We start from the raw sequence: 57,671 nt of genomic DNA, 5'->3' as shown, positions 1-57,671 counted from the left end.
GAGCGAACGGTGCGTCAGCGGTGCGTGGTGATCCGGCTGAGCAGGGCGGTGGCGGCGGCGAGCAGGCAGGCTGCCGCCGCCGTACAGACGAGGAGCTGGGCCGTGACGGGTGCGGAGATCCGCAGGGCGGCGGCGGCCGATTCGGCGCCGGCCGCGGCCAGGCACACCAGGGCCGGGAGCCAGGCGACGCCGAAGGCCTGCAGGAGCAGCCCGGTCCACAGGACGGCGCCCAGGGCGAGCAGGGAGGCGGTCCGTCCGGCGGTGACCGGCGGGCCGTCCGGCCACAGCGCGCCCGTGGCCAGGCCGAGCAGGGCGAGGGCCGCGAGGTAGGCGGCGACGCACAGGCCCAGCACGCGGGCCGCGCCGAGCTTGAGGCCGGCCGTGGTGGTGGAGCGGGCGAGTGCCGCGAGTGCCGTGCCGCGGCAGCGGTAGAGCAGCCATTCCGCGGCTCCCATGCTGAGGGTGAGCGCGATGACGGCGGCCCCGGCGGTGGTCGCGCCCGGGGTGCGGCGCAGGACGTCGCCGAGTGCGGCGAGGGTCGTCAGCACGCCGCAGCCCAGGCCGAACAGGCCGTACGGGACGGAGGCGAGCGGCGACAGGGCGGGCTGTGCGGGTGGTTTCCCTTCGCGGCGGGCCCGTACGACCTCGTGGGCCGCCGTGCCGAGCACTCCCCCGGCGGTGGCCAGGAGCAGGGCGATGCGGAGGGCGTCGGGCGGCTGGACGGCCAGGAGTGCCGCTCCCCCGGCCGCGGTGGGCGCGAGCGTGAGGAGCAGCAGGCGCTCCCGGCCGAGCACCAGCAGGACCGTCGCCGCGGCGAGGTAGAGCGCCTGGCCGGCCGCGAAGGCGGCCACTCCCGGCAGGCCGGGCGGGATCACCGCCGCGGCCGCGGCCAGGAGGGCGCCGAGCGGGGCGCCCCACTGCAGGCAGCGGGCCGCGGCGCTGCGCCCGCCCGTCGCCAGGCGCAGGTAGGCGCGGTGGGCGAGGGCCTGGTTCCACGCCCACGCCACGAGTGCGGAGGCGACGAGGCCCGCCGTGCCCAGGGGGAGGCCGTAGCCGTCCCTGGCGCCGGCCATCAGGGGCGCGGCGAGGGAGTAGCCGAAGCCGGGGAGGGTGAACACCAGGGCCCGCAGCACGAAGCGGCCCGGGGTCACCTTCCAGGGGTCCGGACGGGGTCCGGGTTCGGGGTGGCTGCGGGGCACGCGCGCGTACAGCTCCGCTGCGAGTTCGAAGGCGTCGGCGCATCCGTAGCGTTCGGTGATCTGTTCGCCGGTGAGGCCGTCGGCCTCCAGGACGGCCGCGATCTCGTCGGGGTGGACGGCCGCGGCGCACACCTCGGCCAGTTGCTGGGCGAGTTCGTCGACGGGGTCGGCGGCCCAGCTCGGCCGCGGCCGGGGCCGCACCGTTGCGGGTGCGGCCGCCAGCTCGTGGGCGGGCTCGGGCTCGTCGGGTACGAGGCGGAGTAAGCCGCTCATCCCGCACCGCCCGCGGCCATGGCCATGACGGGTCTCTCGGCGTCCGCGAGGGCCCGGGCCGGGGCCTCCTGCCTGCGCCGGGGCCGTTCGAGGGCGGACTCGGGCCGGCGGGTGCCGGCGAGGTCGTGGTAGATGTCGCGGAAGGCGTCGATGGTCTGCCGGAGGGTGAACTGTTCGATGACCCGGAGCCGGGCCCGCTCCCCCATGTCCGCGCGCTGCGCGGGGTCGCGCAGGAGCTTGAGGGCGGCGCGGGCCATGGCCTCGGGGTCGCGGGGCGGTACGACGAACCCGGTGTCGCCGACGGCCTCGCGGACGCCGCCGACGTCCGTGGAGACGGTGGCCCGCCCGCACGACATGGCTTCGATGAGGGTGAAGGGGAATCCTTCGCTGATGCTGGAGAGCATCACGACGTTGCCGGCGGCGTAGGCGTCGCGGATGTCGTCGACGCGCCCTTCGAAGACGACGGCTTCGCCGGCGCCGAGTTCCGCGGCGAGCTTCTCGCAGGCGGTGCGGTAGCCCTCGCCGCCGCGCGGGGTGCCGCCGAAGAGCCGCAGGCGGGCCTCGGGGATCTCCTCTCGGACGAGCGCGAAGGCGCGGATGAGCGTCTCCAGGCCCTTGATGGGGTCGACGCGCCCGGCCCAGCTGAGCGTCGGGGCGTCCGGCTCGGGCCCGGCGGGCGGGAAGGCCGTGGGGTCGACGCCGTTGTAGACGGTGCGTATGCGGTCGGGCGGGGTGCCGCCGTGTTCCTCCCAGCGCCGGTTGTAGCGGTTGCCGGGGGTGACCAGGGAGGCGCACCGGTAGCTCTCCACGGCGAGCAGCCGGAACAGGCCCAGCATCAGGGCCTTGACCGGCCAGCGGTAGGACTCGGCGCGGAAGCTCAGGTAGCGCTCGCGCAGGTAGATGCCGTGCTCGGTGAGGAGGAAGGGCGTGCCGTGCCGGTGGTGGGCGACCAGGCCGGGCAGCGTCGCGAGCCCTCCGCTGACGGCGTGGGTGACGCCTCGGGCGGGCGGGGTGGCCGCGAGCGGGCGCAGCGCGTGCTCCAGCAGGTCGGTGGCCAGCAGGGCGTCGTGCAGGGTGGGGCGGGCGGCCGCGGTGTGCAGGTGCGGCCGGTTCCAGACGCGGACGAGGGTGCGGGCGGCGGCCTCGCCGCGCAGGGCGGCCGACAGGGTGCCGGAGGCGGCGTGGTCGGCGAGGCGGTAGAAGGTCCGGGCGAAGTGCGGCTCCTGGTCCGGGTCCAGGAGGGACAGCAGGAACTGTTCGTAGGCGGTGAGGAAGGCCCGCAGGTCCCGGCCGCGCGGGGCGCGGCCGGGGGGCGGAGGTCCCCACAGGGCGTGGCTCTCCACCTTCCGGACGTGGCCGGGCAGTTCCCAGGCGAGCGGTTCGCGGCCGGTGCCGGTGACCGCGATGACCCGGAAGTCGACGTCGGGCATGCCCTGGACGAGCTGGTCGCACCACACGCTCACTCCGCCATGGCTGTGCGGGTACGTTCCCTCGGTGAGCAGGGTCACCGTGGGAGTGTCGGATGCCGTTTCGGCAGGCGGTCCGTGCATAGAACTCGGTTCTCTCCAGTGTCGGCTGTACATGGGTGGTGCGGCACGGAGTGATGGCGGTCCGGGTCAGCGCCGGGCGGCGGCATCCCCGGGGCCGTAGGGCACGCGGGCGGTGACGCCCTCGGGGACCGGGAGTGCCTTCGCGGCCGGGTGCTGTGCGCCGGCGGTGGCGGAGGTCAGTGCGCGGGCTGCCGGGGTGGCGCCGGCGGGCAGGGTGAGGTCCAGCCGGTCCTGGCCTGCGGCGGGGGCGGCCCAGCCGGAGCGCAGGCCTGCATAGGCGTCGCCGAAGGCGGCCTGGGTGTCGTTGCGGACGGTGCCGCCGGGCAGGGTGGCGGAGAGCTGTGTGCCGGCGGGTGCGGAGACGGTGACGGTGCTGCCGATGCGGTAGGCGGTGACCTTGCCGGCGGAGAGGGCGGCGGCCCATGCGGCCCGCTTGCTCATCTCCGTGCCGATGTCCCGCATGCGGAGGTTGACCAGCGGGGTGTTGTCGGCGTAGAGGCCGGAGTAGTCGGAGAGGACCTTCTCCAGGACGGTGTAGCCGATCCGCTCCTCGGCGAGGTTGGACTGGTGCATGAAGTGCGGGCGCGGGTCGTTGGCGAGGACGTGGCCCATGGCGATGCGGGCCTCGAGGGGCACGATGTAGGACGAGAAGCCGGTCTTCACGTCCAGTGGGGCCTTCAGACAGGTGGTCGTGGTGGAGTTCTCGCAGATGCCGCTGCCGCCGTCGGCCTTCTTCGTGTACAGCCAGTTGTACTCGTCGGTCTGCTCGGTGGCCTTGCCGACGTTGTAGTAGACGTTCATCGGGTAGCGCGGCACGGTGAGCGCGGGGCCGACCTGGCGCTGCTGGCGCTCGCGGGAGTTGTCGCTGGCGACCCAGCCGACGCCGTTCTGCGTGAGGGCCGGCGCGAGCTCGGGGTTGTCCTTGTTCTGCTGGGGCAGGGTCTTCAGGCCGGAGTGCTCACCGGTGACCAGTTCGTCCTTGTCGAGGGTGAGGCCTTGGCGGGCGGCCCAGTTGAGGTTGTTGCCGATCTCGCCGTTGATGGCGGTGCGGCTGACCCAGCGCACGTTGCCCAGCAGGTCGGTGGCGCACTTCCACGGCACGACGGTGGTGTTCTGCACGCAGCCGAGGAAGGCGTGGGTGTAGGTGTGATTGATCCAGCGGAAGGACTTCTGGTCGGTGCGGAGCTGGTCGAGCAGCGGGTCGTACGTGCCGCCGTGCTCCGCCTTGAACTCCTCGCTGCCGACGCCGTTGTAGGCCAGGTCCAGCGGGAGGTTGTGGCTCTGCGCCCACTGCTTGGCGTACTGCGCGTCGGCGGCCGTCATGCGTATCGGCGGGCTGTCGGGGGCGGGGTTGCCGGGGCAGTCGACGTCGCCGGGGGTGCACTTGCGCTTGACGTCCCAGCGGTCGTCGGAGGCGAAGACGTCGTCGACGTGCACGCCGAGGTAATTGCGCGAGGCGCCCAGGTGGATGCCCTGGGTCAGCCACTCCACGATGCCGCGCGAGACCAGGCGGAACTGGCTCTGGTACTGGTTGGCGATGAAGGTGACGACCAGCTCGCTGCGGCCGTCGTGGGTGTACTGGCCGATCAGCGAGCCGCGCGCGGTGCCGCCGGGGATCGGTGCGTCGAGGTAGCTGGTGTAGGTCGCGCCCTGTTCCTGCTGGGCGAGGGGCGCGGCGAGATAGCCGTAGCTCTCGTTGACCGAGGGGTCGTTGTCCTCGAAAGGAACGTTTTTCTTGAGGTAGCCGAAGGGTCCTGTGGCGCCGTCGGCCGTCACCTGGGCGGTCCTGCCGTCCAGGGGGCCGCTGTAGCCGGTGTCCTGGGGGCTGTTGAGCCCGACCCGGGGGCCGGCGTACGTGTAGGCGTCGACCTGGCGGATGCCGAAGCGCTTCTCGAAGGAGGCCAGGGCGGCCATCTCCGGCGAGCCCGCCCCGAAGGGGTTCTCGTTCGGCAGCACCACGCCCTGGAATCTGGCCCGCGGTCTGCCGTCCACGGTGTCGCTGAGGAACGCCTCGTCGATGCGCGGCCGCCCGCCGTCCGTCAGGTTCACCGCGGTGTACGGCGTGCCGGCGCCGTCGAGCTCCGCCCGGATCGCCTCCGTGGCGGGCCCGCCGTCGTCCACGACGAGGACCCGCAGGTCGATCCTCGGCGCCGGGTCGGCGGCGTGGGCGCCCCCGGCCGGAACGGCGACGGCGAGCAGGGCGGCCGCAGTCCATGCTGCGGCAAGGCGGGTCGAACGACCCATAGGATTCTCCCCCCAGGACGGCGGCGCGCACGGCGCGGCCCTCCGGTTCCAAAGACACGTGCGAGCGGCGCCGACGGCCCGGCCCGCACATCGAATCGATCCCCTGTTGGTCCCCGGTGGCACGGCCCCACGGCGGTCGCGCCTCCCCACCCGACCGCCTGCCCGATCCCCCCAACGGCACGGACACCGATGCCCGTGACCGGACCGCACGGCCGGAGCCGGACCGCACGGCACAGCGCGGGCGGCGGGCACAAGCGTGCCCGTGCCACGGCATCGAGAGGCACTTGAGTCCCTCAACAGTCTCTCGACCGCCCAGGCATATAGTGCGCCATGCCCGGAGGTCTCGCTGGCCCACTGGCCATGAGCGGGACGGAACTCGCGCTTCCCTGGCCGGAATTGAGCGCCGCGCGATCACGCTCCACGGCGCGGGCGACACCGCCGCGCCGGGCGACGGGCCCACCGGTGACCTGTGGCGACACCGCCGTCCGGCACGGGCGCCCGGACGCGTGCCCCCGGGCGCCCCAGGGGTACCGTGAGCGCCGGGCCGTCCCGAGATCGGCCTGATGACAGCCGTCCGACTTTTCTTCTGTATCCCCTGATCGCCGCATACATCCCCCCGGCCGCCGCCGTAGGCGATCTCACCGGTCGGGACCGCCGTCCGTGCCGGGACGCAACCGGAAGCAACTCCTCGCCCTCTAAGTAAGGTTGCCCCCCTTCGGGGCGGTGCCCGCCTCCGCCCCCTCCCGCCCCCCGCCCTCCCGTTTCCCGGCCCCTTACCGCCCGTCCCTCCTTCCCCGAGGTGGGGTCCAGGAGGCAGGGTGGGGGCATGAGGCTACTGATACTGGGCGGCACGGAGTTCGTGGGCCGCGCCGTCACCGAGGCGGCCCTGGCCCGCGGCTGGCAGGTGACGGTCTTCCACCGGGGCCGCCACGCGCCGCCGGAGGGCGTCGCGGCCCTGCACGGCGACCGCCGGGACGCGGACGGGCTGCGGGCGCTCGGGCACGGCGAGTGGGACGCCGTCGTCGACACCTGGTCGTGGGCGCCGTCGGCCGTGCGGGACGCGGCGCGGCTGCTGGCCGGGCGCGCCGGGCGGTACGCCTACGTCTCCAGCGGCTCGGTGTACACCTACCCCTCGCCGGCCGGGCACGACGAGGACTGGCCCGTGGTGGACGGCTCGCCGGACGCCGGCGACGTGGGCTACGCGGAGGCCAAACGCGGCGGGGAGCTGGCGGCCCTCGGCTCCTTCGGCGACCGGGCGCTGCTGGTACGGGCCGGGCTCGTCCTCGGCCCCGGCGAGAACGTGGGCCGGCTGCCGTGGTGGCTGGGGCGCATCGCCCGCGGCGGGACGGTGCTGGCCCCCGGCCCGCGCGACCTGGGAGTGCAGTACATCGACGTGCACGACCTCGCCGCCTGGATCCTCGACGCCCTCGCGGCCGGGCTCGGCGGCCCGTACAACCTCGTGAGCCCGCCCGGGCACGCCACCATGGGCGAGCTGCTGGAGGCCTGCGTCCGCGCGACGGGCTCCGGTGCGGTCCTGCGCTGGACCGGGCCCGAGGAGATCCTGTCCGCCGGCATCGAGCCCTGGACCGATCTGCCGGTGTGGGTGCCGCCGGGCGAGCTGTACGACGTGCTCCACCGGGGGGACGCCTCCAAGGCCCTCGCGGCGGGACTGCACTGCAGGCCCGCGGCCGAGACCGTGGCGGCCACGTGGGCATGGCTGCAGGAGCTCGGCGGCCGGGCCCCGCAGCGCCCGGACCGGCCGCCGCTGGGGCTCGCCCCGGAGCGGGAGGCGGCCCTGCTGGAGCGGCTGGAGGCCGCCGGCTGAGGGACGGCCGGACGGGGGACGGACGAGGGGGGCCGGACCAGGAGTGCGGCCACCCCTTTCCATATAAGATGAAATTCTGTCTCAAAAGACGAAACCCCTTCCACTGATTCCCCGTCTCTCCCGGCGTAACGCGCCCTCCAAGAGGAGTGACTGCCGTGGGTCTGACGTCCCAGACGTTCCTGCTCGTCCTCGTGCTCATCGCCGTCGCGGTGAGCGCGCTCGCGCTGTGGCTGTGGCCCCGGGCCGCGCGGAAGGGACCCCTGGCGTGGGCGGGCCGCCTCGGCCTGCTCGTCGTGACGCAGGTCGGCATCCTGGCCGTGCTGCTCGTCGCCGCGAACAACGAGTACGGCTTCTACTCGAACTGGAACGAGCTGCTGGGCCGCGCGTCGAGCAAACAGGTCCTGCAGCCGGGCACGAAGGACGGCAGGCGGCCGCCCGCCCTCACCGTGCAGGGGCAGGAGTCCATCGGGCTCAAGGGCACCCGCGAGAAGGCCGGGCAGGTGGACCGCGTGCAGATCCGCGGACCGGTCACCGGGCTGAGCATGGACGGCTACGCCTACCTGCCGCCCGAGTACTTCCAGAAGGGGCACGAGAAGGAGAAGTTCCCCGTGGTGGTGGTGATCACCGGCCAGCCGGGGGTCTCCAAGAACCTCATCACCCAGCTGAAGGTCCCGCAGGCCGCCTCCGCCGCCATCATGAAGAAGGAGATCAGGCCGACGATCTACCTGCTGGTCCGGCCCTCGGTGGTCGCCGACCGCGACACCAACTGCACGGACGTGCCGGGCGGTCCGCAGGCGCTCGCCTTCTTCAACGAGGACGTGCCGCTGGCCGTGACCGACGTCTACCGCGCCTCCGACGCCCCCGGCAGCTGGGGCGCCGTCGGCAACTCCACCGGCGGCTACTGCGCGCTGAAGCTCGCGATGACCAACCCGGCGCGCTACGGCGCCGCAGCGGGCCTGTCCGCCGACTACTTCGCACGCCAGGACGGCAAGACGGGCGACCTCTACGCCGGCAGCAAGGCGTACAGGAACGAGAACGACCTGACGTGGCGTCTGGAGCACATGCCCCCGCCGCCGGTGTCCCTGCTCGTGGGCACCAGCAAGAACGAGGGCAACTACGGGCCGAGCCTGAAGTTCGCGCAGAAGGCCAAGCCGCCGCTCAAGGTCGACAAGCTCGTACGGGACGAGGGCGGCCACAACTTCCAGACGTGGCGCGAGGAGTACCCGGTGGTGCTCAAGTGGCTCGACAAGGAGCTCAAGGAGCTGACGGCGCCCCGTGACGGCGGTCGGTAGCGCCGCCGCGCGGCGTCTCCTCACGGCAGGTCCGGCCCCTCTCCCCTACTTCTCCGCCTCCCCGAACGCGGAACGCGCCGCCCGCCGCCAGCGGTTGGCGGGGAGGGCCGGGCTGAGGGCGGCCAGCGCCCCGCAGTACTTCGTGAAGACCGCCGGCCGCACCCCGCACGCGTGCAGGAGCCGGTCGGCGTCCGTCAGGTGCCCGGCGGTCTTGGTCTCGACGAGGACGAGGTCCGCGGCGCAACGCACCCGGTGCCCGGCCCCGGCGCGCAGGTCGTCGCAGACGAGACCCGCGTCGCACGTGATGCGTTCCCCGTCGGCCACGAACGTCGCGCGCAGGTAGTCCGTGCTGAGCGAGGGCTGCAGGGTCGCGGGCGAGTCGATGCCGTAGGAGCGCCGCAGGGTGTCGGCGAGGAAGGCGCGGTAGCCCGCGTCGAGCGGGGTGTCCGTGCCGGCCAGCGGCCGCCGGTGCTTGACGGTGTCGCCCCGGCGCCCCTTCAGCTTGACCTCGAACTGCCGCTCCCCCGTGTCCTGGTAGACCCGCTCCCGCACCTTGAACCGGAGCCTGCGGCCCTGCCGGTGGTCGTGGAAGGAGCGCAGGCCCGGGGTGTCGTAGTAGACGGAGTGGTAGCGGAATGCGCGGCGGCCGTCGATGGTGAGGGCGCGGAAGGGGCCGCCGGGTCTGCGGGGGTCGGTCAGCCGGGCCGCTATATAGAGGAAGGTCTCCGCCGGTACGAGGTAGCTCCGGTCGAAGCGCGCCATCAGCTCGGCGCGCGCGTTGACCTCGGCGAGGGGGATGGGCGCGGTGGCGTGCGCCGCGTCCTGGATGGCCCGGACCGCCGCGGCGGAGGCGGGCGGCACCGCGGGGACTTCCGCGGGCGCTCCCGCGGGAGCGGCCTGCCGGACGGTGGCGGTCACGCGGCCCCCCACGCGGGTGCGGCCTCGGCTCCGGCCTCGGCGCGGGCTTCGGTCCGGGGTTCGGTCCGGGCTTCGGTTCCGGCGAGGGCGGCGCTCCCCCGGCGGCTTCCCGGCTCGGGCTCCCGGTAGCGCACGTCCACGACCGTCAGGTCGCGCACGTAGTCGACCTCCATGACCGTCCAGTGCATCGGGTCGCCGAGGCGCCGGGCGAGATCGGCGCGGAGGGCGGCGGGGTCGGCGTGCACGGTGTCGAGGGTGACGACGGTGCGGCGGGAACGGGCGAGCAGACGGGGGTGGTCCGCGGCGTAGACGACGAGGAGCAGGACCGCGCTGAGCGCGGCCGCGAGCCCGAACGCGACGTGCGGCAGCCCCGTGATGAGCCCCAGGACCAGGGTGGTGAAGTAGTACGCCACCTCCTCGTGCTGCACGGAGTCCGACCGCAGCCGGATGATCGACAGCACGCCGAACATTCCGAACCCGAGGGCCATGCCACCGCTGCCGCCCAGCTCCGCGAGGGCCGCGACGACGGTGAACAGGGCGACGTTCAGGGCCAGATAGGCCGGCACGAGGTCGCGCCGCCGGTGCCGGGGATAGTAGATCGCGAACGTCAGCAGGCACACGGCCACGAGGTCGAGCCCCAGGTGGGCGGCGAGGTGTCGTAGGGAGTCCATCGCTCACTCTCTGTGCGTAGGAAGTACCCGAAACATAGAGAAACGCTGGGTGAACTTTCGCTACTTCTGAGTGAACAATGCGCGTCTTTGATGGAACCAGACGGCAAGTGTCCGGATTCCTGTCACGCCTGTCGCGTTCGGCGCTCTTGCCCCGGAGGCCACGGATGTGACGGTCGTCCCGAGACCGGCGGCGAACGGGCCTGCGCCGCCGACGTCATACCCGGCACATGGGCCGCGCACCCCACACGGGCATCCGAGGCGCCCCGGGCGGTGGGCACGGGAAACTCCAATCCGCTCATAGTGCGGGATAGTGACCACGCCTCAGGAGCCGATCGTTCCGGTTTGGTTCCAGAGCTTCCGTGCGCCCTGCTGATCGGCTTGTCGGTGTGCAGATAATAGGGGCCGCATTCCGGCGGGCGGGCCCCGCGGCCCGTCGCGGCCGGAGTGCACCCGTACGCGCAAGAACACCCGGAAACACCGATGGGGGCGTCAATGAACGCTGAGCTGATGGACGACGAGCAGCAGGCGGGCGCGGCGGCGCACGCCGTACGGCGGCGGTGGCAGCGGGCCCGCCGGGCGGCCGTCGTCGCGGCGCTCGCGCTGGGCGCCTCCCTGCTGGTCTCCCCCGCCTCCGCCCAGGCGACGGAGCAGGCCCGTCCGGCCGCCGCCGTCGCCACGGTGGAGCGTCAGGCCGGGACCGGGGCCGCTGCGGGAGCCGAGCGCACGGGCGCCGCGTCCGCGCTGCAGGCCGCGCACGGGCACCGGTCCTCCAAGGGGCACATGACCACGGCGGCGAAGAAGCCGAAGAAGGATAAAAAGAAGAAGAAGGGCTTCTTCAAGAAGCTCGGCATCTTCATGATCATCGTGATGATCCTGGTCTTCGTCTTCGTGATCGCCATGATCATTCTGGCGATCGTCCTGATCCGCAAGGCCCTCAAGCGCCGTCGCACCTGAGCGGAGAACGAGGGTGCGGGGCGGCCGTGCCGCCCCGCACCCGGTCGTCAGCGGACGGTCTGGTCGCCGTCCGGCACGTCCTCGACGGTCACCAGGGCGCGGGGCTGCCCGAGGCCCTTGGCCACCGCCTCGGCGATGCCGCCGGGGTCGGGTGACTCCGGGAAGGGCACGGCCTCCCCGTCCCCGTAGCTCTCGATCGCCTTGACGAAGTAGCTCGGGTCCCAGGCGCCGACGGCGCCCCTGACCTCGACCGCGCGCACCGGCCGGTTGCCAACCGTGCGCTTCAGCTCGGACAGGATGCGGTCGGAGCGGTACTCGCCGGGCACCTGGAAGAGGCTGGCGTGGGCGCCCACGAGGCCCCCGTCGCGCAGCCGGACGGTCACCGTCAGGCAGCTGGTGACGCTCGGGTAGAGGATCGCGCCGCCCGGAGCGGCCTCGGCGACCTGCCCCTCCGTGATCCTGACGGGGGCCGTCGTGCCGTCCGCGGCCTTGCCCGCCACGGCCACGGCCTGCGCGGACGGCGGGGCGGCCGCCTCCGCGACCGTCCCGGCCGCCATCTGCGCGGCCACGAGGACCGCCACTGCGGCCGCCGCCCGCCTTGCCTTCGCACCGGTCGCCGGAACGCGGGTTGCCGTTACGCCGGTCTTCGAATCGCCTGCTATCTCATTCACGCGATCATTCTGCTCGCAGGCCGGTCAGACCGCCGACTCCGGGCCGAAACGGCTGCGGACCGCGATCTGGACCTCGTCCTCCTCGGCCGGATCCGCGGCGAGCCGGCGCAGCTGCTCGACGACGCGGGCGTCGGCCGTGGCGGCGTGGTGCGCGGCGAGCTCGCGGGTGGTCTCCTCGCAGTCCCACAGGCACTCGACCGCGAAGCCCTTGGCGAACGACGGGTCCGTCGCGGCCAGCGCCCGCGCCGTGCGCCCGCGCAGGTGCGAGGACGACGTCTCGCGGTAGATGTGCCGCAGGACGGGCGCGGCGCAGGTGATCCCCAGCCGTCCGGCGCCCGGCACGAGATCCCACAGGACCGGCGCGTCGGGCCCCTCGGCCCGGACGGTGCGGCGCAGCGCGCCGAGGACGAGCGCCGCGTCGTAGGGGGCGCCCCGGGAGGCGAGCATGCCGGCCGCCGCGCCGCCGAGGGCGTCGGCGCGGTGGATCCAGGCGCGGGCCCGCTCCAGGGCGGCCGTGCCGCGCATCCGCTCGAAGGCGGTGACGGCGGCCTCGGCCACGAGCTCGCCGGGCTCGGCCGCGGCGGTCTCGATGAGGTCGAGCGCCTGGGGGTCGTCGTGCTCGGCGAGGTAGCGCAGGGCGGTGGCCCGGGCGCCCTCGGGGCCGAAGGCGGCGGCCTCGATGATCTCGAGCCGGTCCTCGGGGCCCGCCACGGCGTTCAGGCAGCGGGTCGCCGGGACGTGGCGCAGCTGGACGGGGTGCAGGCCGAGGCCCTCCTGGGCCCAGTCGAGGACCTCGCGCACGCTCCAGCCGGGCCGCGGGCCGGTGGGGCGCAGCTGGCGCTGCCAGCGGTCGAAGGAGCCCTGTTCCTGCGCGGCGCGCACCCGGTCCGCGGTGGCGGGCGACTGGGCCGCGTCGGCCCACAGCCGCCAGGGGCGGGGCTCGAAGGCGTCGCGCACGGCCGCGGCGAGGTCCTTCTCGCCCTCCTGGGTCCGCGGGAAGCGGGCGAGGATGCTCTCGCCGAGGGCGAGCAGGCCCGCGTCGTCGTCGCGCAGGGCGAGCTCGTCGAGGGCCCAGGCCCAGTTGGCTCCGGAGATCGCGTACCGCCGCAGCAGCAGGAGGGCGTCCTCCCGGCCGTACGAGGCGAGGTGGCCGAGGACGGCGAGGGCGAGGCCGGTGCGCTCCTCGGCGCTGTCGAGGAGGTCGTCGGCGTCGAAGAGGTGGGCGTCGATCCCGTCGAGCCCGGCGTCGAGGTCCAGACACAGGCGCGCGTAATAGAGGGAGCGGTTCTCCACCTGCCAGTCGCGCCTGGGGTCGCTGAGGAGGCAGTGGTGGAGCGCCGCGAGCGCCTCCGCCCGCGGCGCCGCGAGGGCATGCAGGGTCCCGTCGCCGCGGCCTCGCTGAAGGAGGCCGAGCAGGGTGCCGCTGGGCGCTATGTCTGGATCGAACATGGGGTCAGCATCCGGTGCGGGGAGTCGGCTGGCAACGGGATTTCCGTCGTCCGGCATTCTTGCCGGTGTCCACCGGTGCTATGCGTGGTGAACAGGGGGAACTCGAGGTCGGTCGAGCGCCCCGCAGCCTACCTGGAGTGAGGGATTCCGCCGAGTCCTGTCCGGTTTGCCCACTCCTCGGCCACTCCGCCCCCACGTTGACCCGGCCCCACTCCCCGTAATCACTTGGTCACCCCCAAGCTGAACCTTCACCGCCACTTCGCCCTGCCATAGGCATATGCCTCAGACACCACCGGATCGGGTGTTGCCAAAGCACTTACAGGCCCTCGCTCGCTGTGCAACAGTCGTTACGGCCCATTCCGCGGACCCTATGGAGCGGCCGCGCCGCGCCCCCCAATCGGAGTACGAGATGCCGTCCCCCCTCCACGCGGACTCCTCCGCAGCTCAGCCGCCCGAGCACGGCACGGTCGACGCCCTCATCTCGCAGACGCGTCAGCTGCGCGGCGGGCTCGACGCCGTGCGGCGCGAGGCGGCGGCCCCGGAGGAGCCGGACGACGCCCGGCGGCGCTGGCACCGCGCCCTGTGCGATCTGGCCGCCCACCACCTCGACGATCTGGGTGAGCACCTCGGCCAGCTGCGCGAGGGCCCGCCGGCGCCCGGCCCGGCCGACGCCCCGGGCGCGGTGCGAACCGCCCCGGCGCCCCCGGCCCCGCCCGCCACGGCCGCGGCCCGGGTCGGCAGCGCCGAGTGGAATCTCCTCACCGACGAGGCCACCTGGTCCGACGAGCTGTTCCGGCTGTTCGGCCGCCACCCCGAGGACGGCCCGCTGACGCTGGACGAGCTGCCCTCCTGGCTGCCCGAGGAGGACCGCGGGCAGCTGACCGCGATGGTCACCGGCTGCCTGGTCGACGGCAAGCCCATCGACGGCGAGTTCCGCATCGTGCGCAGCGACGGCTCGGTCCGTACGGTGCACATGATGGGCGAGCCCGTCCTCGGCGCCGACGGCTCCACGGCCTCCATGTGGGCCGTCTTACGGGATGTCAGCGAGCTCCGCCGCAGCCGCGAGGCGGTGGACGAGACGTGCCACTCGCTGCAGCGCCGGCAGCACCTCGCCGAGGCCGAGCGCCGGCTGGCGGTCGAGCTGCAGGAAGCCGTGCTGCCACCGTGGCGCGGCTCCCTGCACTTCCCCGAAGGCGGCACCGCGCAGTCCGACGGCTCCCCCGGCACCCTCGATCTCGCCGCTCACTACCTCCCCTCCGCCAGCAGCGCCCTCATCGGCGGCGACTGGTTCGATGCCCTGCGGCTGCCCGCGGGGCAGACCCTGCTCAGCGTCGGCGGTCTCACCGGACACGGCGCCACCGCCACCTCCGGCATGGCCATGCTGCTGGGCGCCCTGCGCGGCATGGCCGTGACCGGTGCCGACCCCGGCCCGCTGATGGGCTGGCTCAACCACCTCCTCGACGCCTCCGCGCAGCCCGCCCTGGGCAGCGCCGTCTGCTGCCGTTACGACCCCGCGACCCGCACCCTGACCTGGTCCCAGGCGGGCCACCCCGCGCCTCTGCTCTTCCGCCGGGGGAAGGGCCGTGCGCTGCAGCCGCCGGAGGGCATGCTGCTCGGGGCCGTCTCCGGCGCCGCGTACGGACAGGCGGAGGAGCTCCTGGAGCCGGGTGACGTCCTTCTCCTGCACACCGATGGGCTCTCTCCCCACAGCGCCGGGCCGATCACCGAGACCGTCATCGACAGACTGCTGGGTTTCGCCCCCCGGTTCGCCACGGCGAAGTGCGCACAGGAGTGCGTACGGGCCGTGCTGGAGGAGTTCGGCGGCAAGGAGCGCGAGGACGACGCCTGCCTGCTGATCGGGCGCGTCAACGACTGAGACCGTTGTGAGCGGCTGAAGCCGTCAACAGCACCGGACCGCCGGCCGCATCCACTGCCGGGATCGCCCGGCGCATGACCCGGCGGCTTACACCGCCATCCCCTTTCCGCCGGTGCCGCCCTTCTTGGGCTGTGCCTTGGGGGCCTTGGGCAGCGCCTGCTTGATCTCCTGCCGGAGATCCTCGATCCGGGCGTATCCCGCGTACTTCCCCGTCAGGCGGTACATCTCGCGGAGCCGGTCCCAGGTGCGGTGCGAGGAGGTCTCCCCGATCGACACCAGGGCCAGCCGGGCGTAGGTGTCCGCCTGCTCGGGGTCGTTGCTGATGAAGCAGGCGGAGGCCATGGAGATGTAGTCGAAGATCATCGACCGCTGGTGACCGCTTCTGCGCAGGGCCAGCGCCTCCCTGGCGTGCTGCTGGGCGATGGCCGCGGCCCCTGGGTCGTGCTCGGCGAGCGTGCGGTACGCCAGGGCCTGCATGCCGTGGAGGTCGGCCTCGTCGAAGTGCTGCATCCAGCTCGGGGGCGGCACGTCCCGCTTGTCGGAGACGAACAGCTCCTCCGCCTCGCCGAGGGTGCGCCGCATGGCCTGGCCCCGGCCCATCGACGCCTGCGCCCAGGCCTCGATGGTGTAGAGCATGGCGCGGGTGCGCGGCAGGGTCTCGTCGCCGGAGCCGGACTTGGCGAGCGTCATCAGGTCGAGGGCGTCGTCGGGCCGGCCGAGGTGCACCATCTGGCGGGCCGCACGGGAGAGGGCCTCGCCGGCGCGGGGCCGGTCGCCCCCCTCGCGGGCCGCGTGGGCGGCGATGACGAAGTACTTCTGGGCGGTGGGCTCGAGGCCCACGTCGTGGGACATCCAGCCGGCGAGCACCGCGAGGTTCGCGGCGACGCCCCAGAGCCTGCGCTGCAGGTGATCGGGGTGGTGGTAGGAGAGCATGCCCCCCACCTCGTTGAGCTGGCCGACCACCGCCTTGCGCTGCAGCCCGCCGCCGCGGGCCGCGTCCCACGCGCGGAACACCTCGACGGAGCGCTCCAGGGCGTCGATCTCCGTGGAACCCACCGGCGCGGCTTCGTAGCGGTCGAGCCCGGCGGTTTCGGCGTGGACGGCGTTGCTGCGCAGCGGATCGTCGAAACGGGGGGAGTCGGAGGCGAGGACCGGATCGGAGTGCAGCCAGTCGTGCATGGCGCTGCTGAGTGCTGAGCCTGCGGCGAGCGCGGCGCCCGCACCCACCAAGCCGCGTCGGTTGAGCATGAGGTCCATTCCCGTGAATTCGGTGAGGACCGCGGCGGTCCGCTCGGGCGGCCAGGGGAGGCCGTCCGAGGACTGCCCCCTGCCCGCGCGCCCTCGCCGACCGAACCCGAGGTCCTCGATGGTCACGACACGGCCGAGTCGCTCGGTGAAGAGGGCTGCCAGCACCTTGGGCACGGGATCGCGCGGGGATTCCCCCATGTCGATCCAACGCCGCACCCGCGAGGTGTCGGTCGCCAGCTGCGGGTGGCCCATGACGGCCGCCTGCCGGTTCACGAGCCTCGCCAGTTCGCCCTTGGACCATCCGGCCAGGCCGAACAGATCCGCGAGGCGGGTGTTGGGTTCCCTCGTCACGTCAAGCCCCCAGGTTCTCGGCTGACTTGAAGGTAGCGGGCCGTCATGGGCCAGGCGAGTATTCGCCAGGGTTCGCCAGGGTCCGCCACATGGTGTGCCACCCGCGGGCGGGTGTGATGTAGGAACGCGCCACCCCGGCCGCCGCCGGCCGGCCCAGCAGTGGGCAGGGAAGCGGCCGGTACCGCCCACGGACGCCCGAAAGGGACCGTCCGGGGGCACCGGCCGCGGACCACGTGCATTCCCCAGGGTGCACGCCGGCCCGGGGACCGGGGGAGCGCGGCAACTCGTCGGCACACGAAGGGATCCGTTCCGCTCATGTATGCAGCCTCGTCCTCCGTGTCCGCCCCGCCCCGGCTCCGCCCTCCCCACGCCGGCGGCGGGCCGTACCTCGACCCCTCCCACGCCGCGGGGGCTGCCTTCGGGGGCGGACGGGCCCGGCGGTCCCCGGGGCTGGGGGGGCAACCGCTCAGCGGGAGAATCGACTTGTCCGGCCCTCAGGGCACGCAATTGCGCACGGTGATCGCCGCAGTGCACCGCATCTGCCCGGAGTTCAACCCCGTCCAGGTCCTGCGCCGCAGCGGGCGCTCGGTCCTGCTGGTCGGCTCGACAGGCCGCACCACGGCAGTGGCCAAGTGTTTACTGGAACACTCACCGTCCTGGACCGAGCGGTTCCGGCACGAAATAGCTACATACCGTGCGTTCGTCCGCCACCGTCCGCCGGTGCGGGTGCCGCGGCTCATCGCCGCGGACCCCGACAACTGCACGCTGGTGATCGAGCGCATGCCCGGGCGTCCCGCCGCCCTGCAGCGGCACCCCTCGGAGGCGCCGCCCCGTGCAGATGTGCGGGCCGCACTCGGCGCGATCTGCAGGGTCAACCTCTGGCGGCCGCCGGCCGGCATGTTCGACATGCCGCTGGATTACGGCAAGCGCATCGCCCGCTACCACGAGCTGGGCCTGCTGACCGACCGCGACATGGGCGATCTCCAGAAGCTGCTGCACGGGCTGGCCCACGTCCAGGGGCAGTTCTGCCACGGTGACGCCCAGCTCTCCAACATCCTCCTGGCCCCCACCGGCCCCGTGCTGGTGGACTGGGACCAGGCGGGCTGGTATCTCCCGGGCTACGACCTCGCCACGCTGTGGACGGTCCTCGGCGACGCCCCCGCGGCGCGCCGTCACATCAGCCAGGTCGCCCAGCAGGCCGGCACGGTGCAGCGTGACGCCTTCCTGGTGAATCTCATGCTCGTGCTGACCCGCGAGATCCGTACCTGCGAGACGGCCGTGCAGCGGGCCGTGGACGAGCCGGCCCCGGCGGCACCCGGAGCGGCCGAGTCGGGTGAGGAGCAGCGGCTGCTGCTGCGCCGCCTGCACGACGACTGCGCACTCGCCAGGCGCGCCGTCCGGGCAGCGGTCGGCACCCGCTGACCCACCGCCTCCGCCCCCTCCGCGACACGCCGCGCACGCTGCGCGGCGTGTCGCCGTCTCCTCCGGAGGGAAGGTGCCGGGAAGCAAGAGGCGCAGCAGCAGCCGTGGGCAACATGCATCGCAGCAGCATGATTGACGGAACGTCCGCCAGGGGCTACCTCTGGTTACGTCCGGTCCCGCACGCCCGATCGCGCCCCAGACCGTTCCCGCGCGTGGCACGGGCCGCCCCGAGGAGGCTGCATTGCGAGGATCCGCTCCCCGACCGTGGACCGCCCTTCTCAGACCACGGCGAAGAAGACAGGCCGCGTTCAGGGCGGCCGGAGTCATGGCTTCGGCCGCCCTGCTGCTGCCCCTGGCGTCCCAAGCGACGGCCACTCCCACTGCCACGGAGCGGCAGCCGCGCGCCGGCGCCCTGCAGCGGGCCTTCACCGAGGCCTCCCGTGAGTACCGGGTCCCGCAGAGCGTGCTGCTGGGGGTCTCCTATCTGCAGTCGCGCTGGGACGCCCACGGCGGTGCGCCGAGCGTCACCGGCGGCTACGGCCCCATGCACCTCACCGATGCCGTCCACGCCCTGGCCGAGGCCCCGCACCACAGCGACGGCCGCGAGGACCCGCGGGGCGACGGCGCCCGCCCGCTCCCCCGGGCCGTCCACCCGCCCGCCCTGCCGGCGGGTGAGGTCCCCGCGCGGCTGCGTACGCTGGAGCGGGCCGCGCAGGCGTCCGGCCTGTCGCGCGAGGCGCTGCGCCGGGATCCCGCCGCGAACGTCAAGGGGGGCGCCGCGCTGCTCGCGGCGGCGCAGAAGCGGCTGGGGCTGCCCCTGAGCAAGGATCCCGCCGACTGGTACGGCGCGGTGGCGGGCTATCCGGGCGCGTCGGACACGGCGACGGCCGCCACCTTCGCCCGTGACGTCTTCGACGTGATGCGTTCGGGCGAGCGGCGCACCACCGATGCGGGCCAGCGGGTCGCCCTGCCGGGCAGCCCGCGCCTCGGCGGGCGTACGGACCAGGTGCGGCGGCTGGGCCTTTCGGACGCCCCGGACGAGGGGACCGAGTGCCCGAGGACGGTGGCCTGTGAGGCGATCCCCGCGCCGTACGAGAAGCTGCAGGGCGACGGCAATTACGGCAATCACGATCTGGCGGACCGCCCGGCCTCCCAGAAGACCGAGTTCATCGTCATCCACGACACCGAGGGGTCCTGGGAGACGACGATCAAGCTGGTCAAGGACCCGGCCTACGTCTCGTGGAACTACACCGTGCGCTCCGCGGACGGCCATATCGCCCAGCACGTGCGCACCAAGGACGTCGCCTGGCACGCGGGCAACTGGTACGTGAACGCCAAGTCCGTCGGCATCGAGCACGAGGGCTTCCTCGCCCAGCCCGACGCCTGGTACACGGAGGAGATGTACCGCACCTCGGCCCGTCTGGTGCGGCATCTGGCGGCCCGGCTGAAGATCCCCCTGGATCGCCGGCACATCCTCGGTCACGACAACGTCCCCGGCACGACGCCGTCGACCATCAGGGGCATGCACACCGACCCGGGCCCGTACTGGGACTGGGCGCATTACTTCGACCTGATGGGCAGGCCGTTCCACCCCACGGGGGGCACGTCCGGCGGCATGGTCACCATCCTTCCCGACTACGAGGCCCACCAGCCCGCGTACACCGGCTGCACGGGTCCGGCCAAGCCCTGCGCACCGCACGGCTCGGGTGCGGTGCGGCTGCACACGGCGCCGAACGAGAAGGCGCCGCTGGTGAAGGACGCCGGGCTGCGTCCGGACGGCAGTGCGAGCACGATCGACGTCAACGACACGGGCGCCCGCGCCTCGACGGGCCAGCAGTTCGCGGTGGCGGGGCGCAAGGGCTCCTGGACGGCGATCTGGTACCTGGGCCAGCAGGCGTGGTTCCGCAACCCGTGGTCGCAGCCGACCGCCGTCAGCGCGTTCGGCCGGGTGGCCACCCCGAAGGAGGGGCTGGACGAGGTCGCGGTCTACGGGCGCGCCTATCCCGAGGCGGAGGCGTATCCCCCGGGCGTGCCGGTGCAGGCCCTGGCGCCGCTGCCGTACAAGCTGCTCGCCGGCCAGTCGTACGTCGTGGGGCCGCGGGTGCCGGGCGAGTATCTGTGGGCGAAGACCTTCGATCCCGCGGGCCACAAGGTGATCAAGGGCAAGGACGCGTACTACGAGATCCAGTTCGGGCACCGGGTGGCCTTCGTGAAGGCCGCTGACGTGACGGTGCAGCCCTCGAACCAGTAGCCCGGCGCACACGACGACGGAGCCCGGTACGGCGTCTGCCGTGCCGGGCTCCGGTGTGCGTGCGTGCGCGTGTGCGGTGGATGCTGCAGGGGCTCCGGGAGGAGCGCGGCGTCAGGCCGTCTGGAACATCTCGGCGGGCAGCGGCTTGAGGAGCTGGTAGAGCTCGTCGGTGATGGGCCGGTCCCAGCTGGCGATGGTGACGAGGACGCCGTCGCTGCGGTCGAACTGGGTGCAGGAGATGCGGCCTTCGGAGCACTTGATGCGCCGGACGATCAGCAGATTGTCCTCGTGCATGACCGGGATGTCCTCGGTCTCCAGCACCTCCACCGGCTCGTCGTTGCCGAGGGCCTGGAGGAGCTGCGTGACCTCGAAGGGCACCTGGCCCTCCTCGAGCTCGCGCACCGGGGAGCCCTCGGGCATATTGCCGATGATCATCGCCGGGCCGCGCCCGCCGAAGAGGTCGTAGCGGAGGAAGACACCCTGGCAGCTGCCGTCGGGCGCGGGCAGCAGCCCGGCCCCGAGATCGCCCGGCCAGTCCCCCGGGTCCATGGCCAGGACGTCGAAGTCCGGCCCGGTGGGCGTGGCGCTGCGGCGGCGGAGGAAGGACATGCCCACATCGTACGTGCCCGGGGCCCTGGCGTGGCGCCGGGGAGAGCAACGGCACGGCCGTCCGCGCGCCGTTGCGGGACGGGGCGGCGGAGCGGGCGTACGAAGGGGCGGGTGGGGCGGCAGGGCGGGCCGGGCGGGGCCGTCAGGCGGAGGCGCGCAGGCTGTCCAGGTGACGGCGCAGCACCTGCCGGAGGACGTCCGGGGTGAGGCTGCCGGGCTGGAGGACGGCCTGCAGGGTGAGGCCGTCGAGCAGGGCCGACAGCCGCAGGCTCTCCGTGCCGACGTCCAGGCCGGCGGGCAGGCCGCCCGCCTCCTGGGCGCCGCGCAGGACGCGGGTCACGACGCCGAGCATCCCGTCCTGCAACTGCCGGGCGTGGGGCAGCAGTCCCGGCCGGGTGCGGGCCGCCGTGGCGAAGGCGATCCACAGGACGGCCTCTTCGTGGCGCTCCTGGTCGAGGGGGAGGAATTCGGCGAGGAGATCCTCGGAGCGGGTGCGGCGCTCCGCCGCGTGGGCGGGGTCGAGGAGCCGGTCGGCGTGGGCGCGGACGCGGGCCTCGATGCGGCCGGTCAGCTCCCCCATCGCGAAGATCACCAGTTCGTCGTGGTCGCTGAAGTAGTGGCGCACGGATCCGATGGCGAGGCCCGCTTCCTCGGCGACGTTGCGCAGGGAGGCGGCCTCCAGGCCGCGCCGGCCCACGACGCGGAGGACGGCTTCGGCGACGGCCCTGCGGCGCGCCCCGGGGTCGACGATCTTCGGCATGTTGGCTTTATAGCACGGTCGAGCTACCATCGCTTTTTGGCACAGGCGTGCCAAAACCTGGGAGGGAGTGCCTCGTGAACGGCTGGCTGCTGGGGGCGATCATCGCCGTGGTGGTGATCGTCGTGGTGATCAAGCGGCTGAAGGGGGAGCCGCTCAACGCGCGTGACCTGCTGATACCGCCGGTGGTCCTGACCACCATCGGCGTCGTGTCCCTGGCGAAGGCGGAGGACCTGACGGGGACGGATCTGGCCTGGGTGATCCCGGGCGCCCTCCTGGGCTGCGGGCTCGGCGCGGTGCGCGGAGCCACCGTCCAGCTCTTCGAGAAGGCCGGAGCGCTCTGGCAGCGCTACACGGGCCGGACGTTCCTGGTCCTCGCGGGATCCCTGGTGATCATGGGCGGCTTCGGCCTGCTCGCCACCCACGCGGGCGTGTCCGAGGGCGCCCGGCCGGTCCAGCTGAACATCGGCGTCAGCTTCCTCGGCGAGGCGCTGGTCATCGGCGTGCGGGGCCTGGTGAGCGGGGTCCCCTTCGCCCCCGGGCATCCGCGCCGCTGACACCGCCGCGAGCACTCCCGGCGGACGGGCCCCCTGCTGCGGAACGCGGTCAGAAGCCCGCCCGGACGCAGCTTGTGGGGGCGCTGTCCGGGCGGGCCGACGGCCGAAGACGCCGCTGCGGGCGCACGCTACCAGGCAGCGGCGAGCTCCCTCTTCCCCGGAATCGCCGGCCTGGAGCAAATGAGTGAATTCCCGAAACTTCCGTTATAAGCCCGAGTTACTCAGGTCGCTTCCCTGTCTGTGAGAGGCAGCTAATCGATCGAAAGGCACAGACGTGCTCAAGAAGGTACTCACGACGGCCGCCGTGACGGTTACCACAGTCGGCACCATCGCCGGCCCGGCCATGGCGATCGGCAACGACCAGGACGTGGCCAACGGCAACGCTTCGCACACCGGTTACGGCAACACGAAGACCGGCGGCAAGCAGAGCCCGCAGATGAGCCTGATCCAGGGCACTCTCAACAAGCCGTGCCTGGGCATCGGGAAGATCGGCGTCCAGTCCGTGCTGGCGATTCTCCTCAACGTCGGCATCCAGGACATCCCGATCCTCACGTCCCAGCAGCAGCAGCAGTGCACCGACAACTCGACGATCAGCGACGGCGACGACCCGCTGTCGCACATCCTCGACGAGATCCCGATCATCTCGGGCAACGGCTCCGGCAACAAGGGCGGCGGCCACCCCGGCCTGCACGGCCTGCACGGCGGTCACCCCGGCTTCGGCGGCCACTGAGCCACGCCGTCGTCGGACGGATCTCCCCCTGTCTCGGGTGCACGGGCCCCGGGGCAGGGGGATTCCCCTGTCCGGACCCCTGCAGGAACCTGCAGGTCAGGGCGGTGGACGCCGGTCCCCGGCCGGGTCGTATACGATGACCGCGTGACTATGCTCGTCAAACGCCGCCACGTGGACCTCCTCCGCGTCACGAGCATGTCCTGTCGCCGCTACGGCTGATCTTCTTCCTGCCCAGCCCTCTTCACGGGCCGTGGCCTGCTTTTCCTTCTTACTTTCCTGCCGTTTCCCGGTCCCGCTCCGCCCTGCCCGCGTACCCGCGGCGGCGGGGCGGCCGTCCGGCGCACCGCCGTACGGAAATCCGGGCCCTCACGCTGTGGACAACCCTCATGAGCAACAAGCTTCCCGTCCTCGACCTCTCCGCCGCCTCCGCCGGTCCCGAGGCCCGTGCCCGCTTCCACGAGGAGCTGCACTCGGCCGCCCGTGACGTGGGCTTCTTCCACCTCACCGGCCACGGCGTCACCGAGGCCGAGACCGCCGACCTGTGGCGCACCATGCGCGAGTTCTTCGCGCTCCCCGAGGCCGACCGGCTGTCCGTCAGCAACCTCAACTCCCCGCACTTCCGCGGCTACACCCGCATCGGCGACGAGCGGACGGGTGGCAGCCGGGACTGGCGCGACCAGCTCGACATAGGCGCCGAGCGGGAGGCGCGCGTGCCGGGCGAGGACGAGCCGGGCTACTGGTGGCTGGAGGGCCCGAACCAGTGGCCCGCGGCCCTCCCCGAGCTGCGCACCGCCGCCCTGCGCTGGATCGACCGGCTGAGCGAGGTGGCCGAGCGGCTGCTGCACGAGCTGCTGGCCGCGATCGGCGCCCCCGAGGACTTCTACGACAAGGCCTTCGCCGACCGCCCCCATCTGCACCTGAAGCTGGTCCGCTACCCCGGCAGCGCCCCGGACGGCGCCGGCCAGGGCGTGGGCGCCCACAAGGACTACGGCTTCCTCACCCTGCTGCTGCAGGACGAGGTCGGCGGTCTCCAAGTGGAGGGGGCCGACGGGTCGTTCATCGACGTGCCGCCGGTTCCGGGCGCGTTCGTCATCAATCTCGGCGAGCTGCTGGAGGTGGCCACGAACGGCTACCTGAAGGCGACCAACCACCGCGTGGTCAGCCCGTCCGGCACCCGCGAGCGCTTCTCGGTCCCGTTCTTCTACAACCCGCGCCTGGACGCCCGCATCGAGCCCGTTCCCTTCGCGCACGCCGACCGCGCCCCGGGCGTCACCCAGGACGACCGCAACCCGCTGTTCGCGGAGTACGGCCGCAACGAGATCAAGGGCTGGCTGCGCGCCCACCCGCAGGTGGCCGCCCGCCACCACGCCGCCCTGCTGACGGAGGGCACCCCGGTGGGCTGACCACCCGTCAGGTGAGGTCGAACTCGCCCTCGCGCGCGCCGAGTACGAACGCCCGCCAGTCCCCGGGGCTGAAGACCAGCGCGGGCCCGTCCGGATGGCGTCCGTTGCGCATGGCGATGAAGCCTTCGACGAAGGCGATCTGGACATCGCCGGTCCCCTGGCTGCTCGACAGCCAGGCGGCGTTGCCGAGGTCGAGCTCGGGCGCGATGTCGCCCGCCGGTCGTTCAGTCGTGCTCTCCGCCACTGCTGAAGCTCCTCCCGGTCGTCGTCCCGCGCCCACCCTAGCGAGCGCGGCGTGCGCCGGACAGGCCGCACGGCGGCGAACGCTCCGCCGTGCGCTCCTTCAGGTGGTGGGGGGTTCGTCGCCCACCACCCACATGGAGAAGAACTGCGCGCCCCCTCCGTAGGCGTGGCCGAGCGCCTTGCGGGCGCCGTCGACCTGGTGCTCCCCCGCCCTCCCCCGCACCTGGAGGGCGGCCTCGGCGAAGCGGATGAGGCCGGAGGCGCCGATGGGGTTGGTGGACAGGACGCCGCCCGAGGGGTTCACGGGCAGTTCGCCGTCCAGCTCCGTGGCCCCGGAGGCGGTGAGCTTCCAGCCCTCGCCCTCGGCGGCGAAGCCGAGGTTCTCCAGCCACATCGGCTCGTACCAGCTGAAGGGCACGTACAGTTCGGCGGCGTCGATCTCGCGCCGCGGGTCGGTGACGCCCGCCTGCCGGTAGACCTCGGCGGCGCAGTCGCGGCCCGCGCGCGGCGAGACGAAGTCCTTGCCGGCGAAGAGCGTGGGTTCGCTGCGCATGGCGCCGCCGTGCACCCAGGCGGGCGGGTGCGGGGCGCGGGCGGCGCCCCGGCGGTCGGTGAGGACCATCGCGCAGGCGCCGTCGGAGGAGGGGCAGGTCTCGGAGTAGCGGACCGGGTCCCACAGCATGGGCGAGGACTGCACCCGCTCCAGCGTGAGGTCGTGCTCGTGCAGGTGGGCCCACGGGTTCTTCAGGGCGTTGCGGCGATCCTTGTAGGCGACGAGCGAACCCACGGATGCGGGGGCTCCGCTGCGGCGCATGTAGGCCCGTACGTGCGGGGCGAAGAATCCTCCTGCGCCGGCCAGCAGGGGCTGCTGGAAGGGGACGGGCAGGGACAGGCCCCACATGGCGTTGGACTCGGACTGCTTCTCGAAGGCCACGGCGAGGACGGTCCGGTGGACGCGCGCCGCAATGAGGTCGGCGGCGACGAGGGCCGTGGAGCCGCCGACCGACCCGGCGGTGTGCACGCGCAGGACGGGCTTGCCGACGGCGCCGAGGGCGTCGGCGAGCCAGAGCTCGGGCATCATCACGCCCTCGAAGAAGTCGGGGGCCTTGCCGAGGACGACGGCGTCGGTGTCCGCCCACGTCAGCCCCGCGTCCTCCAGGGCCCGCACGGCGGCCTCGCGGACGAGTCCGGCCAGGGAGACGTCCCGGCGGGCCGCGGCGTGCTTGGTCTGGCCGATGCCGACGACGGCCACGGGTTCCTTGCTCACCTGGTCTCCCCCTCCAGCACGGCGACGAGGTTGTGCTGCAGGCAGGGCCCGGACGTGGCGTGGGCCAGGGCCCGGTCCGAGGCGCCCCGGTGGATGCGGGCGGCGGCCTCGCCGAGGCGGATCAGGCCGGTGGCCATGACGGGGTCGGCGGCGAGCGCGCCTCCGGAAGGGTTGACCGCGACGGTGTCGTCCAGGCGCAGCGCCCGCCTCAGGACGACTTCCTGCGAGGTGAAGGGGGCGTGGAGCTCGGCCGTGTCGACGGGGGCGCGGAAGGCTCCGGCGCGTTCGGCGGCGAGGCGGGTGGACGGGGAGTCGGTGAGGTCCCGCAGGCCCAGGGCCTGGGCCTCGATGCGGTGGTCGATGCCGCGGATCCAGGCGGGTCGGGGGCACATGCGGCGCGCGGTGTCGCCGGCGGCGAGGACGACGGCGGCCGCTCCGTCGGTGACGGCCGGGCAGTCGCCCGCGCGCAGCGGCCGCACGACGTACTCGCCCGCGGGGGCCTCGTCGCCGCCCCGGCGGGCGAGGCCTGCCAGGGCCTCCTCGTCGGTGTGGCCGGCGTCGATGAGGGCCTGGGCCTGGAGGGCGGCCAGGGAGACGGAATCGGGCCACAGGGGTGCGACGTAGTAGGGGTCGAGCTGGCGGGTGAGGACGTCCCGCAGGGGGCCGGCGGAGGGCTTTCCGTGGGCGTAGACGAGGGCGGTGTCGGCCCGGCCGGTGAGGATCTTCACCCATGCCTCGTGGAGCGCCCAGGCGCCGTCCGTCTCCACGTGGGACTCGGCGACGGGCGGCCAGGCGCCGACGCCGTCGAGGGTCAGGGTGAAGGAGAAGGGGCGGCCGGCGAGGTAGTCGCTCGACCCCGAGCAGGTGAAGTCCGCCTCGCCGGGGGCGAGTCCGGCCTGCCCCAGCGCCTCGTGCAGGACGGGCAGCAGCATCTCCGTCTCGGACAGCCCCTCGGCGGAGCCGCGGGGGTCGCTGCGGGCGAAGGCGACGATCGCGACGTCGCGGGGGGCCGTGCCGCGCTCGCCGCCCGCGTCGGCGGGCTTCACAGCAGCTCCTTGTAGGTGTCGTAGGCGGCGTCGGGTTCCCCGGTGGGCCGGTAGTGGTCGGGGTGGCGGCCGTCCGCGCTCCACACGGGCTCGACGCGCAGGCCCATGCGCACCTGGTCGTACGGGATGCCACCGATGCGCCCGTGGAGGGCGAGGTCGGCTCCGTCCAGGGCGATGTGGGCGTAGACGTAGGGGACCTCGATGCCGGCGTCCTTGGCCTTGATGCTGACGATGCAGAAGGTGGTGACGGTCCCGCGCGGCCCGACCCCGACCTGCTCGGTCGCGGCGACGCCGCAGGTGGGGCAGGCGCCGCGGGGTGGGACGTGGACCTTGCGGCAGGAGGGGCAGCGTTCGCCGGTGATCCTCCGCTCGGCGAGGGCGGCGAGGTGGCGGCTCTGGGCCCGGCCGGGCGTGTAGGTGTAGTCGAGCCGGGCGGGGGCGACGATGCCCGTGACGGGGTCGGCGAAGTCGCCGTCGTGCGGTGCGGGCATCCGGGGCCCGGACGCTCCGTCGTCCTCGTGCGGGTCGCAGGGCTCGAAGCAGCCGATGTCGGTGATGGCGCCCGTGCGCTCCGGTGCCCAGCGGATGCGGACGCGCATGCCGGTCCGTACGGCGTGGGGTCCGGGGGCGTCGAGGACGTGCAGGAGGGCGGTGTCGGCGCCGTCGAGGCGCACCAGGACCCAGGCGAAGGGGGTGCGCAGGGGCTGGCGGGGCCGGGGGGCGGGGTTCCAGGCCCAGGTGGTGACGGTGCCGGTGGGTGCGACCTCGGCCAGGTCGCGGATCTCCTCGGCGGTGACGGGGTCGTACTCGACGGGCGGGACGAGGACGCGCCCGTCGCGGGTGCGCACGCCGAGGACCGTGCGCTCGCGGAGGCCGGTGAGGAAGGCGCTCTGCACGGGGCCGAGGGAGCGGGTGAAGGGGAAGGCGACGGTCAGGGGTGCGGTGAGGATCTCCGCCATGGCGGTGCTCCCTTCAGGCGCGCCGGTAGACGGCCGGGCGCTTCTCGGCGAAGGCCCGGGTGCCTTCCTTCGCGTCGGCGCTGGCGAGGACGGGCCGGCCGCGTTCGAGTTCGAGGGCGAGGCCGTCGGCTTCGGCGAGGCCTGCGGTGTCGTGGACGCAGGCCTTGACGGCCTCGACGGCCAGCGGGCCGTTGACGTTGATCAGCGCGGCGGTCTCCAGCGCCCGTTCCAGGGCGGTGCCGTCGGGGACGACGTGGCCGATCAGTCCGATGCGCGCGGCCTCGGCGGCGGTGTAGGGGCGGCCGGTGAGCAGCATCTCCAGGGCGTGGGTGCGCGGGATCTGGCGCGGGAGGCGGACGGTGGAGCCGCCGACGGGGAAGAGGCCGCGGCGCACTTCGAAGAGGCCGAAGACGGCGCTCTCCCCGGCGATGCGGATGTCGGTGCCCTGGAGGATCTCGGTGCCGCCCGCGACGCAGGGCCCCTCGACCGCGGCGATGACCGGTTTGCGCGGCCGGTGGTGCCGGAGCATCGCCTTCCAGTGCAGGTCGGGGTCGGCCTTGAACCGGGCGCGGTACGGGTCGTCCGCCGGGTTCGGGGGCCCGTGCAGGGCCTTGAGGTCCATGCCGGAGCAGAAGGCCCCGCCCGCGCCGGTGAGGACGACGGAGCGGACGGCGTCGTCCCGGTCGGCCTCCAACCAGCCGTCGTGGAGCCCGGCCAGCATCGGCAGCGACAGGGCGTTCCTCGCTTCCGGCCGGTTGAGGGTGAGCACCAGCGTGGCGCCGGTGCGTTCGACCGTGAGGTGTTCGGTGCCGCTCATGGGTGGCCCTCCCGTCCCGGTGACCAGAACAGGGTGCAGGAGGCGTGTCCGGGGTACAAGAGTTTTCTGACTTCCCGTCAGATTTCTTGGGCGCCCTCCCTTCCTCCCCGCGGCGCGCGGCGCTCTAATGGCCTCGCGGCCGCCGTTCCCCCGGACAGGAGGAGACGTGGACTACAACCTCGCCGATCTCTTCGAGTCGGTCGTGGACGCGGTGCCCGGCCGGGAGGCCCTGGTCCACGCGGACCTCCCCGGGAGCGGCGCCGGGCGCCGGATGACGTACGCGGAGCTCGACGCGGCGGCCGACCGGCTGGGTCACCACCTGCGCGACAGCGGGATCCGGCCCGGCGACCACGTCGGGCTGCACCTGTACAACGGCGTCGAGTACCTGCAGACGTTCTGGGCCTGCCTGAAGATCCGGGCGGTGCCCGTCAACGTCAACTACCGCTACGTCGAGGACGAGCTGGCCTACCTCTACCGCGACGCCGACCTCGTGGCGCTGGTCTTCGACGCCGCCTTCACCGGCCGGGTGGCCGCGGCGCTGCCCCGTACGGAGCTGCTGCGCCACCTCGTGCGCGTCGGCACGCCTCCGCACGGCGCGCCCGAGCCGGCCCTCGCGCCCGTCCCCTTCGCGGAGGCCGAGGCATCGGGATCGCCTCTGCGCGGCTTCGGGCCGCGCTCGGGGGACGACCAGGTCATCATCTACACGGGCGGAACGACGGGCCTGCCCAAGGGCGTGATGTGGCGCCAGGAGGACCTGTTCTTCTCCGGGCTCGGCGGCGGAGCACCCACGGGCGAACCGGTGAAGCACCCCCGGGAGCTGGCCGCCCGCGTCGCGGAAGGGGGCGAGGGCCTGGTCTTCTTCCCCACCGCACCGCTGATGCACGGCACGTCCACGCTGACCGCGCTCATCGCCTTCGACTACGGCCAGAAGGTCGTGCTGCACCGGAAGTTCGCCCCCGAGGAAGTGCTCCGCACCGTGGAGCAGGAGAAGGTCACCTGCATCTCGCTGGTCGGTGACGCGATGCTGCGCCCCCTGGTGGACGCGCTGGCCGGGCCGATGCGGGGCACCGACTGCTCGTCGCTGTTCAGCGTCAGCAGCTCGGGCGCGGTGCTCTCGGCCACCGTGCGGGAACAGTTCACTGCCCTGCTGCCGCACGTGACGCTGCTCAACAACTTCGGCTCCTCGGAGTCGGGCTTCAACGGGACCGCGACGGACGGGGCGGGGGCGGGCGTCGCGGGCACGGAGGGCGCTGCTCCGGGCGGCGCGGGCGCGGGCGGCGGCCTCCGGCTGCGCGTCAACGACCGCACGGCCGTCGTCGACCCGGTCACGCACGAACCCGTCGCGCCCGGCGAGGAGGGGCGCGTCGCCCAGCGCGGCCACGTACCGCTCGGCTACTACAACGACCCCGCCCGGACCGAAGCGACGTTCTTCCGGGCCGGCGGCGAACGCTGGGTGCTGCTCGGCGACATGGCGAGGGCCGGCGCGGACGGCGAGATCACCGTCCTGGGACGGGGCTCGCAGTGCATCAACACCGGCGGCGAGAAGGTGTACCCGGAGGAGGTCGAGCAGGCGCTCAAGGCCCATCCGGACGTGTACGACGTGCTGGTCGCGGGCGTTCCGGACGAGCGGTGGGGGCAGCGCGTGGCCGCCGTCGTCCAGCCGCGCGAGGGGGCGGAGGCCCTGACCCTGGACGGGCTGCAGGCGCACTGCCGGGCGCGGCTCGCGGGGTACAAGGTGCCGCGCAGCGTGGTCTTCACGGAGCGGATCCGCAGGTCGCCGAGCGGGAAGGCCGATTACCGGTGGGCGCGGGCGGTCGCGGAGGCCGGCGCCTGACCGGATCGGCCGACTCAGGTGGCCGGTTCGTGAGGCTGGTTCGCGCGGCCGGTGGGCGCGGCCGGTGGCGCGGGGCTGCTTCCTCCACAGGGTCCGGCACCCCTCTTGACGCCCGGCGGCGCCTCTGAAAACTTGAGTTCATGCAACGACCGAACGATCGGTTGGCTCCCTGGGACGCGGCCGAGCGGATGACGCGCGAAGAGCTGACGGCCCTGCAGCTGGAGCGGCTGCGGGCCACCTTGCACCACGCCTACGAGAACGTGCCCTTCTACCGGCGCTCGTTCGACGCCGCCGGCATACGGCCCGGGGACTGCCGCACCCTCGCCGACCTCGCCCGCCTCCCGTTCACCACCAAGTCCGATCTCCGGGAGCACTACCCCTTCGGCATGTTCGCCGTGCCCGACTCGCGGATCCGGCGCCTGCACGCCTCCAGCGGCACCACGGGCACGCCCACCGTGGTCGGCTACACCGACCGGGACCTGGACACGTGGGCCGAGGTCGTCGCCCGTTCCATCCGCGCGGCCGGCGGCCGGCCCGGCGACAGGATCCACGTGGCCTACGGCTACGGGCTGTTCACCGGCGGCCTCGGCGCGCACTACGGCGCCGAGCGGCTCGGCTGCACGGTGATCCCCGCCTCCGGCGGCATGACCGCGCGCCAGGTCCGGCTCATCCAGGACCTGCAGCCGCGGATCATCATGGTGACGCCTACCTACATGCTCACCCTGCTCGACGAATTCGAGCGCCAGGGCGTCGACCCGCGCAGCACGTCCCTCACCACCGGCATCTTCGGCGCCGAGCCCTGGACGGAGGAGATGCGCCGGGAGATCGAGGAGCGCTTCGCCATCGACGCCGTCGACATATACGGCCTCTCGGAGATCATCGGCCCCGGCGTGGCCCAGGAGTGCGCCGAGACCAAGGACGGGCTGCACATCTGGGAGGACCACTTCTACCCCGAGGTCGTCGACCCGGTCACGGGCGAGGTGCTGCCGGAGGGAAGCCACGGCGAGCTGGTCCTCACCTCCCTCACCAAGCAGGCCATGCCCGTCGTCCGCTACCGCACCCGCGACCTCACCCGGCTCCTGCCGGGCACCGCCCGCCCCGCCTTCCGCCGGATGGAGCGGATCACCGGGCGCAGCGACGACATGATCATCCTGCGGGGCGTCAACCTCTTCCCCGCACAGATCGAGGAGATCGTGCTGCGGACGCCGGGCCTCGCCCCGCACTTCCAGCTGCGCCTCACCCGCGAGGGCCGGATGGACCACCTCACCGTGCGGGCCGAGGCCCGCCCGGAGGCGACGCCGGAGCAGCGCGGGGCCGCCTCCGACGAGGTGGCGCGGCAGGTGAAGGAGGGCATCGGCGTCACGGTGACCGTCGAGGTGGTCGACGGCGGGACGCTGGAGCGGTCGGTGGGCAAGCTGAAGCGCATCGTGGACGAGCGGGGAAAGCGGTGACGGGGGCCGGGCACACCTGCCACGGCCCGGGCGGATCCGGGCATCGGCGTCCCTGCGCTCCCCCGGCTGCCGTGTCCTGGCGACCCGGCGCGGCCGCAGCACTGTCCGCCGTGGCGCCGTCCCGGTCAACCGGGCGGCACGGTGCCGAACCGCTCCCGGAGCTCCCGCTTCAGCACCTTGCCGGAGGCGTTGCGCGGCAGCTCGTCCACGAAGAGGACGCGCTTGGGCGCCTTGAAGGGGGCGAGCCGATCCCGGGCGTACGCCGTCAGCTCCTCCTCGGCCACGTCGCCGCGCGCGACGACCACGGCGGTGACCGCCTCGATCCAGCGGGGGTCGGGGAGCCCGATGACGGCGGCCTCGGAGACGGCCGGATGACCGTAGAGCACGTCCTCGACCTGGCGGGAGGCGACCAGCACGCCACCGGAGTTGATGACGTCCTTCAGCCGGTCCACGACGGTGAGGTAGCCCTCGGCGTCCCGGACGGCCATGTCGCCGGAGCGGAACCAGCCGTCCCGGAAGGCTTCCTCGGTCTCCTCGGGCTTGCCCCAGTAGCCCTGGCACAGCTGCGGGGAGCGGTAGACGACCTCGCCGGGCGTGCCGTCGGGCACGTCGGCGCCTCTTTCGTCCACGACGCGCGCCTCGACGAACAGGACCGGCCGTCCGCAGGAGTCCATCCTCCCCTCGTGCTCCTCCGGCCGCAGCACGGTGGCCAGCGGCCCGATCTCGCTCTGCCCGAAGCAGTTGTAGAACGCGAGGCGGGGCAGGCGCGTGCGCAGGCGCTCCAGGACCGGCACGGGCATGACGGAGGCGCCGTAGTAGGCCTTGCGCAGCGCCGACAGGTCCCGGGAGGCGAAACCGGGGTGGCCGGCGAGTGCGATCCACACGGTCGGCGGGGCGAAGAAGCTGTCGGCCCGCCCCGCCTCCACCAGTTCGAGGACGCGGTACGGGTCCGGCGCGTCGATGAGGGTGTTCTCCGCGCCCACCGCCAGGAAGGGCAGCAGGAACACGTGCATCTGCGCCGAGTGGTAGAGCGGGAGGGCGTGCAGCGGCCGGTCCGTCTCCCTGAGGTCCAGGGCGGTGATCGCGCTCAGGTAGGCGTGCACGAGTGCGCCGTGCGTCATCATCGCGCCCTTGGGCTGCGCGGTGGTGCCGGAGGTGTAGAGCAGCTGCACGAGATCGCCCTGGCCCGGGCCGCCGGCGGTCAGGGTCGCGACGCCCGGGCGCCGGTGCCGCTGCGAGCGCTCCAGCAGGGAGCCCGTGGCGTCGCGCAGCGGCAGGGCGGGGACGGAAGCGGGCATCCGGTGGGCCAGGTGCGGGTCCGTGAGCACCAGCGCGCTGCCCGACTGCTCCAGGATGTAGCCCAGTTCGTCACCGGTGAGGTGGTGGTTGACGGGGACGTGCACCAGACCTGCGCGGGCGCAGGCCAGGAAACCGATCAGGTAGGCGTCGGAGTTGTGGCCGTAGGCGGCGACGCGGTCGCCGTCGCGCAGCCCGCCGTCGCGCAGGGCCTCGGCGGCGCCCGTCACGGCCTCGTCCAGCTCGCGGTACGTCCAGACGCGCTCCCCGTACCGCAGCGCCGTCCGCTGCGGCACGCGCCGGGCCGTGCGCCGCAGCATGCCGTCCACCGTGCTGTCCCGGACTCCCGTCATGCCCGGATCCTGGGTCCCGCGCGCACCGCGGTCAAGGGGGCACGACGGCGAGCGGGCGGATGCGGGTGCGAAGGCGGGAACGGGCGACGGGCGCGCCGCGTCCGGGGTCAACTCCCCGCCCTGCGCGGGCGTCCTATCCCCCGCAGGCGACTTCTCGTCCCTCCGTACCTATGGGAGCCACGTTGCCCTTACGTCATCGCATGAGAGCCCTGGCCGGCCTCGGCCTGGCGGTGCTGAGCTGCGCCGCCGTGCTGCCGGGCGAGGCCGCGGCCGCCGACGCGCCCGCCGGCGGCGAGCAGGCCAAGGGCGGCGGCCTGTCGGCCGTCGTCCGCTACACCGAGTACGGCGTCCCGCACATCGTCGCGAAGGACTACGCGAACCTGGGCTTCGGCACCGGCTGGGCCCAGGCCGCGGACCAGGTGTGCATCCTCGCCGACGGGTTCGTCACCCTGCGCGGCGAGCGCTCGGCCCGCTTCGGCCCCGACGCGAAGCCCGACGGATCGCTGTCCTCCGCCACCACCAACCTCTCCAGCGACCTGTTCTTCCGCGGTCTGAACGAAGCGAAGACCGTCGACAGGATCCTCGACTCGCCCGCCCCGGCCGGACCCACCCGGCAGGCCAAGGAGCTGATGCGCGGCTGGGCCGCGGGCTACAACGCCTGGCTGGCACAGAACCGCATCACCGACCCGGCCTGCCGCGGCGCCGGCTGGGTCACCCCGGTGACGACCCTGGACGTGGCCCGGCGCGGCCACGCCATCACCGTCCTCGGTGGCCAGGGCATGGCGGCCGACGGCATCGCAGGAGCCGCACAGCCGGGCGCGGCGCCCCGTACGGCCAAGGCTGCGGCGGATCCCGCCGAAGCGGCCCGGAAGCTCCTGGACGAGCAGCGGAAGAGCACCGGCATGGGCTCGAACGCGGTCGCCTTCGCGGGCTCCACCGCCGCGAACGGGCGCGGCCTGCTGCTCGGCAACCCCCACTACCCGTGGCAGGGCGGCCGCCGCTTCTGGCAGTCGCAGCAGACCATTCCCGGCGAGCTCAACGTCTCCGGCGGCTCGCTGCTCGGCATGCCCGTCGTGGAGATCGGCTTCAACGAACGGATCGCCTGGAGCCACACGGTGGCCACCGGCGTGCCGACCAACCTGTACGAGCTGAAGACCGTCCCCGGTGACGCCCACGCCTACCTCGTGGACGGCAAGCCCGAGCGGATGACCGAGCGCACGGTCACCGTGCCGGTCCGCGGCAAGGACGGCAGCACCTCACGGGTCACCCGCAGCCAGTGGTGGACCCGCTACGGGCCGGTGGTCACCTCGATCGACGACCTCCCCCTGCCCTGGGCCGACGGCAAGGCCTACGCCCTGACCGACCCCAACGCCGAGAGCCTGCGCTTCACCGACGCCTCGCTCGCCCTGGCCAAGTCCCGCAGCGTGCGCGGCGTCCAGGACGCCCTGCGCCGCACGCAGGGCCTGCCGTGGGTGAACACGATCGCCGCGGACTCCGGGGGCCACAGCCTCTACACCCAGGCGCAGGTCCTGCCCCGGGTCACCGACGAGCTCGCCGGGCGCTGCTCCACCGCCCTCGGCCGGCAGACGTTCCCGGCCGCGGGCCTGGCCGTCCTGGACGGCTCCCGCGGCGACTGCGCGCTGGGGCGCGACGCCGACGCCGTCCAGCCGGGCATCTTCGGCCCCTCCGCGATGCCGGCTCTGGTCGACGCCCCGTACGCCGAGAACTCCAACGACAGCCCCTGGCTGGCCAATGCGGACCGCCCGCTCACCGGCTACCCGAGGATCTTCGGCGACGTCTCCACCGCACGCTCGCTGCGCACGCGCGGCGCGATCGAGGACGTCTCCGCCATGGCGAAGCGCGGCGGGCTGACCGTGGCGGACCTGGAGCGGCAGCAGTTCGCGAACCGTGCCCCCGCGGGCGACCTGGCCGCGGCCGACGCGGCGAAGGCCTGCGCCGCGCTGCCGGACGGCCGGGCGACGGGCAGCGACGGCAAGCCCGTCGACGTCCCCGCGGCCTGCGGAGTGCTGGCCCGCTGGGACCGGACGGTGCGTACGGACAGCAAGGGCGCGGTCCTCTTCGACCGCTTCTGGCGCAGGCTCGTGCGCTCCGCTCCGCAGGCCGAGCTGTGGCGCGTGCCCTTCTCCCCCGCCTCCCCCGTGACGACGCCGAACACGCTGAACACGGCGTCCCCGGCGGTCGGCCGGGCCCTCGCCGACGCGGTCGCCGAGCTGCGCGGGGCGGGCATCGCCCTGGACGCGCCCCTGGGCGAGCACCAGTTCGTCGAGCGCAACGGCAAGCGCATCCCCGTCGCGGGCGGCGCCGATTCGCTGGGCATCTGGAACATGATCGAGTCGGCGCCGTGGGACTCCGCCCGCGGCGGCTACTCCGAGGTGCGGCACGGCTCCAGCTACATCCAGGCCGTCGGCTTCGACGGCGGCCCCTGCCCGGCGGCCCGCACCCTGCTGACGTACGGGCAGTCCTCCGACCCCACCTCACCGCACTACGCGGACCAGACCCGGCTGTTCTCGGCCGGCCGCATGGTCACGGCCCGCTTCTGCGAGAAGGACATCCTGTCCTCGCCACAGCTGCGGGTGGTGCGCGTGGGCGAACGCTGACGGCCCGCCCCTGCGGACCGGGGCCGGGCGCCGCTCACACCGAGCGACCCCGGCCCTTCCAGTAGGGATCCCGCAGGCGGCGCTTGTAGAGCTTGCCGTTGGGGTCGCGGGGCATGACGGCGATGAACTCGACGGACCTGGGCCGCTTGTAGCCCGCCAGCGTCCCGGCGCAGTGCGCGAGGATGTCCGCCGCCAGCGGGGCGCCCGGCGCGTACCCCTCTGCCGGTTCGACGACCGCGCGCACCTCCTCGCCCCAGTCGTCGTGCGGCACTCCGAAGACGGCGGCGTCGGCGACGGCCGGGTGGGCGAGCAGCGCGGACTCGATCTCCGCGGGGTAGATGTTGACGCCCCCCGAGATGATCATGTCGATCTTGCGGTCACGCAGGAAGAGGTAGCCGTCCTCGTCGAGGCAGCCGAGGTCGCCGACGGTGAAGAAGTCGCCGATGCGGCTGTCGCGGGTCTTGCCGGCGTCCTTGTGGTACGTGAAGCCGCCCGTGGTCATCTTCATGTAGACCGTGCCGAGACGGCCGGCCGGAAGGCGGTTGCCGTCGTCGTCGAAGACGGCGAGCTCGCTGATGGGCCACGCCTTGCCGACGGTGCCGGGCTTCTTCAGCCAGTCCTCGGCGGTGGCGAAGGCGCCGCCGCCCTCGCTGGCCGCGTAGTACTCCTCGATGCAGCCGCCCCACCAGTCGATCATCGCCCGCTTGACGTGCTCGGGGCAGGGCGCGGCGCCGTGCACGGCGTGGCGCATCGACGAGACGTCGTAGCGGTCCCGGACGTGCTCCGGCAGCGCGAGCAGCCGCTGGAACTGGGTGGGGACCATGTGCGTGTGCGTGCACCGGTGCGTCTCGATCAGGCGCAGCATCTCCTCGGGCGTCCACTTGTCCATCACCACCAGCCGGTGGCCGATGTGCAGGGACGCGGCCGCGAACTGCAGGACGGCCGTGTGGTAGAGCGGCGAGCACACCAGGTGGGTGTTGCCGTCGAACGGTCTGATGCCGAAGATGCCCAGGAACCCGCCGAGGTGGCCCTCCTCGGGCGGCTTGCCGGTGAGCGGGCGGCGGATGCCGCGCGGCCGCCCGGTCGTGCCGGAGGTGTAGTTCATGACCCAGCCGAGGGTGCGGTCGGCGGGCGGGGTGTCCGGGCGGTGGTCGAGGAGGGCGGAGTACGGGCGGAAGCCGGCGATGTCCCCGACGGCGTGGCGCCGTGCGGCGGGCAGCGCGGCCTCGTCGGCGGCCGCCGTGGCCGTGGCGGCGAACCGCTCGTGGGCGATGAGGACCTTCGCCCCGCTGTCCGCGACGATCCAGGCGATCTCCGGCCCGACCAGGTGGTGGTTGACCGGCACCAGGTAGAGACCGGCCTGGGTGGCGGCGAGGTGGGCGGTGAGGAGCTCGGCGCCGTTGGGCAGGACGACGGCGAAGGCGTCGCCGGTACGGAGCCCCGCGGCGCGCAGCCCGTGGACGAGGCGGTTGGCGGCGCCGTGCAGGCGTCCGGCGGTCCAGGTACCGCCGGCCGGGTCGACGAGGACGACGCGGTCGGGATCGGCGGCGGCCTGCGCCCAGAACCCGTTGGGCGGTTGGGGTGGCATGGGGCCTCCTTCGGACGACGGATGGACGGCGAAGCGGGCGTGCCTGGGGGCGGTCACTCCGGCGCGGCCCCGTTCCGGTCCGCGTCACCCCGGCGGGCAGGCCGACCACCGGGCACAGCCGGGCCCGTCCCGGCTCGTTCGGAGCTGTGCGCGACGCCTGCGGCGGGGGTCGTTGCGCGGTGCCGGACAGTGGACGGCTCCGGGCCGTCCCCGGCCGGTCCCGTTCCGCAGCCCGGCCCGGAATCGCCGACACCGGCACCAGCACCGGCTCCTGTGCCTGTGCCGGGCACCCGAGATGCCCCGCGAGCGCCGGTCATGGGCGGCTCCGGCCCGTCCGTGACCGGCCTCGCTCCCCGGCCCGGCCCGGAATCGCCGGTGCCCGGCCCTGCACCGGGTGCCGAAGGCGCCCTGCGGGCGCCGGTCGTGGACGGGTGCGGCGCGTTCGTAGACGGCTCCGGCCCGTCCACGGCCGGTCCTGCCCGCCCCGCAGGGGCGCACGGCCCTGCAGAGGCACCCGCCCCCGCAGGGGCACCCGCCCCCGCCGCGATGCGGCCCAGCCGCGCGACGGCCCGGTCGAAGCCTCTCGTCAGGTCGTCGAAGACGGCCTGTACGGCGCGGCGGCTGTTCATGCTGCCCACGATCTGGCCGACCGGGGTGCCCAGCAGCGGCGCCGCCTCGTACTTCTGGATGCGGGTCAGGGCCTCGGCGACGAGGAGGCCCTGCAGGGGCATGGGGAGGGGGCCGGGGCCGGACGGGTCGTCCCAGGCCTCGGTCCAGGCCGTGCGCAGCTGGCGGGCGGGCTTTCCGGAAAGGGCGCGGGAGCGCACGGTGTCGCCGGAGCCGGCGGCGAGGAGCTTGGCGGTCAGGGCCTGCGAACCCAGGTCGGCCTCCTCGGTGGTGAGCCAGAGGGAGCCGATCCACACGCCCTGCGCGCCGAGGGCGAACCCGGCGGCGATCTGCTCGCCGGAGCCGATGCCTCCGGCGGCCAGGACGGGCAGCGGGCCGACAGCGCGGACGATCTCCGGGGTGAGGACCATGGTGGCGATCTCGCCGGTGTGGCCGCCGGCCTCGTAGCCCTGGGCGACGACGACGTCGATGCCGGCGTCGGCGTGCCGGGCGGCGTGCCGGGCGCTGCCGGCGAGCGCGGCGACGAGGGTGCCGTGGGCGTGGGCGCGCTGCACGACGTCGGCGGGCGGCGGTCCGAGGGCGTTGGCGAGCAGGGCGATCGGATGGTCGAAGGCGGCGTCGAGCTGGGCGCGGGCGACGTCCTCCAGCCAGCCGGTGATGCGCCAGCCCCGCCGGTCCCCGGCGGCGAGTTCGGGGACGCCGTGCCGGGCGAGGAGCTCCCGGACGAAGTGGCGGTGCCCGTCCGGGATCATCGCTTCGACGTCGGCCTCGGTGACCCCCTCGGCCCGTCCGGCGGGCATGACGACGTCGAGCCCGTACGGCCTCCCGCCGGTGTGCGCTTCCATCCAGTCGAGGTCCCGGGCGAGCGCTCCGGGGTCGGTGTAGCGGACGGCGCCGAGGACGCCGAGCCCTCCGGCCCGGGAGATCGCCGCGGCGACCGCGGGGAAGGGCGTGAAGCCGAAGACGGCGTGCTCGATGCCCAGCCGCTGGCTCAGCTCGGTCTGCATGGGCGGCAGGATGCCGCAGGAGGCCGGGCGAGGGAAGAGGTTTTCTGACGCATCGTCAGACAAGATGGGCCGTCGGGCACGAGGGAGGGGCCGGCTACCGGTGCAGCGGCCGGCCCCGCGTCTGCCGGACCTGCCGGACCGCCGCGACCTGGCGGTAGAGCTCCACCGCCTCGGTGGAGCGGCCGAGCTGTTCGAGGCAGTGCGCCTCGTCGTTGCGGCTGGTCAGGGCGTCCGGGTGGTCCGCCCCGAGGACCCGCTGCCGGGCCTGTGCGACCTCGCGGTAGACGGCGAGGGCCTCGGTCCAGCGGCCCAGCCAGCCGAGCCCGACGGCGATCTCGCGCCGGCTCACCAGCGTCTCGGGGTGGTCGGCGCCCAGCACGCGCTCGCGGACCGCGCCGACGTCGCGGGACTCGGCCAGGGCCTCCTCCCAGCGGCCGAGGCGGCCGAGGTTGACGCCGAGGCAGTGCCGGGCGCGCAGGGTGTCGGGGTCCTCGGGCCCCTGGGCCCGGGTGCGCTCGTCGACCAGTTCGCGGAACAGCCCCAGGGCCTCCGCGCTGCGCTGGAGGCGGCCCAGGCAGATGCCGGTCTCGTAGCGGGCGGCGAGCGTGTCGGGGTGACCGGCGCCGAGCACCCGCTGCCGTGCGACGGCCACTTCGCGGTAGGTCTGCAGCGCCTCGGTCCAGCGGCTCAGCTGGCCGAGGGCGTAGCCGACCTCGTAGCGGCTGACGAGCGTGTCCGGATGGGCGGGGCCCAGGACCCGCGAGCGGGTGACCGCGACCTCGCACGCCATGCGGTACGACTCCTCCAGCCGGCCCAGGCGGCCCAGGTTGAAGGCCAGGTTGTGGCGGCAGCGCAGGGTGTCGGGGTGGTCGGGGCCCACGGTCCGCTCGCGCGCGGCGAGCACGGCGGCGTACACGTCGTGGGCCTCGAAGTGCCGGCCGAGCTGCCCGAGGACGTACGCCGTCTCCTGGCGCGCGGCGAGCGTCGCGGGGTGGTCGGCCCCCAGGACGCGCTCGCGCCCGGACGCGGCGCGGGCGTACTCGCGCAGCGCCTCGCCGGGCCGCCCCTGCATGCTGAGGGCGAAGGCGGCCTCGTAGCGGCTGGTGAGGGTGTCGGGGTGGTCGGGGCCCTGGAGGCGCTCGCGGTCGGCGGCGACGGCGGCGTGCGCGCGGCCGGCCTCCTCCCAGCGGCCCAGCCGGCCCAGGCGCAGCCCCTCCTGATGGCGGGCGACGAGCGGGGCGAGGGCCTCCGGCGCGGGCGCGGCGAACGCCTCCGCGACGGCGGGCGGGCCTCCTGCGGGCACGGCCGGCCCGGGCCCGGTGCGCCGGGCGGGCCCCGGCAGCCCCACCGCAGGCCCCACCGGCTCCGCCGGACCCGCCGGACCCGCCGTCCAGGCATCGGTGAGCGCCGCCGCCGGGTCCGGCGGCGGTGCCGTCCGCGGGCCGGGGCCGGTGGCCTTGGAGCCCGTGGTCATGTTCCTGGCCCAGCCGGGCAGCCGCGGCTCGGGCAGCCGCACGGCCGACCGCACGGGGCGCGGGCGGCGTTCGGGCGGCGTCCGGGGCACGGTCGCCAGGCGGGCGAGGCGGTCCGGCGGCTCCAGGACGAGCAGGCGGCCGTGGAGGTCGGCGGCGTCGGGAGGGCGGTCGTCGGGGTCCTTGGCGAGCAGGTCGAGGACGATCCGCTCGAAGGCCTCCGGCAGGTCGGGGCGGTGGGTGCGCGGCGGCACGGGCGCGGTGTCCCGGTGGCCGACGAGCACGGCCCAGGCGTCGTCCATGTCGAACGGCGGGGCGCCGGTGGCGATCTCGTACAGCACGCACCCCAGGGAGTACAGGTCGCTGCGGTGGTCGACCGGGGCGCCGCCGATCTGCTCGGGCGACATGTAGTGCGGGGTGCCCATGGCGATGCCGGTGCCGGTGAGGCGGGAGGAGAAGGAGGACGAGTAGGAGAGGGAATCGCCCAGCCGGGCGATGCCGAAGTCGCAGATCTTCACCGTGCCGTCGGCCAGTCGCATGATGTTGGCCGGTTTGAGGTCCCGGTGCACGACGCCCTGGCGGTGGGTGTAGGCGAGGGAGGCGGCGACCTGCTCCGCGATCTCCAGGATGTCGGGCAGGGTGAGCGGCAGGCCGCCGGTGTCCTCCAGGAGCTCGCTGAGGTTGCGGCCGTCGAGGAGCTCCATGACCAGGTACAGCACGCCCTCGGACTCGCCGAAGTCGTGGATGACGGTGATGCCGCGGTGCTGCAGCGCGGCCGCGACGCGCGCCTCGCGGCGGAAGCGCTCGCGCAGCACCCGCAGGTACGACGGCTCGTGCCGGGGCCCCATGGGCTTGAGGCACTTGACGGCGACCTGCCGGCCGAGCGACTCGTCGAGCGCCCGCCACACCTCGCCCATCCCGCCCCGCCCGATGCGTTCGAGCAGGCGGTACCGCCCTTGGATCAGCCTGGATTCCGCCATCCCGCGCCGCCGCCCCCGTCGATGCCCCGCGCTTCCCCCGGCCCGTCCAGTATGGCGGCACGTCTGTGCAGGTTGTAGGAGGAGGGACGGCTACCGGGACCGAGTCTGGCGACGGCGCGGAGGATGTGCTTGGGCGGCAGCTGCCAGCGGAGGCCTGCGGGGACCGTGCGCAGCACGGCGCCGGCGGCGCGCAGGCGGCGGGTGACGACGTGCGGGGGCGGGGCCTGCCGCCCGTACAGCTCGTGGGCGTGGGGAGGCAGCGCGGCGTACGCGAGGGAGGCCACCCGCCCCCAGAGCAGCTCCCGCACCGGGACCACCGGAAGGGGGACGGGCGGGCGCCGCAGGAAGGCGTCGACTCCGCGGGCCTCCGGGGTGAGGGCGAGCTCGGGCCGCACCTTCTCGAAGTAGGCGGCCATCCGCGCGGCCGTGTCGGGCACGTCGGCGGGGTCGAGTCCCACGAGGCGGGCGGACTGCCGGTGTTCGGCGTAGTAGGCGTCGGCCTGGGCGTCGCTGAGCGCGATGCCCGAGCGGCGGACGACGTGGAGGTAGGAGTCGACCTCGGCGCAGTGCACCCACAGGAGCAGGGCGGGGTCGTCCACGGGATAGCGCTCGCCGGTGTCCGGGTCGGTGGCGGACAGCCGGCGGTGGATGCCGCGGACGGCCGCTCCCGCGCGCTCGGCGGCCTCGGTGGTGCCGTACGTGGTGGTGCCCACGAAGTTCGCGGTGCGCAGCAGGCGGCCCCGGGCGTCCTTGCGGAAGTCGGAGTTCTGCGTGACGCCGCGGACCGCGCGCGGGTGCAGCGCCTGGAGCCACAGGGCGCGCACCCCTGCGATCCACATCATGGGGTCGCCGTGCAGCTGCCAGGTGACCGATGCGGGCCCGAAGAGCCCGGGGTCGGCGTGCGGCATGGGGCACCTCCTGTCGTCGTCAGGTTAGCGGCGCACGCGCGGCATCCCCAGGCCGATCCAGGAGATGATCTCCCGCTGGATCTCGTTGTTGCCGCCGCCGAAGGTGAAGACGACGGCGGCGCGGTAGCCGCGTTCGAGTTCGCCGTGGAGGGCGGCGCCGGCGGAGCCCTCCTTGAGGGGGCCCGCCGCGGCGAGGACCTCCATGAGCCAGGCGTACGCGTCGCGGCGGGTCTCGGAGCCGTAGACCTTGACGGCGGAGGCGTCCTGCGGGGTGAGCGCCGAGCGCTGCAGGGCGTCGACCATCTGCCAGTTGAGCAGCTTCATGGCCTCCAGGCGCAGGTGGGTGCGGGCGAGCCGGGCGCGGACCCAGCCGAGGTCGATGACGCGGCGGCCGTCGGCGAGCTTGGTGGCGGCGGCCCAGCGCCGTACGTCGCGCAGGGCGCCGGCGGCCGTGGTGCCGTGGGCGGCGAGGGTGACGCGCTCGTGGTTGAGCTGAGTGGTGATCAGCCGCCAGCCCTCGTTCTCCTCGCCGACGCGGTTGCGGACGGGGACGCGGACGTTCTCGTAGTAGCCGGCGGTGGTGCTGTGGGAGGCGAGGGTGTTGATGGTGGTGCAGGAGTAGCCGGGGGCGCTGGTCGGCACGAGGAGGAGGGTGATGCCCTTGTGCGGCGGTGTGCCGTCGGTGACGGGGGTGGTGCGGACGGCCAGCCAGATCCAGTCGGCGGTGTCGCCGTTGGTGGTCCAGATCTTCTGGCCGTTGACGACGTAGGAGTCACCGTCGCGCACGGCCCGCGTCGTGAGGGAGGCGAGGTCGGTGCCGGCGCCGGGCTCGCTGTAGCCGATGGCGAAGTCGAGCTCGCCGGAGAGGATCCGGGGCAGGAAGTACGCCTTCTGCTCGTCCGTGCCGAACTGCATGAGGGTGGGGCCGACGGTGTTGAGCGCCATCAGGGGCAGCGGCACGCCCGCCTGTGCGGCCTCGTCGAAGAAGATGAACTGTTCCATCGGGGTCCGGCCGCTGCCCCCGTACTCGGCGGGCCAGCCCACCCCGAGACGGCCGTCCGCGCCGAGGCGGCGGATCGTGGCGCGGTAGAAGCGCTTCTGCTCGGCCGGGTCGTCGTGGCGGGCGTGGGCGCGGCCTGCGACCAGCCCGGCGAAGTAGTCCCGCAGCTCGGCGCGGAAGCGCCGCTGTTCCGGGGTGTATTCGAGGTCCACGGCCCCTCCAGGGGTGCTCGCCGTATGCCGCGCTGACGGCGCACACCGTAGAACCTGTTCCAGAAATTCGGAAGGCGAAGGAGAACAGGGACCACGCGGGGCTTCAGCCCTGCGAGGTCCCTGTCGGTACGGCGGTCGGTGCCGCGGTCGGTGCCGCGGTCGGTGCCGCGGCCGTCAGCGGGAGGCGTGCCGGCGGTGGCGTCCCCCCGTGGGCGTGCCCCCTCCGCCGCCGCGGCGGCGGCCGGGCGGCACGGGGCGGGTGTGACCGTGGTGGCCGCCGTGCTGCTCCGCGGCCTCCAGCTCGGCGAGCTCCTCGTCCAGGCCGAAGCGCTCCAGCAGCGGGATGCGGTAGAGCCGCGGCAGCAGCCAGGCGTGCCAGACGCCGGTGACGAAGATGATCGCGGACGAGGCGATCAGGACCGAGCCGAAGGTGTCGGTCGGGTAGTGGGCGCCGACGTACCAGCGGGAGAACGCGATGAGCAGTACGGCGAAGACGCCGACGACGGCCACGGTCCGCCGGTGGCGGGACTCCCGGAAGAGGAAGTACGCGGCGATGAACGCGGCGACCGTGAAGGCGGTGTGGCCGCTGGGGAAGCTGTTGGAGCCGATCTCGGGGTCCAGCATGAACTCCCGCGGCGGCCGGGGCCGGGCGACGATGGCCTTCGCGATCTGGGTGCTGTTCCAGCCGACCGCGACGACGAGGAAGGTGGAGACCGCCGTCACCGGCCGGCGCCGCACGAACAGCAGCCAGCCGCACCAGACCGCCAGGATCAGCAGGCCGGCGATCGGGGACGCGAGAGCGCTGACCCCCTCCATGACCACGTTCAGCCACTCGGTGCGGAAGGTGGTCTGGACCGCGCGGTCCAGCTTCAGGTCGTGCGGCTGGATGAGATCGGTGTGCACGGCTACCAGGCCCAGCGCGATCGCGACGGCGAACAGCAGGACCGAGTTGCGCAACCAGTGGCGCACGTACGGCATGGGTGGGGCGTCCTTTGTATTCGGTAGGGCGGTACCGGCACGGCAGTACACGCGAAGGTGACGAATGCCTGCCGCAGGGGTGACAACGGCACGGCTGTACGGCAAAGCTACACGCGCCGCACACGCACCCTTCGGGACGCCCGCCCCGGACGCCGCCGGCGGCCGCGCGCCCCGGGCCGCCCACCACCGGCGACGCACCCTGCGTGAGGGAGTTATATCCGACGGTGACCACCCGGCCGGACCCGGAGGCGGGGGTACGGGCGGCGATTCAGCCGATCGTGGACGGAGCCGCCGGGGCCGGGGCAGCAGCCCTCGACGCCGCGGCGCGGCCGGCGGTTCCCGGACGAGGGGATTTGTGCCGTGTCTCACTCCGCGAGCGCCGCATTCCGCTGGCCGGATCCCGCTCCCCGCCCACAAGGCCCTTCAACCCCACGCGACTTGACGGTGTCCTGTCCGGTGTCAGCACACCGTCGGAGCAGAGGGGCCACCTGCCATGAACGTACGCACCCGCACCGTCCACAGAGCCCTGGCGGGGGCACTGGCCGCCGCCGCGATGGCCGCGGCGGCCCTCACCGCCCCCGCCGCGGCCGAAGCCGCCGGGACGACGGCCGCAGACGGCCGGGAGACCGCCGCGGGCCACGACCGGCACGCCGCCACCCGCAGCGCCATGGAGGCCCAGGTCGCGGCCGGCATACCCGGCGTCCTGGGGCAGGCCCGGGACGACCACGGCACCTGGCGGGGCTCCGCCGGCATCGCCGACCGCACCACCCAGCGGCCCCGCCTCGCCCAGGACCGCTTCCGCATCGCCAGCGTCAGCAAGGTCTTCACCTCCGTCGTCCTGCTCCAGCTGGAGGCGGAGGGCCGGATCGGCCTGGACGACCCCGTCGAGCGCTGGCTGCCGCGCGTCGTCCGGGGCAACGGGCACGACGGCCGGGAGATCACCGTCCGGCAGCTGCTCAACCACACCAGCGGGATCTACAACTACACCGAGGACCCGGCCTTCCAGAAGCTGCTCGGCCCCGACTTCCTCGAGCACCGCTTCGACGACCACACGCCGGACGAGCTGGTGAAGACCGCGATGGCGCACGCACCGTACTTCCGGCCGGGCGGGGGCTGGCACTACTCCAACACCAACTACGTCCTCGCCGGCATGGTCGTCGAGAAGGTGACGGGCCGCTCGTACGCCACCGAGATCAAGCGGCGCATCATCCGGCCCCTGGGGCTCACCGCCACCACCCTCCCCGGCACGGCGCCCGAACTGCCGGGGCCGCACGGCCGGGCCTACAGCACGCTCCAGGCCGAGCCCGCTCCCGGCGCGAAGATCTACGACGTCACCGAGCTCAACCCGTCGTGGGGCGGGGCCGCCGGCGAGATCATCTCCACCACCGGCGACCTCAACCGCTTCTACGGCGCCCTCATCGGCGGGAAGCTGCTGCCGAAGGCGCAGCAGCGGGAACTGCTCACCGCGGTGCCCGTCGGCGACCAGGCTCCCGGTGCCCGCTACGGCCTCGGCGTCCTCACGGCCCCGCTGTCGTGCGGCGTGACCGTCTGGATGCACACCGGCGGCGTCCACGGCTCCGGCACGATCGCCAGTGCCACTGCCGACGGCCGGCACACCGCCGCCTTCAACTTCAACGGCGACTGGACCGGCGACCTCGGCGCGCTGGTCGAGGCGGAGTACTGCGGCAAGGCCCCGTCGGGCGGGTCCGCCCTCGCCGGGCCGCAGAAGACGATGACGCTGATGGCGCTGCGCTGACGCACCCGCGCACGGTACGCCTGCGGCCCGCGGCTGACACCAGCCGCGGGCCGCAGGTCCGTACGGGAGCGCCGGGGATCAGCCCTGGCAGATCCCGCGGGCGTAGTCGAAGGTCGCCGTGGCCTGCGAGTACTTCCACTGCGGGGCCAGCAGGCTCGCGTCGAGCTGCCGGGCGGCCTCCGGGCTCTCCACCATGTACCCGAAGTCCTGCAGCCAGGACGGGTAGAGGTTCTTCGAGCCGATGTAGAAGGCCGAGCCGTCCACGGACACCAGCTTGTGGTGCTGTGCGTACGGCTTGCCGTCGGCCCACTTGGCGCTGTCCGAGCTGCGGGCCGTGGCCAGCTGCAGGTTGCCGCACATGGCCGTCTTCGCACCCTGCTGACCGCCGGTGAGCAGCGCGAGGCGGTTGCGCAGGACGTCGCTGATCTCGTTCAGCGACTTGATCTGCGAGTAGCCGCCGCTGCCGACCGCGCCCCGGTTGGCGGGGTCGCTGACCACGATGCGGACCTTCACGCCGGCGGCCAGCTTCGCCGCGAGCGCGTCGTAGAGCCGGACGTCGTAGCGCGGGAGCGGCGGGCAGGTGGCGTTGAGGTCCTGCTGGGAGATCTCCACGTGGCTGCGCGCACTGGCCACGAGGGCGCGCAGGGCGCTCTCCTCGGGGTTGGCCGTGTCGTAGTCGCGGTCGGCGTTGGTGTTGTCGTGCAGGCCCACGACGCACTTGGTGTCGGGCGCCGTCGGCAGGTCCGGCCGGAAGGACGAGGAGGGGTCGGAGTCCTGGATGCCGACGCCGAGACCGCCGACGGCGATCACGGGGACGTTCCCGGTGGCCGGGGCGGCGGCGGGGTTGGCGTCCTTCTCCATCGTCGGCATGCAGGAGGCGCCGTCGGACGCGGCGAACCAGACGCTCGCGATGTTGTTCTTGTTCCCGCAGGTCCAGGTCCACAGCTGGTCCAGGTACCGGCCGGCGGACCCGGCCGCGGGCCCGGTCAGGGCGAGGTCGACGTCGGACACCGGGTGGGTGGTGTCGACGTAGTCGTTCTTCCAGCTGTTGATGCCGCCGGTGATCGCCGACTGCCCGTCCACCACGAGGAGCTTGGAGTGGTTCCAGGAGAAGGCGGTCTTCGAGGTGGTCATCGACGCGACGTTCAGGGTGACGCTGCCGGCGGCCTTGCCGAGCTTGTCGCGCAGGTCGTCGCGGTACTTCGTGGGCAGCACGTTCATGTGGTAGACCGGCGCGGCCCCGACCAGAACGCGGACCTTCGGCTTGTTGCCGTTCTCCACCGACTTCTTCAGGCCCGCGACGATCGCGTCCTGGAACGCCCCGTCGGGGAAGGGAGCCAGGGTGGATATGTCGACGGTGCGCGTGGCCCGGGAGATGTTCTCGGTCATCTTGGCGAGCAGCCGCTTCGTACCGGGGCGCTCGGCGCAGGTGGCGTCGCCCCAGCAGCCGGGGGTCTGCAGGAGCCAGTCGGCGGGGTCACCGGAGGAGGCGTCCAGCGCGTTGCCGGCGGTGCGCTCCCACACGCGCCCTTCGAGGCCGGGCGAGACCTGACGGAGCGTCTGCTCGACGGCGTCGAGGTGCGGGGTGGCGGAGGAGTCGGCGAACGCCGGGGCCGCGGGGAGCGCGGCGAGGGCGAGGGCGGAGACCGCTGCGGAGACGGCGGGACGGGTTAAACGGCGGAGCCGGAGGCGAGCCAATGTGCTTCCTTGATCGGGGGTGCGGAGGTGACCGGGAACGCGCCGCGCGGCGGAACGCGCACGGCGATCCGCAGCGCCGTTGACCGGCACTGCGGATGATCACCGGGGTGAAGGTACCAGTTGCCCGGAACGTTCCGTTCAGGAGCTGCAGCTGCTGCCTCCACCACAGCTGGAACTCGAACTGGAGGAGGAGCAGCTGGAGCTGGAGCAGCTCGAATGACCGGAGTGGCCGGAGTGGCCGGAACAGCTCGATGCGCCGGAGCAGGCGTACCCGCCGCTGGTGTGGGACGAGGAGGACGCGGAGGAGGAAGAGGACTTCTTCGCGCTCTTGGAGTAGGAGCCCGCGCTGCCCGCACTGGTGCTCGACAGAGCCGCCTGCCTCAGCTGACTCAGGAACACCTGGTCCGGCTCGGGTCCGTCGGCGCCGTGCACGGCGACTACCCCCGCGATGCCCTCCGGGTGCGTGGCGGAGAACCGGACGCTCCAGGGGCCGGTCGCCGGCGTCAGGTTGATGAATGCCTTGCCGCACGGGGTGGGCAACGCAGCATTCGGCCCGGCCGGCCGGCACAGGACGCGGAGCACGATGCCGGCGACGAGGAAGTCGAGGACGACGAAAGGCACCACGAACGTCACGGGCATGAGGACCAGGGACACGACGCCCACGGCGGTGAGGACGAGCCCGCCCACCTGTACGTCCGCGGCGCGCCGCCACTTCTGCTTCGCCATCGGCGACACCAGCATCCCGCGCCGGACGAGGGCGCCTTCGAGGGCGTCGACGGCCGGATCGAACTGCAGCGACGTCCGGACCTTGCGCAGGGAGGTGCTCCACTCGGCGCCGCAGCGGCCCAGCAGGGCGCGCTCCACGGGGTTGTACGCGACGGCCCGCTCGGCCTTGAGCTTGCCGCTCTCGTTCACGGATATCCGCCCGTCGTCGCACATGCCGGCAATGACGGTGTCCACCACCCGGCTGCGGCCGCCGAGCAGGTACGCGACCTCCAGCAGCTCCGGCCGGCCCTGTGCGGGCGGCGGGTCGGCGAGGGCGCGGCGGCGGGCGACGACGAGCCAGGCCGACGGGGCTACGAGGGCAAGGAGGGTCACCAGGGAGGCGACGACGATGCCGGCGATCATAGGGCAGTTGCCTTTCGGGTCACGCGCGAGCGCAAGGTGTGCCAGGCCGACGCCAGGCGAGCAGGAAGCGGGGCAGGGCCGGCGGACGGCGCCGCGTGCCGGGCGGCCGTCCACGCCGCGAGGCGCTCCCGCCGCCCGGGGGCGGTGAGGATGCCGTCGGCCCGGATGCCATCGGCCCGGATGCCATCGATCCGGATACCGTCGGTCTTCAGGAGCGCCTCGGCGAAGTCGAGGGCGTCCTGGCGGTAGCCGTCGCTCATCGGACGGCCTCGGGCATAGGTGAGGAAGAGCCGCCGGAAGTCCGCCCCGAGGATCTCGGGCAGCTCCGGCTCGACCTTCGCGACGACGTCCGCGCGCTTGCCGAGCAGCGCCTGCTGCTGCACCCGCAGCCGTTGCGGGTCGAAGCCGGGCGGCGGGGGTGCGTCCGCGACGAGCGCTGAGAGCAGGGCGTGCTGGGCGTGCGCGAGGCGCCGCCGGGCGGCGTCGGAGGCGGTCTCGGACGCGGTTTCGGACACGGTTTGAGACGTGGTTTCAGACGTGGTTTCAGACACTGTGCGCCACCGCCCGCCGCCGGTCCTGCCGGGAGGAGCGCCGGGCACCGGCCACCGTCGCCCTGATCGCGTCCAGTTCCGCCGCGAGCTCTTCGGGTGCGGGGAAGGCGTCGTCGCGCTCCAGGAGGACGCCCGGGGGCGTCACGCGGGCGGCCAGCTCGGCGAGGACGTCGAGGACGGGGCCGGTCACCGGGTGGGCGTGGCTGTCGTGCCACAGCCCGCCCTGCTCGACGCCTCCGGCCACATGCACGTAGGCGATGGCTTCGAGCGGCAGTTCGTCCAGGGCGGCCGCGGGATCCTGGCCCAGGTTGACGTGGTTCGTGTGGAGGTTGGCGACGTCGATCAGGAGCCGCACGCCCGTCCTGGCGACCAGCTCGGCGAGGAACTGTCCCTCGGTCAGCTCCTCGCCGGGCCAGGGCAGGAGGGCCGCGATGTTCTCCAGCGCGAGCGGGACGGGCAGCATGTCCTGGGCGATGCGGACGTTCTCGCACAGGACGTCCAGGGCGTCGTGGGTGCGGGGCACCGGCAGCAGGTGGCCGGCCTCGATCCGCGGGGAGCCGGTCAGCGGTCCCCCGGAGCGGACGAAGGCTATGTGCTCGGAGACGAGCGGCGAGCCGAGGGCTTCGGCGCGCTCGGCGAGCGCGGCGAGCCGGGCGAGATCCGGCCGGTCGGCGCCGCCGAGGCCGAGGGAGACCCCGTGGGGTATCACCGTCGTGCCGCGCTCGCGCAGCTCCCGGAGCGGGCCGGGGAGGTGGCCCGGGCAGATGTTCTCCGCGACGACCTCCACCCAGTCGGCGCGGACCGGGCCCGCCGCCACGGCGTCGGCCGTCTCCGGGCGCCAGCCGATCCCCGTCCCCAGTGTTTTGAGCGCACTCGGCTCACTCATGGCCCCGCCCCTGTCTTTCCCGAGCTCCCCCGTGGAGCCGAACGCCTGTACCAGCGGGCTTTCCCCGCGGCACACTGTACAAATCCTGCGGCAGGGAAACAGCATCCGCCCCGGTCCGGTGCATAGCACACTCGTGGATTTCGCGCGTACATTTGCCCTCGGGTTTTCACCTCGGGGGGTCGAGTGAGCCAATACGGTGGTCAAGGCCCGGGCGGAGGTCGGGGTTCCGCCAATGGACCGGGCAATTTCGTAGCAATCGTCGCGGCCTTCATCGGGGCCGCCGGTGCCATTGTGGCCGCAGTCATCGGTGTGAAAGCGGCAGTGAACGACGGCAACCACGTCAAGCCGAGCCAGAGCGCCACCTCGCAGGGGGGTGAGCAGGGCTCGACGACCACGGGCCGGGGGAACGGCAGCGGAATGGGCGGGACGTCGGCCGGCTCGAACGGCCGGGGAAAGCCATCACCGAGCCGCAAGCCGTCCGCCTCGCACAACACCACGACGGGTTCCGTCAACGGCGGCCCGTCCGGGCCCGTCCCGTCGAAGTCGCCCGGAGGAAACGGGCAGGCTTCGGCACTGCCCCCGCAGGGACAGGTGCCGGGAGCGGCCGGGCCTGTGGGAGGGGATACGGCGGGCAATGCCGGGAGCGCGGAAAAGGGGAATCCTGCCGCCCGCCCCGGAACGGCACCGGCCGGCTGACAAGTCCGGGCGCTGCGAACCACGGTCGTACTCCCGGCGGAATTCCGCCGCGCGTTCCCTGCGGGCCTCCGTTCACGGTTCCGCCCGTGCTGTACGTCCACAACAGCCCTTCCTCCCAGGAGACTTCAAGGCACACGAACGCCTCGCGCAGTACTTGTCCATCAGGGCACCGAGCGAGCGCTCGCGCATGCCCCGTCCGCCGCCGTCCGTACATCTCTCGTATGACCCGTGCCGTCTGCACCGGACCTCAGATGTACGGAACGCCGCCTCCTGGTCTGACTACTCAGGGTGGTTCGAGGCCATAGCTTCTTGATCAACGGTAGGGCGCCCCCTGCCCCACCCGAGTGATCCCGAAGTGAGGCTGAACCATGTACGGCAAGGCATTCGCCCCCGAGTACCGGGGCTCCCTGGAAGACCTCTCTGTGAACGCCTCGCTCGAGGAAGTGCTGGCCAAGGCGGTCGAGCAACGGCAGCGTGCCCAACTGGACGGCTCCGCCCTCGACATGGCGCACGCCGAGCTGGCCGTCGCGGAGGCGAGCCGGCGGCTCGGCCGGGTGGAGGACGCCGAGCGCGCGTGGAAGGCGAGCTACCGGGCCGCGCGGCAGGCGGCTGACCTGGGGGCGATGGCCTGGGCCGTGTGGAGCGGCGGCACGCTTGCCCGGCAGCGCGGAGCCCTGGCCCTGGCCCGGCGCTGGCTCGCCATCGCCGCCGAACTCGCCGAGCGGGGCGACGACATCGTGGCCCGCGGCTACTCCCTGGCGGGGCTCGCCGAGACCGGACGCATCCAGGGCGACTACCAGGCCGTCGGCGAACTGCACGAGAAGCTGCTGGCGGAGGCGCGACGCCGCGGCGAGGCCCGGCACACCGTGTGGGCGCTGGAAGGCATCGCGCAGATGCACCGCAACTCGGGCTCGTACGACACCGCGCTGGCCATGTTCGAGGAGGCGGCGGAGATATCGGGTGGGGCCGACGACGCCCGCGGCCACGCGTGGGCGCTGCGCGGGATCGCCGACGTGCTGTCCCTGCGGGGAGAGACCGAGCGGGCGCTCGCGCTGCTGTCGGAGGCCGAGGGGACGTGCCGGCGGATGAAGCTCGTCAGCGCTCTGGCCTACAACCACAAAATGCGCGGCAACGTCCTGTTCCGGGCGGGCCGTTACGCGGAGGCCGAGGAGTGCTACCGCGGCGCGCTGGAGGAGTTCCGGGAGATGGCGGAGCCGCGGGGTGCCGCCCTGGCCCGGCTCGGACTGGTCAAGAGCCGGGCCCGGCTGGGGCACGACCGCGCCGAGACCGCCGCCGAGCTGGACGACCTGCACCGTACGCTCGGCCGGATCGGCCTGCTCCACGCCCGGCGGATGGTCGAGGCGGCGCGCGCGGAGCTGGGGATGGCGGCGGAGCCTGCGGCGTCCCCGGCGGCCCGCCCGGCCGCCTGACAGCACGTCCTTCCGCGGCAGCCCACGACAGGAGAGAGAAAGACCATGCCCACGCAGGCCGGCCCCGTGCCCCCGCAGACCGCACTCCGGACCCCCGCTCCCCAGACGCTCGCCCGCGCACGGGCGCTGGCCGAGCCCGCGCTCAGAGCCGCCGTGGCGACGCTGCACCCGCTGCCGGCCCGCATGGCGGCCTTCTCCTTCGGCTGGTGCGAGGCCGACGGCACGCCGAGCCCCTCCCCCGGCGGCAAGGGCGTCCGCCAGGCGTTCGCCCTGCTCGGCGCGGAGGCGGTGGGCGCTCCCCTCGGGACGGCGGTGCAGGCGGCGGTGGCCGTGGAGCTGGTGCACACCTTCTCGCTGGTGCACGACGACATCATGGACGGCGACGAGCGGCGGCGGCACCGGGACGCGACGTGGAAGGCGTTCGGCACCGGACCGGCCGTTCTGACGGGCGACGCCCTGTTCGCGCTGGCCGTGCGGACGGTGGCGGAGGCCGGGGGCGAGCACACCGGCCGGGCGGTGGCGCACCTGGCCGACTGCCTGGGCGAGCTGGTGCGCGGGCAGGCGGACGACCTGCTGTTCGAGAGCCGTCCGTGGACGGGGCGGGGAGCGGTCGGCATACCGGAGTACGAGGCGATGGCGGCCCGCAAGACCGGCGCCCTGCTCGGCTGCGCCCTGTCCCTGGGGCCGGTGCTGGCGGGCGCCCCGCCCCTGCAGACGGGTGCCCTCGCGGAGGCCGGGCGGCGGCTCGGCACGGCGTTCCAGATCGTGGACGACCTGCTGGGGATCTGGGGCGACCCGCGGACGACGGGCAAGCCGGTCCACGGCGACCTGCTGCGGCGGAAGAAGACCCTGCCGGTGCTGGCGGCCGTCGCCCTGGACGAAGGGGCAACCGCCCGCGAGCTGGCCCGGCTGCTGGGCCCGGGCACGCCCCCGGACGCCGCAGCCGCGGACCGCGCGGCCGGCCTGGTCGAGGCGGCCGGCGGCCGGGAGTTCGCCCTGCAGGAGGCACACCGCCATGCGGCGGCCGCCCACGAGTGCCTGCGAGGCTCCGGCCTCGCGGAGGGTGCGGTCGGTGAACTCGTCGCGCTCTCGGCGTATTTGCTGGAGCGGCAGCTGTAGCTGCTGCTCCAGCCGTAGTTGCGGCGAGCGGCCCCGCTGCGGGCTACTTCGCCGCCGGCGCCGGCAGCGGCGCGTCCTCGCAGGTGACGTCCCGGGCGGGCAGTTCTCCGGAGAGGAGGTACTTGTTCACGATGCCGTCGGCGCAGGCGCTGCCGCCCAGGTAGACGCCGTGGTCGCCGCCGGTGACCGTGACCAGGCGCGAGCCGCGCAGGTCCCGGTGGGCGCGCTGCGCAGCCTCGTAGTACGTGGCCGGGTCGTGCAGGGAGTTGAGCATCAGGACGGGCGGCAGGCCCTTGCCGGTGACCTTGACGCGCGGTGCCGGGGAGGCGGGCCACGCCGCGCACGCGGAGGCGAAGGCGAGCTCCCGGGCACCCATCAGGGGGTACTTGGCGGTGTCCTCGGCGCTGCGCCGGATCCAGGAGCCGGTGTCCCGGTTCCACGGGGTGTCGGCGCAGGTCACGGAGAGGAACTCGGCGAAGAAGTTGGTGCCGAGGTAGGAGCCGAAGACGGTGTCGACGAGCTTCCGCTCGGCGGGGGCCGCCGTGTCCCAGTGCTCCAGCGCGGCGAGCGCCTTCGCGAGGGCCGGGAAGCCCTCCTGCGAGTCGTAGATCGCCTGGATGGTGCCGCTGTCGAAGCGGTTGGGGTCGAGGGTCCTGCCCTTGCCCTCGCCCGGGCTGAGCGGGTGGTCGCGCAGCGCGCTGCGCCGCCGCTCCCACGTGGCCTTCGCCTCGGCCGCGGTGCGGCCGTAGTGGTAGGTGGCGTCGTTCTTCGCGAGCCAGGGCAGGAAGTCCTGCTCGAAGCGGCGCTGGAAGCTCTTCGGCTGGCCCTTCTCGAAGTCCTCCCAGGTGCCGCCGAAGGCTATGTTGCTGTCCAGGACGGCGCGTTCGACGCGCTGCGGGAAGAGCGAGGCGTAGTACGCGCCGACCATGGTCGCGTAGGAGGCCCCGTAGTAGGAGATCTTCCGCTCGCCGAGCAGGGCGCGGAAGAGGTCCATGTCGCGCACGGTCTGCTCGGTGGTGATGTACGGGAGGAGGTCCCCGTGCTTCGCGCGGCAGGCGTCGGCGAGCTTGCGGGAGTTGTCCACGACGCGTTGCACGGCGGCGGGCGAGCGGTCGCGGAAGTCGCCCGCGAAGAAGGCGTCGAGCTCGTCCTGGGTCTGGCACTGCAGCGGCGTGCTCCTGCCGACGCCGCGCTGGTCGAAGCTGACGATGTCGTGGACGGCGCCGATCGCGGGCGCCTTCCGGGCGACGCCGGCCGGCCGCAGCAGCCCCTTGCCGCCGGGTCCCCCCGCGGCCATCATCAGCACCCCGCGCCGGTGGGCGGGGTCGCTCGCCCGCACGCGGGACACGGCGATCGTGAGGTCCTTGCCGGCGTCCGGGGCGTGCCAGTCGCGCGGGACGGTCATCTCCGCGCACTCCATGGTGGCCAGCTCGGGGCAGGGCTGCCAGGCCAGCTTCTGGGAGGCGTACCGCTCGGGCACGGTCACGGCCGTGGCCGGGCGCGGCTGCGCGGTCGCGCCCTGCTGCGCAGCGGCTGCTCCCGCCGGGAGCACTGCGGCCGCGACCACCGCGGCGAGCGCGGCCGACACGGCGGAGAGTGCGAAGACCGCCGGTACGGTGCGCCGCGATTTCCTGAGCTCGAACATCGAACCTCCTGGTGCGTGGTGACGGTTCGATGCTCCCGGGCGGGGCGGCCGCGATCGACCCCGCTGGTATCCGTTCCGGGGGTGGCACTGGTGCCACCCCCGGGTCTCCCGAGGATGCGCGTTACTTCTTCTTCAGGACGGTGACTTCCGGGTAGGCCGCGGACGGCCGGTCGAGGAGCGGGCTCGGCGTGCCGCGCAGGTGCCGGTCGACGAACGCGTTCACGTACGCACGGGTGAGCGCGGTCGAGCGGATGCCGTGCAGGCTGCCGTAGGCGCCGTGGACCTGCTCCGGCGGGATCTGGTCGGGCATTCCGAACCGGTCCGCGATCCAGGGGGCGTCCGTGAACGTCAGGTGGCCGCCTTCGGGCACGTCGAGCCAGCGCTTCCAGCCCGTCAGCCGCTGCCAGTTCTTGTTCCAGTTCTCCGCGTCGTCGCCGGACCGCTGTGCACCGAAGAGCATCACGGGCTTCTTCAGCCCCTCGGCGGGCAGGTCGATGGGGAAGTTGCCGTCGAGGTTGACGGCGGCGTCCACGCGCTTGTCGCCGCGCAGGGCCTCCACCGCGCTCGCGCCGCCGATGGAGTGGCCGACCACGGCGATCCGGCCGCGGTCGACGGCGAGCGGGCTGCCGGGGGCGGTCAGCCGGTCGAGGAGGAAGGAGAAGTCCTTCGCCCGGTTCCGCACGACGGCGGCCATGTCCGGCTTCGCGCAGGTCTCACAGGTCTCGATGCGCCCGCCGGGGAACTCGACCGGGGCCTCGTAGGTGTGGTCGACCGCGGCCACGGCGTACCCGCGGGACGCGAGGTCCTCGCCGAGCGCGGTGAGGGTCAGCCGGCTCATCCCGAAGCCCGGCGAAAGGACGACCAGCGGCCGGGGCTTGCCGGCCGGCTCGGCGTCCAGGGTCGAGTTCGTGCGGACGCCGGCGAGATCCTCCTTGCCGAGGACCGCCTTGGAGAGCTCCTTCGACACGTAGGGGGCGTTCTTGTCGCCCTGGTGCCGCGCCGGGTACCAGAGCGAGACCATGAGCTGCCGCTTGCCGGCGGCGGGCTTCCACGGGTCGGGGCGCGAGGTGTCGACGAGGTGCAGCGTCTTCGTCCCGACCGGCATCTTGCCCGTGGGCGCCGGCACCTCGGCCGGCGTTCCGGGCGCCGCCGGCCCGGGGGTCCGTTCCGCCGCCGCGGCCACGGCGGGCATCTGGGGTGCGGCGAAGGCCATGAGGAGCGCGGCGGCCACGAAGGACCGCCGCGATGTCTTCCGCGATTTCCACAACATGATCATCACGTTATGCGGCCGTGACACGTCCCGCCATCAGCCTCAGGTCGGAGATGATCAACTTCGCACGGCGACGCCTTCCGGCGCTTCGCGAGGGGTGCCGGCACCGCGCCGGCGGTCCATCTCGCGCCACTCCGGGCGCAGTCCGGCCAGGTTGGTGGTGAGGAAGTACATCGCCCCTCCCACCAGGAGGACGGGCGTCAGCCCCGCGGACGTGACGGCGAGCCCGGCGAGCAGGCCGCCGAGGGGGATGCCCGCCCAGGCCAGGGAGTCGCCCAGCGCCCGCACCCGGCCCAGCAGGGCGCGCGGCACCCGCTCGAAGGACACGGCACCGAGGATGGGGTTGAGGAAGCCGCCGCCGAACCCGCTGACGGCGAACACCACGAGCACCACCCACAACGGCGCGCCGCAGGCGAGCACGACGAACCTCGGTGCCCCTGCGAGCAGGAAGCCCGCGAAGAACACGGGGCGGCGACGCAGCCGGGGGGCGAGCGCAGCGGCCACGAGGCTGCCGCAGACGGCCGCGACGCCCGCCGCGCTGCTGGTGAGGCCGATGGCCGCGGGGCCGCCGCCGGAGCTCTCGGCC

42 protein-coding genes and 2 pseudogenes (1 of these 44 running past the window's edge) are annotated in these 57,671 nt (G+C 73.7%); 16 read left to right on the top strand and 28 right to left on the bottom strand.

The genetic code is table 11. From position 1 onward, the window contains the following. Positions 1-14 precede the first annotated feature (14 nt). From AS857_RS03080 to AS857_RS03070, 3 genes are all read right to left on the bottom strand, one after another. A complete protein-coding gene (locus AS857_RS03080) occupies positions 15-1,472 on the bottom strand; it encodes a hypothetical protein (protein ID WP_058041538.1) in 1,458 nt (485 codons plus the stop codon). Beyond that, positions 1,469-3,022 (bottom strand): GT4 family glycosyltransferase PelF, encoded by a 1,554-nt coding sequence (gene pelF / locus AS857_RS03075; RefSeq protein WP_079110019.1) that lies wholly within the window; start codon positions 3,020-3,022, stop codon positions 1,469-1,471. Before pelF ends, AS857_RS03080 begins: the two co-directional genes overlap by 4 nt. 66 nt (positions 3,023-3,088) lie before the next feature. Beyond that, the gene (locus AS857_RS03070) at positions 3,089-5,266 is read right to left on the bottom strand and encodes a hypothetical protein (protein ID WP_058041537.1); all 2,178 of its coding nucleotides are present in this window, start codon (positions 5,264-5,266) and stop codon (positions 3,089-3,091) included. A gap of 826 nt (positions 5,267-6,092) precedes the next feature. Here AS857_RS03070 and AS857_RS03065 point away from each other — a divergent pair. Both AS857_RS03065 and AS857_RS03060 read left to right on the top strand, forming a co-directional pair. After that, the gene (locus AS857_RS03065; RefSeq protein ID WP_058041536.1) at positions 6,093-7,091 is read left to right on the top strand and encodes an NAD-dependent epimerase/dehydratase family protein; all 999 of its coding nucleotides are present in this window, start codon (positions 6,093-6,095) and stop codon (positions 7,089-7,091) included. A gap of 155 nt (positions 7,092-7,246) precedes the next feature. Further along, on the top strand, positions 7,247-8,383 hold the full coding sequence (locus AS857_RS03060) for an alpha/beta hydrolase-fold protein (RefSeq protein ID WP_058041535.1): 1,137 nt from the start codon (positions 7,247-7,249) through the stop codon (positions 8,381-8,383). A gap of 45 nt (positions 8,384-8,428) precedes the next feature. On the opposite strand, the gene AS857_RS03055 is transcribed toward AS857_RS03060, so the two are convergent. Together AS857_RS03055 and AS857_RS03050 are read right to left on the bottom strand one after the other, a co-directional pair. Next, positions 8,429-9,301: a polyphosphate polymerase domain-containing protein gene (locus AS857_RS03055; protein ID WP_245699561.1), complete on the bottom strand. Its 873-nt coding sequence runs from the start codon at positions 9,299-9,301 to the stop codon at positions 8,429-8,431. Beyond that, entirely contained in the window at positions 9,298-9,972 is a 675-nt protein-coding gene (locus tag AS857_RS03050) for a DUF4956 domain-containing protein (protein WP_079110018.1), read from the bottom strand. The genes AS857_RS03055 and AS857_RS03050 overlap by 4 nt, the downstream gene beginning before the upstream one ends. 492 nt (positions 9,973-10,464) lie before the next feature. On the opposite strand from AS857_RS03050, the gene AS857_RS03045 reads away from it, so the two are divergent. After that, positions 10,465-10,926: a hypothetical protein gene (locus AS857_RS03045; protein WP_063804147.1), complete on the top strand. Its 462-nt coding sequence runs from the start codon at positions 10,465-10,467 to the stop codon at positions 10,924-10,926. A gap of 47 nt (positions 10,927-10,973) precedes the next feature. Here the strand turns inward: AS857_RS03045 and AS857_RS03040 are convergent, their stop codons facing one another. After that, the gene (locus AS857_RS03040) at positions 10,974-11,597 is read right to left on the bottom strand and encodes a hypothetical protein (RefSeq protein WP_063804146.1); all 624 of its coding nucleotides are present in this window, start codon (positions 11,595-11,597) and stop codon (positions 10,974-10,976) included. A gap of 24 nt (positions 11,598-11,621) precedes the next feature. Beyond that, positions 11,622-13,046 (bottom strand): hypothetical protein, encoded by a 1,425-nt coding sequence (locus tag AS857_RS03035; RefSeq protein ID WP_058041533.1) that lies wholly within the window; start codon positions 13,044-13,046, stop codon positions 11,622-11,624. Between the two features lie 409 nt (positions 13,047-13,455). Between AS857_RS03035 and AS857_RS03030 the strand changes: the two genes are divergently transcribed. Beyond that, a complete protein-coding gene (locus tag AS857_RS03030; protein WP_058042067.1) occupies positions 13,456-14,922 on the top strand; it encodes a PP2C family protein-serine/threonine phosphatase in 1,467 nt (488 codons plus the stop codon). An 87-nt stretch (positions 14,923-15,009) separates the two neighbouring features. Here the strand turns inward: AS857_RS03030 and AS857_RS03025 are convergent, their stop codons facing one another. After that, complete coding sequence (locus AS857_RS03025) at positions 15,010-16,521, bottom strand: DNA-binding protein NsdB (RefSeq protein ID WP_058041532.1); 1,512 nt, start codon at positions 16,519-16,521, stop codon at positions 15,010-15,012. A gap of 315 nt (positions 16,522-16,836) precedes the next feature. Between AS857_RS03025 and AS857_RS03020 the strand changes: the two genes are divergently transcribed. Together AS857_RS03020 and AS857_RS03015 are read left to right on the top strand one after the other, a co-directional pair. Then, positions 16,837-17,943, top strand: coding sequence for an aminoglycoside phosphotransferase family protein (locus AS857_RS03020; protein WP_079110016.1), 1,107 nt, complete (start codon positions 16,837-16,839; stop codon positions 17,941-17,943). Positions 17,944-18,184: 241 nt separating this feature from the next. Next, complete coding sequence (locus AS857_RS03015) at positions 18,185-20,194, top strand: N-acetylmuramoyl-L-alanine amidase (RefSeq protein ID WP_079110015.1); 2,010 nt, start codon at positions 18,185-18,187, stop codon at positions 20,192-20,194. A 111-nt stretch (positions 20,195-20,305) separates the two neighbouring features. Here the strand turns inward: AS857_RS03015 and AS857_RS03010 are convergent, their stop codons facing one another. Both AS857_RS03010 and AS857_RS03005 read right to left on the bottom strand, forming a co-directional pair. Beyond that, entirely contained in the window at positions 20,306-20,803 is a 498-nt protein-coding gene (locus tag AS857_RS03010; RefSeq protein ID WP_058041529.1) for a hypothetical protein, read from the bottom strand. Between the two features lie 142 nt (positions 20,804-20,945). Then, positions 20,946-21,563, bottom strand: coding sequence for a TetR/AcrR family transcriptional regulator (locus AS857_RS03005; protein ID WP_058041528.1), 618 nt, complete (start codon positions 21,561-21,563; stop codon positions 20,946-20,948). A 74-nt stretch (positions 21,564-21,637) separates the two neighbouring features. Between AS857_RS03005 and AS857_RS03000 the strand changes: the two genes are divergently transcribed. From AS857_RS03000 to AS857_RS02990, 4 genes are all read left to right on the top strand, one after another. Then, positions 21,638-22,117, top strand: coding sequence for a CcdC protein domain-containing protein (locus AS857_RS03000; RefSeq protein WP_058041527.1), 480 nt, complete (start codon positions 21,638-21,640; stop codon positions 22,115-22,117). 274 nt (positions 22,118-22,391) lie between these two features. Further along, the gene (locus AS857_RS02995; RefSeq protein ID WP_245699560.1) at positions 22,392-22,847 is read left to right on the top strand and encodes a rodlin; all 456 of its coding nucleotides are present in this window, start codon (positions 22,392-22,394) and stop codon (positions 22,845-22,847) included. A 144-nt stretch (positions 22,848-22,991) separates the two neighbouring features. Then, the gene (locus AS857_RS42235) at positions 22,992-23,066 is read left to right on the top strand and encodes a putative leader peptide (protein ID WP_353620260.1); all 75 of its coding nucleotides are present in this window, start codon (positions 22,992-22,994) and stop codon (positions 23,064-23,066) included. 167 nt (positions 23,067-23,233) lie between these two features. Then, entirely contained in the window at positions 23,234-24,250 is a 1,017-nt protein-coding gene (locus AS857_RS02990; RefSeq protein ID WP_058041526.1) for an isopenicillin N synthase family dioxygenase, read from the top strand. Between the two features lie 7 nt (positions 24,251-24,257). On the opposite strand, the gene AS857_RS02985 is transcribed toward AS857_RS02990, so the two are convergent. The 5 genes from AS857_RS02985 to AS857_RS02965 all read right to left on the bottom strand — a co-directional run bounded on the left by AS857_RS02985 (position 24,258) and on the right by AS857_RS02965 (position 28,582). Beyond that, on the bottom strand, positions 24,258-24,494 hold the full coding sequence (locus AS857_RS02985; protein WP_058041525.1) for a DUF397 domain-containing protein: 237 nt from the start codon (positions 24,492-24,494) through the stop codon (positions 24,258-24,260). A 99-nt stretch (positions 24,495-24,593) separates the two neighbouring features. Next, a complete protein-coding gene (locus AS857_RS02980; protein WP_058041524.1) occupies positions 24,594-25,760 on the bottom strand; it encodes a thiolase domain-containing protein in 1,167 nt (388 codons plus the stop codon). Next, positions 25,757-26,806: a lipid-transfer protein gene (locus AS857_RS02975; RefSeq protein ID WP_058041523.1), complete on the bottom strand. Its 1,050-nt coding sequence runs from the start codon at positions 26,804-26,806 to the stop codon at positions 25,757-25,759. Before AS857_RS02975 ends, AS857_RS02980 begins: the two co-directional genes overlap by 4 nt. Next, entirely contained in the window at positions 26,803-27,765 is a 963-nt protein-coding gene (locus AS857_RS02970) for a Zn-ribbon domain-containing OB-fold protein (protein WP_058041522.1), read from the bottom strand. The genes AS857_RS02975 and AS857_RS02970 overlap by 4 nt, the downstream gene beginning before the upstream one ends. Before the next feature lie 13 nt (positions 27,766-27,778). Continuing rightward, positions 27,779-28,582 (bottom strand): crotonase/enoyl-CoA hydratase family protein, encoded by an 804-nt coding sequence (locus AS857_RS02965; protein WP_058041521.1) that lies wholly within the window; start codon positions 28,580-28,582, stop codon positions 27,779-27,781. Between the two features lie 166 nt (positions 28,583-28,748). On the opposite strand from AS857_RS02965, the gene AS857_RS02960 reads away from it, so the two are divergent. Both AS857_RS02960 and paaK read left to right on the top strand, forming a co-directional pair. Beyond that, positions 28,749-30,416, top strand: a complete 1,668-nt coding sequence (locus tag AS857_RS02960) for an acyl-CoA synthetase (protein WP_058041520.1) — start codon at positions 28,749-28,751, stop codon at positions 30,414-30,416. 140 nt (positions 30,417-30,556) lie between these two features. Further along, positions 30,557-31,867, top strand: coding sequence for a phenylacetate--CoA ligase PaaK (gene paaK / locus AS857_RS02955; RefSeq protein ID WP_058041519.1), 1,311 nt, complete (start codon positions 30,557-30,559; stop codon positions 31,865-31,867). Between the two features lie 125 nt (positions 31,868-31,992). Here the strand turns inward: paaK and AS857_RS02950 are convergent, their stop codons facing one another. Continuing rightward, a complete protein-coding gene (locus AS857_RS02950; protein WP_058041518.1) occupies positions 31,993-33,516 on the bottom strand; it encodes a fatty acyl-CoA synthetase in 1,524 nt (507 codons plus the stop codon). A gap of 200 nt (positions 33,517-33,716) precedes the next feature. On the opposite strand from AS857_RS02950, the gene AS857_RS02945 reads away from it, so the two are divergent. After that, positions 33,717-36,134, top strand: coding sequence for a penicillin acylase family protein (locus AS857_RS02945; protein WP_245699559.1), 2,418 nt, complete (start codon positions 33,717-33,719; stop codon positions 36,132-36,134). Between the two features lie 34 nt (positions 36,135-36,168). Here the strand turns inward: AS857_RS02945 and AS857_RS02940 are convergent, their stop codons facing one another. The 6 genes and pseudogenes from AS857_RS02940 to AS857_RS02915 form a co-directional block, all read right to left on the bottom strand. Beyond that, a complete protein-coding gene (locus tag AS857_RS02940; protein ID WP_058041516.1) occupies positions 36,169-37,722 on the bottom strand; it encodes an acyl-CoA synthetase in 1,554 nt (517 codons plus the stop codon). A gap of 539 nt (positions 37,723-38,261) precedes the next feature. Beyond that, positions 38,262-39,356, bottom strand: a pseudogene (locus tag AS857_RS02935) (NAD(P)H-dependent flavin oxidoreductase); the annotation flags it as partial. Between the two features lie 94 nt (positions 39,357-39,450). Next, the gene (locus tag AS857_RS02930; protein ID WP_058041515.1) at positions 39,451-41,808 is read right to left on the bottom strand and encodes a serine/threonine-protein kinase; all 2,358 of its coding nucleotides are present in this window, start codon (positions 41,806-41,808) and stop codon (positions 39,451-39,453) included. Continuing rightward, complete coding sequence (locus AS857_RS02925) at positions 41,790-42,716, bottom strand: oxygenase MpaB family protein (RefSeq protein WP_058041514.1); 927 nt, start codon at positions 42,714-42,716, stop codon at positions 41,790-41,792. The genes AS857_RS02930 and AS857_RS02925 overlap by 19 nt, the downstream gene beginning before the upstream one ends. Before the next feature lie 24 nt (positions 42,717-42,740). After that, positions 42,741-43,928, bottom strand: a complete 1,188-nt coding sequence (locus AS857_RS02920) for an acyl-CoA dehydrogenase family protein (protein WP_058041513.1) — start codon at positions 43,926-43,928, stop codon at positions 42,741-42,743. A gap of 174 nt (positions 43,929-44,102) precedes the next feature. Further along, positions 44,103-44,906 (bottom strand): phosphatase PAP2 family protein, encoded by an 804-nt coding sequence (locus AS857_RS02915; protein ID WP_058041512.1) that lies wholly within the window; start codon positions 44,904-44,906, stop codon positions 44,103-44,105. A 493-nt stretch (positions 44,907-45,399) separates the two neighbouring features. Between AS857_RS02915 and AS857_RS02910 the strand changes: the two genes are divergently transcribed. Next, positions 45,400-46,662 (top strand): serine hydrolase domain-containing protein, encoded by a 1,263-nt coding sequence (locus tag AS857_RS02910; RefSeq protein ID WP_058041511.1) that lies wholly within the window; start codon positions 45,400-45,402, stop codon positions 46,660-46,662. A gap of 78 nt (positions 46,663-46,740) precedes the next feature. Here AS857_RS02910 and AS857_RS02905 read toward each other — a convergent pair whose 3' ends face one another. The 3 genes and pseudogenes from AS857_RS02905 to AS857_RS02895 form a co-directional block, all read right to left on the bottom strand. Further along, positions 46,741-48,360: a phospholipase D-like domain-containing protein gene (locus AS857_RS02905; protein WP_058041510.1), complete on the bottom strand. Its 1,620-nt coding sequence runs from the start codon at positions 48,358-48,360 to the stop codon at positions 46,741-46,743. Positions 48,361-48,498: 138 nt separating this feature from the next. Beyond that, positions 48,499-49,488 (bottom strand): TIGR04222 domain-containing membrane protein, encoded by a 990-nt coding sequence (locus tag AS857_RS02900; protein ID WP_058041509.1) that lies wholly within the window; start codon positions 49,486-49,488, stop codon positions 48,499-48,501. After that, positions 49,485-50,925, bottom strand: a pseudogene (locus AS857_RS02895) (MbnB/TglH/ChrH family RiPP precursor modification enzyme). Before AS857_RS02895 ends, AS857_RS02900 begins: the two are co-directional and overlap by 4 nt. A 1,064-nt stretch (positions 50,926-51,989) precedes the next feature. Here AS857_RS02895 and AS857_RS02890 point away from each other — a divergent pair. Then, positions 51,990-53,051, top strand: coding sequence for a tetratricopeptide repeat protein (locus AS857_RS02890; RefSeq protein ID WP_058041508.1), 1,062 nt, complete (start codon positions 51,990-51,992; stop codon positions 53,049-53,051). Between the two features lie 66 nt (positions 53,052-53,117). After that, positions 53,118-54,170, top strand: a complete 1,053-nt coding sequence (locus AS857_RS02885; protein WP_420823912.1) for a polyprenyl synthetase family protein — start codon at positions 53,118-53,120, stop codon at positions 54,168-54,170. Between the two features lie 43 nt (positions 54,171-54,213). On the opposite strand, the gene AS857_RS02880 is transcribed toward AS857_RS02885, so the two are convergent. The 3 genes from AS857_RS02880 to AS857_RS02870 form a co-directional block, all read right to left on the bottom strand. After that, positions 54,214-55,815 carry an alpha/beta hydrolase gene (locus AS857_RS02880; RefSeq protein ID WP_079110014.1) on the bottom strand — a complete coding sequence of 534 codons (1,602 nt, stop codon included), beginning with the start codon at positions 55,813-55,815 and terminating at the stop codon, positions 54,214-54,216. A gap of 121 nt (positions 55,816-55,936) precedes the next feature. Next, positions 55,937-57,085, bottom strand: coding sequence for an alpha/beta hydrolase family protein (locus tag AS857_RS02875; RefSeq protein ID WP_063804170.1), 1,149 nt, complete (start codon positions 57,083-57,085; stop codon positions 55,937-55,939). A 57-nt stretch (positions 57,086-57,142) separates the two neighbouring features. Then, positions 57,143-57,671 carry the final stretch of an MFS transporter gene (locus AS857_RS02870; RefSeq protein WP_058042065.1) on the bottom strand. It continues 821 nt past the right edge of the window, so 529 of the gene's 1,350 nt are visible here — the last part of the coding sequence; its start codon lies beyond the right edge, outside the window; the stop codon is at positions 57,143-57,145.

It is taken from the genome of Streptomyces roseifaciens (assembly GCF_001445655.1).
In the GTDB taxonomy this organism is placed as follows: Bacteria; Actinomycetota; Actinomycetes; order Streptomycetales; family Streptomycetaceae; genus Streptomyces; species Streptomyces aureoversilis.
This window is presented reverse-complemented; position numbering and strand designations above follow the sequence as displayed.

Excerpts from the sequence above, each read along its gene's own strand:
- AS857_RS03080 (WP_058041538.1), bottom strand. The coding sequence starts at position 1,472 with ATGAGCGGCTTACTCCGCCTCGTACCCGACGAGCCCGAGCCCGCCCAC.
- pelF (WP_079110019.1), bottom strand. The coding sequence starts at position 3,022 with ATGCACGGACCGCCTGCCGAAACGGCATCCGACACTCCCACGGTGACC.
- AS857_RS03070 (WP_058041537.1), bottom strand. The coding sequence starts at position 5,266 with ATGGGTCGTTCGACCCGCCTTGCCGCAGCATGGACTGCGGCCGCCCTG.
- AS857_RS03065 (WP_058041536.1), top strand. The coding sequence starts at position 6,093 with ATGAGGCTACTGATACTGGGCGGCACGGAGTTCGTGGGCCGCGCCGTC.
- AS857_RS03050 (WP_079110018.1), bottom strand. The coding sequence starts at position 9,972 with ATGGACTCCCTACGACACCTCGCCGCCCACCTGGGGCTCGACCTCGTG.
- AS857_RS03045 (WP_063804147.1), top strand. The coding sequence starts at position 10,465 with ATGAACGCTGAGCTGATGGACGACGAGCAGCAGGCGGGCGCGGCGGCG.
- AS857_RS03035 (WP_058041533.1), bottom strand. The coding sequence starts at position 13,046 with ATGTTCGATCCAGACATAGCGCCCAGCGGCACCCTGCTCGGCCTCCTT.
- AS857_RS03030 (WP_058042067.1), top strand. The coding sequence starts at position 13,456 with ATGCCGTCCCCCCTCCACGCGGACTCCTCCGCAGCTCAGCCGCCCGAG.
- AS857_RS03020 (WP_079110016.1), top strand. The coding sequence starts at position 16,837 with ATGTATGCAGCCTCGTCCTCCGTGTCCGCCCCGCCCCGGCTCCGCCCT.
- AS857_RS03010 (WP_058041529.1), bottom strand. The coding sequence starts at position 20,803 with ATGTCCTTCCTCCGCCGCCGCAGCGCCACGCCCACCGGGCCGGACTTC.
- AS857_RS03005 (WP_058041528.1), bottom strand. The coding sequence starts at position 21,563 with ATGCCGAAGATCGTCGACCCCGGGGCGCGCCGCAGGGCCGTCGCCGAA.
- AS857_RS02990 (WP_058041526.1), top strand. The coding sequence starts at position 23,234 with ATGAGCAACAAGCTTCCCGTCCTCGACCTCTCCGCCGCCTCCGCCGGT.
- AS857_RS02970 (WP_058041522.1), bottom strand. The coding sequence starts at position 27,765 with ATGGCGGAGATCCTCACCGCACCCCTGACCGTCGCCTTCCCCTTCACC.
- AS857_RS02965 (WP_058041521.1), bottom strand. The coding sequence starts at position 28,582 with ATGAGCGGCACCGAACACCTCACGGTCGAACGCACCGGCGCCACGCTG.
- paaK (WP_058041519.1), top strand. The coding sequence starts at position 30,557 with ATGCAACGACCGAACGATCGGTTGGCTCCCTGGGACGCGGCCGAGCGG.
- AS857_RS02950 (WP_058041518.1), bottom strand. The coding sequence starts at position 33,516 with ATGACGGGAGTCCGGGACAGCACGGTGGACGGCATGCTGCGGCGCACG.
- AS857_RS02945 (WP_245699559.1), top strand. The coding sequence starts at position 33,717 with ATGAGAGCCCTGGCCGGCCTCGGCCTGGCGGTGCTGAGCTGCGCCGCC.
- AS857_RS02940 (WP_058041516.1), bottom strand. The coding sequence starts at position 37,722 with ATGCCACCCCAACCGCCCAACGGGTTCTGGGCGCAGGCCGCCGCCGAT.
- AS857_RS02930 (WP_058041515.1), bottom strand. The coding sequence starts at position 41,808 with ATGGCGGAATCCAGGCTGATCCAAGGGCGGTACCGCCTGCTCGAACGC.
- AS857_RS02925 (WP_058041514.1), bottom strand. The coding sequence starts at position 42,716 with ATGCCGCACGCCGACCCCGGGCTCTTCGGGCCCGCATCGGTCACCTGG.
- AS857_RS02915 (WP_058041512.1), bottom strand. The coding sequence starts at position 44,906 with ATGCCGTACGTGCGCCACTGGTTGCGCAACTCGGTCCTGCTGTTCGCC.
- AS857_RS02910 (WP_058041511.1), top strand. The coding sequence starts at position 45,400 with ATGAACGTACGCACCCGCACCGTCCACAGAGCCCTGGCGGGGGCACTG.
- AS857_RS02900 (WP_058041509.1), bottom strand. The coding sequence starts at position 49,488 with ATGATCGCCGGCATCGTCGTCGCCTCCCTGGTGACCCTCCTTGCCCTC.
- AS857_RS02890 (WP_058041508.1), top strand. The coding sequence starts at position 51,990 with ATGTACGGCAAGGCATTCGCCCCCGAGTACCGGGGCTCCCTGGAAGAC.
- AS857_RS02880 (WP_079110014.1), bottom strand. The coding sequence starts at position 55,815 with ATGTTCGAGCTCAGGAAATCGCGGCGCACCGTACCGGCGGTCTTCGCA.
- AS857_RS02875 (WP_063804170.1), bottom strand. The coding sequence starts at position 57,085 with ATGTTGTGGAAATCGCGGAAGACATCGCGGCGGTCCTTCGTGGCCGCC.